Genomic DNA, 55,170 nt, shown 5'->3' with positions numbered 1-55,170 from the left:
TGTGGAGAGTTCGGGATAGCGAGGCCGCCAGCCCAGCTCGATCTGTGCTTTTTCAGCTGACGCCACCAGCACAGGTGGATCGCCGGGGCGGCGTGGTGCCACCTGGGTCAGCAGCCCCCGCTGGGTGGTGGCCTTCGCGGCATCAATCACCTGCTGCACCGAGGCACCCGTGCCAGTGCCCAGGTTGTAGATGTGCCGCCCCTTGTCTGCCAGAAGCCGTTGCAGCCCCAGAACGTGGGCATCGGCGAGATCACACACATGGATGTAATCACGGATGCAGGTGCCATCCGGGGTGGGGTAGTCGTCTCCATAGATCTGCAGCTCAGCGAGGCGGCCGCTGATCGCATCCAGCACCAGCGGGATCAAGTGGGTTTCGGGCGTATGGTCTTCGCCCAGATCACCGGCCGGATCGGCGCCGGCGGCATTGAAATAACGGAAGATCACGCTCGGCAGCCCGTAGGCCTCGCCGAAATCCGCCAGCAGCTGCTCCACCATCTGCTTGCTGCGGCCATAGGGGTTGATCGGCCGCTGCGGGCAACTCTCCCGAATCGGGATCTGGTCGGGCTGCGGGATGCCGTAGGTGGCACAGGTGCTCGAAAAAACAATCGGCACCGGCGCCTCACCACGGCGCTGACCCTCCGCCAGCAGAGCCTCCAGCAAAGTGAGTGAATCGCCCAGGTTGTTGCGGTAATACCTGGCCGGATCCGCCACGCTCTCGCCCACATAGGCGTAAGCGGCAAAGTGCAGCACCGCCTCCATCGGCTCGCCAGCACAGGCCGGATGGTCTCCGCTCAGGAGCTGGTCCAGCAGAGGCCGATCGCCCACCTGGCCCTGCACCAGGGGAACCCCCAGGATCTCAACGATGTCGGCATGGCCGTACACCAGGTTGTCGAGCACCACCACGGAGAAGCCTTGCCGTTGCAAGGCCCGCACCGTGTGGCTGCCGATGTAGCCGGCTCCGCCGGTCACCAGGATGGTCATGGCATGGTCAACAGGTCAGGGGAGCACCCGGCCGGCCCGCTGCAAGTGCCAGAGAGCAGTCGCCACTTCAGAACGTCTCGTCGTCTGCGAGGGCGTCACGCAAAAGAGCGTCGCCATCCAGCGTCACGGGGTATCGAGTCCGCGCCATGAAGGTCTCCTCGCCCCACAGTCCTCGCTGCGAGCGAGGTGCCTCGTTTCACGAGCTCTTCCTGCTCCAGATGGAGATGGCGAATGGCCAGCAGACCCTGGTGTCGAACGCCACGGGCAAGCTCATGGCTTGGCGTACAGCGCCGGGTCCATCTGCTCCAGGCTCAACGCCAGCCGGTCGCCGGGCTGGAGCCCCAACAGAAGCCGCAACCGTGCCGGAATGACCAGTTGGCCCTTGGATGACAGCGGGAGGGGTGACGGCAAGCCTGGCGTTCAGATCGTCCGGCGCCTGGACGTCGAGCAAGGCTTCCGGGCGAATCACGCGGCCTGTGGGCTCAAAGCAGCTCGCACTTCAGCCAAGGCCGCATCCAGGATCCGTTCTGTGCGGCTGGTGCTGAGTTCCAGCTGCTTCAGAGCGGCTTCCAGTGCTTCCTCTTCAGCGAGTGCACGGGTGTCGGCATGGGCGCTGTCGTGGGCGTAGACAGCCTTTTCTGTAGGTGTCATGAACACCGCTATCCGCTCTGTGGCTCGCTCTGCGGGGAGTTCTGGATGGTTTCGGGCAGCCACGATGAATTGTTCATGTTAAGGCAATCAGGCACTCATGCGCTCGATCAGGATCGGCATCGCCAGCCGGTCCACCATCCACACCAGCAGCAGCAGAACCGCTGAGCCGCCCACAGCCGTGCCGGCGAGCACCAGGCTCAGCAGCGTGCCGGTGAACACAAACACGGGTTCGATCCAGACCGTCGAACACCCGAGCCCGGCTGCCACCCCGGTTGAGATCGAGACCTGCCGGATCACCACAACGAAAGAGATCAAAGAAGAAGCACCGGCTCACCGGCTGCTGCCAGGAGCCGTGCTGCGTCTCGGTCAAACGTGACGAGCTGCTGGCCGCCCAGCTGGCGTCCGCCGTAAGCGATCACGCCATCGGCAAAGTCGCCGCCGGCCGCCATAAGCTGCATCCCGGCACGCACAGCTGGGCGATCAGTCCGCACACTTTCGCTGGCCAGCAGCGCTTCGATGGCGCCGATGCAGTCGCAGGTGCTGAAGCGATACATCCGCCGCAGCACCCACACCAATTCGCACAGCACAGGGAGGGGGATCGCCACCAATTCCGCCCGCTCCAGCAGGGCGCTCGCGGCACTGGCTTGGTCTGGATCGTCCTGCACCAGCGCGCGTACCAGGACGTTGGTATCGGCCGTGATCTTCACCGGCCAGCCCAACCAGCCGTCATGGCGTCCTGGAGCTCCCGCAAGCTGGCCCGATGGCTGCTGCGCCCAGCCAGCAGACCGATAAAACCATCGATCGTGCCGGTCGCCTGTTCGGCATGGAGCTCCAATCGCCCACCGGGCAGCACCTCCACATCAATCCGCTGGCCGGGCTCAACGCCGAGATGGGCGAGTAGCTCCTTGCGCAAGGTCACCTGGCCCTTGCTGGTGACCGTGAGTGATGCACCACGAGATGAAGCCTGACGGGTCGCCATGGCGAAAGAGTGTCCTTGGCCTAACTGTAAGGCAGTTCTGCCTTGCGATGGACAGCGGCGGCGCCTGGGCCATGGGGGATGGCCAATCGAGGTCGTGAAAGAAGGTCAGCGAGGGCCTGACGGCGGGCCATGTCATGAAGTCCAGTTGATGGTGCAGTCAGATCACATCCGCAAATCGCTGCTCCATCCGCCGGAACTGGCGCACTCCCGTGACCAGCAGCAGCACCACTGAATTTCAGAGTTGGAGAGACAAAGATAACGCAAAAACTTATGCGAATGACGCAACTATGCATCATTTGCATAATGGGCCGACCTGATTAACACCAGCCGTCTGACCCTTGACCTCCCGAAGGCAGCCATGGATTGAATATACAGCAAACCGCAGGCCCGGCTAGGAGCCTGTCGCGCATAGATCACCGCCCGCATGCTCCACAGACGCCCCTGAATCTGCCCAGATCTCATTGGCTGCAATGGATCTGGCCGATAAGATGGGGTATGAGCAAGCCCAAGACCTTCCGGCCCTGGACTCCGGGACAGACCAGCTTGATGCCGCCGTCGCCAATCGACTGGCTGCCGAGCGATCACCTGGTGTTCTTCCTGCTGGAGCTGGTGGAGGAACTGGACTTTGCGCTGATCATGTCTCCCGCCCGGCAGAAGGATGCCCGCGGTGAGAAGGGGTATGACCCCAGGATGCTGACGCTGCTGTTGCTGTATGCCTACTGCATCGGCATGGCCTCGTCTCGCAAGATCGAGCGGGCCTGCCATGAGGATGCGGCTTTCCGGGTGCTGACCGGCAACCAGCAGCCGGACCACAGCCGCATCAGCGACTTCCGCCGCCGCCATCTTGGAGCCCTGGAGGAGCTGTTTGTGCAGATCCTGCGCCTGTGCCAGAAGGCCGGCATGGTGAGCCTGGGACAGGTGGCGCTGGATGGCACCAAGGTGAAGGCCAATGCCTCCAAACACAAGACACTCCTATGGACTGTCAAGCCCCCGGACGCTCCGGCTGAGCGCCATCGAGGTGGCAGTGCTGACCAGCTCAGCCACGATGGCCGTGAACCAGCGCTGGCCACGCCGTGGAACCCGTCACCACCTCCAGCGAGCTGCTGCTGTGGGAGGCCATCGACCAGGTCCGTAGGGCAGAGGACGGTCCTGATCTCTCCCTCGATGAGCTGGCTGAGTGTGTGATGGCCGCCCTGGGTTCATCGCTGTCGCTGCAGCAGATCTGCAGAGCGGCTGATGGCTTGCTGCACCTGGCCGACGATCCCAGCCAAGGGAGCGCCGCACGGCAGGTTCCTGTGGTCGATGTGCAGGCCGTGCAGGAGAGGGCGCTGAATCTCTTGGATTGGCAGGAGCTGGAGGATGGCGACGATCGCAGCGACAACCAGAAGCTGATCGACAACGCCACCGATCCCGACACCGTGCTCGTGCGCGATCCCTCCGCCACTCCGGAGCTGCAGGAGATCGGCATCCTCGAGCTCCTGCAGCGCTATCCCTGTCGCGGCAACGATGCCCGCTGGAGCCCCGACGATGCCATCGCCTTCCTGGAGACAAAGGCCCGCTGGCTGGATGCGGCACTGGAGACCTGGGAGGCCGATGGCGAGGCCATGGCCGACGACAGCGACGTGAGCGAGGCCAAAGCCGTCGTGCTGGTCGTGCCGGAGAAGCCTGGCCAGGCGTTGCTGTCCGAGGTGCTCGACGTGCTGATCCCCGTGGAGGAGTGAACCACCGGCCGGCTCTCGTTCTGGCAGATCCGTTGCCTGCCGCCCCACGGCAGGCAACGGATCTGCCAGGAGCCTGGGCTACTGGAGCAATCCTGCTGGCGATCAGGCCGTTGCGGTGCGAACGGCGGGACCGCCGCGCAGGATGCCGAACACCTCGCGGGCGACGAACCGCTTGAGGCAGCGGATGATCTCCTTCATCGAGCGTCCTTCTGCCGTGCGTCGTTCGACGTACTCCCGGGTCTGCTGATGCCGCTGCAGCCGGCAGATCACGATGCGGTGCAGGGCGCAGTTGGCCTGGCGGTTGCCGCTGCGGTTCAGCCGGTGCCGCACCACCTTGCCCGAACTGGCGGGCAGTGGATTGACGCCACAGAGGGCAGCGAATGACGCCTCGGATTTCATCCGTTCCTGGTTGTCGCCAACTGCCACAACGAGGGTGGCACTGATGTCCACACCCACGCCGTAGGTGTTCCGCAGCTCGGGGCACAGCTGCATGGTCAGTCGATCCAGCTGCGTGACGGTTTCCTTGAGCTCCTCATCCAGCTGCTGGATGCGGCGCGCCAGGATGCGCAGGGTCATCTTGGCGGCCGCCTGAGGGGTGGTGATCTCGCCAGAACGCAGGCCTGTGCAGCTTTCGAGCAGCTCCTTTCTCTTGAGCCGCTGCAGCCGTTCCCGCAACGCTGCCGGCGCCGTCACCACGATGGCGTGCAGCTGATTGAGGGCTGCGGTGCGGTTCGCGGTGGCCGAATCCTTGGCCACCTTGAGCATGCGGATCATCTCCACCAAAGCGTCGCCCGCCTTGGGGATGACGCTGGCCGTTCCGGCGATACAGGCCCGTGCTGCGGCCTCCGCATCGATGGTGTCGTCCTTACCGATGCGCCGCCGCGTGGAGCGATCCGGCCGGTTCACTTCTACCACTGCCATCCCTGCGGCCTGCAGGGCGCGGCAGAGCCCGGCGCCGTAGCAACCGGTTCCCTCCACGGCGAATACCGGGTTGGAGCCGAATGCTGCGGCCCAGCGGATCAGCTCCTGGTAGCCACTGCGTTTGGCATCCAGCTTGAGGCTGCCCAGCCAGCCGCCATTGGCGCCCAGGGCCACCGCCATGTGCGTGAGTTTGTGGGTGTCAATGCCGACCACCACATCGTGGCCAGTGCTGATCTCGGGGGCATGTGCTGTCGCTGCGCTCATGACTGCTGGGGACGGGAGGGGGTGCAACCAACCGGGCAGACGGACAGGCCATTGACGGGACGGGAACGTCGGACTCCTATGAGGTCACGGGACTTCCCGGCTGGTTGCCCCACCGCACGGACCGACAGGTCTTGTGAAAGACACCACCCCAAACTGGAGAAGGTCCGCCATGAGCAGGGTCAGGCCCGCGCTGGTGGGGTCCCGAAATCATCAATGGCCATGAGCCACCAGCGGATGCTCAAATCCGAGGAGCAGTTGGAGCAGGAGATCAGGGAGCTGCTGCGCAAGGCCGAGATCCTCGACGCCCAGGAGGATGGCCGCTACGGCAAGGGCAAACGCGGCAGCGACCTGCCTGAGGCACTGAGCCGCCGAGAAGACCGGCTGGAGAGGATCCGCCAAGCTCGCCGGGAACTGGAGGCTGAAACCGCGGCTGCCGCTGCACGGGAACGGCAGGAGCAGGCGGCAGCGGCAGCGAAGGCCGCGGAAGAGGGGCCCGAGCAGCAACGGCAAGAATGCAGCAAGACAGCCGATCGCGTAGTCGAGAAGGCAGCTGCGGCAAAAGATCTGGCGATCGCCAAGGCCAACGAGGCGGGCCTGGGACCACCTGATCTTGAGCCGCTGGCCGCCGATCAGATGCCCCATCGCGGCCTGGCGCACAAGGCTTGCGGCACACCGACAAAAGGCAGCCAGCGCAATCACCGCTGCGCGGAAGGCTGCGCCTACACTGATCCAGCCAGCCACATCATGAAGAGTGATGGGAACTGGATTCAGGGCTACAACTGCCAAGCAGCCGTGGATGGGGATTACCAGGTGATCGTGGCCATCGGCGTCAGCAACCAGCCGCCTGATGTGGAGCATCTCGAACCGTTGCTTGAGCGCACCATTGCCAACACCGCTCAGCTCCCGAAAACGTTGATCGCGGATGCCGGCTACTGGAGCGAGGCCAACGCCGAGGCCTGCGCGGCACGGGGGGTCGATCCCCACATCGCGACCGGCAGGGAGAAGCACGGCCAGCCGCCAGCACCAACCCGTGGCCCCATCCCCAAAAACCTGGATGCCAAGGGCCGGATGAACCGCAAGCTGCGCTGCAAGAAAGGACGCGAGATCTACGCCAGGCGCAAGACGATCGTGGAGCCCGTCTTTGGTCAGACCAAGGAATGCCGTGGACTGCGCCGCTTTCTCCTGCGCGGCCTGGACAACGTGAACGGTGAATGGGCGCTCTGGTGCCTGACCCACAACATCAACAAGTTGTTCAGGTTCAAAGCAGCACTGGCAGCTTGAGGGGACAGCCCCTCTGGCTGCCAGTGCGGCAACCGAAGATTGGCCGGAATCACCGGCATTGAGATGCCGGTAACCAAGACCATTGGCTCAGCAAGTTCTTGTGCTCGCTGGCGCTGCTGGTTTCGGGCGACAAACTCCTAGCGATCACGCCTCAAAAAGGCCGGTGAGGGCCCGCAACTGCTGCGGCAGCGGGCTGGTTCCCGGGTGCACCTGCAGCAGGTAATCCAGCCCCTGCTGCAGGCTCAGGCCCCTGTGCCGCATCAGCCAGGCCAGACACACCAGCGGCGAGCGCTCCCGGGCCGCCACACAGTGCACAAACACCGGCCCCAGCTCCGCCAGGTCGGCCAGGGCCGCCAGGGCCTGCTCCAGCTCCTCCGGCCGTGGCCAGCGGCCACTGCGGTGATCCGGCAGCACCACCCGCCGGGTGTGGAACTGCTCACGCAGCCCGGCCGGCGGCGGCAGCTCCTCCCAGGCGCAGAGGCTGAGCACGCCACGGATCCCCTCCTGCCGCAGCCGCAGCAGATGGCGATCCGCCCAGGGCCCCGGCCCGATCGCCAGCTCCTCGCGCAACGCCCAGGTGAGCCGAAACCGGCCGGTGATTGGCCCCACTCGGTTGCCCCACTCAGTTGTTGGTATCGGAGATCAGCCGGAACAGGCTCCACACATTCACCAGCCCCGACACCGGCGTGCTCACCGCGCCGATCGCATCGGAGAGCACCGCCAGGGAGCTGCGGCTCACGATCACGGTGTCGTTGTCGCGCAGGGGCGGGTTCTTCGGATTCGAGGCGCCCTGGCTCAGATCCAGGTTGAAACGCTCACGGGTGGCGGTGCCGTTGCGATTCAGCCGCACCAGCTGGATGTCGCTCTTCTTGCCTCGCCAGGTCTCCAGCCCCCCCGCCGCCAGCACCGCCTGCACCAGGGGCGTGTTGGCCGGCAGCGGGATCCGGCCCGGGCTCTTCACCTCACCGATCACATTCACGTTGATCTGCTGAGGCGACAGGTTGGTGGCCGCCAGCTCGATCGATTCCGGCACCGGCTCCTGCGCCTTCGGCACCCGGATCGTGTCGCCATCAAACAGCAGCGGGTTCTGCAGCAGATCGCCGGCCATCAGCAGATCCATCAGGTTCAGCGAGGCCCGCTTGAAGCTGGGTGTCTCCCCCGGCAGCCGCCGCTGCAGCGCCACCTGGCGCAGGTCGGCATGGAGGGTGATGCCGCCGGCCTTCTGGATCGCATCCACCACCGTGGGCAGGCCGCTGATCGCGGCCGGCGCCCCTTCGGTCTGGGAGGTTTCACTGGTGGTGAGGGTGTACACCCCCGGCCGCTCCACCTCACCCACCACCGCAATCCGCAGGGGGCGCGGCCGCACCACCTGCAGCTGCAGCTCCGGCCGCTGCAGCTGGGCCCGGTACAGGGTGAGCAGCCACTGGTGCGCCTGCGACAGGGTGAGCCCCACCACCCGCGCACTGCCCACCAGCGGCAGGCTCACGGTGCCGTCGTTGAGCACATCGAGCGGACCGGACAGATCCGGCACATCGAACAGCTTCAGCTCCAGGCCATCGCCAGGGCCGAGGATGTAGGCATCGTCTTGCAGATTGGCCTGCGGGGCAGGTTGTTCAAGCCGATCAGCGGCCTGCGCCAGCACCGAGTCAGGATGACTCAGGCCCGTCGCGATCGCCAGAGCCAGGGCTATGCCGCGCACGGGTCGAGGTAGAAACTGCAGAAAGTGTCCCATGGCCGTCTAGCCGCGGCCAGGGGGCTGCCTACTCTTCGGCAGACCTGGCCAGGCTGGCTGCCATGACCAACCTGACCTCCCGCGGCACCTCGCCCACCCTCTCCATTCCCCAGGGGTTTCCCCTGGTGCCGCTTGGTGAGAGCCTGGTAGACAATGGCCGCGAAGCCCTCAATCTCCGCGAGATCTTTGCCGCCCTGCGGCGCCGCCACCGCCTGGTGCTGCTCACCAGCGCCATGGTGTTTCTGATCGCCGCCGGCCTCTCCGTGCGGCAGCGGCTGCTGTTCCCGGTCTTCGAGGGCTCTTTCGATCTGCTGATCACCGACCCGGTCAGCAACGAGAATGATCAGTCTTCCGGCCGGGATTTGGGCACCGCCTCCACCTTTCAGGCCCTCGCCCTCAATACCACGTCCAACGACACGCCTACCCTGATCGAGGTGTTGCGCAGTCCCCTTCTCCTGAAGGAGCTGGCTGAAAGACGTGGTCTCTCCACCCAGTCTCTGGGTCAACGCATCAGCGTAACCAACGGTGGCAGCGGCACCCGCGATCGTTCCAATGTCGCCCAAGGGGTTCTCAGAGTCACTCTCAGAGGCGGTGATCCCGCCCAGGACCAGACGCTTCTGGAGGAACTGGCCAACCGTTATATGCAGTATTCCCTCGACCAACGCCAGGAGCAGCTCCAGGAAGGCCTTCGCTTTCTTGACCTCCAGGCTCCAGCCCTCCAGAGCACTGCCGATCGTCTCCAGGCCGAGCGGGCGGCCTTCCGCGTGCGCCACGACCTGATCGAACCCACCGCCGAAGGCGAGGCGATCAAGCAGGAGATGCTTACCCTTCAGGCTCACGGTCGCAGCCTCGAAGATCAACGCAACCGGCTGCTGAAGGCCAGCCAGGCCATCCGCAACGGCACCCTCACCGCCCAGGGTTTTCAGGAAGCGATCGGCGCCGGCGGCTCCGGCGATTCCAACGGCAGCATGAGCAGCAGCACCAGCAGCGGCAGTTCGGGCAATGGCCTTTCGGTTGCCGCCAGCAGCCAGCCCTGGCTCGACCAGCTCCAGCAACTCGATCAGGAGCTGGCCGAGGCCCGCGCCCGCTTCACCCCCCAGTCGGATCGAGTGCAGGGCCTCCAGGCCCGGCGCGAAGGGCTCAACCGCAAGGTGCGCAGCAGCCAGCTGGAGGCGGTGGATGCGGCCCTGGCCCTCAACCGGCAGGCCAGCGTTGCCAACCAGAGCCAGCTGGCGGCCCTCACCGGCACCTTCCGCCGCCAGCCCCAGCTGATCCGTGAGTACGAGGAACTGGAGCAGCGGCTGCAGCTCGCCCTCGACAACCTCAGCGGCCTCAGCAGCACCCGCTCCACTTTCCGGCTGGAGCTGGCCCAGCGCACCGTTCCCTGGCGGGTGATCGCTCCGGCCCGCATGAATCCGGTTCCCGTTGAGCCCTCCCTGTCCAAGGGTCTGCTGCAGGCCGCCCTGCTGGCCGCCGCCGCCGGAGCGGGCGTGGGAGTGCTGCGCGACCGCCTCGATCATGTCTACCGCAGCCCGGCCGAGGTGAAGGAGACCCTCCAGGAGCCCCTCCTGGCCCACATCCCCCACATCCCCCTGTTCCGCGGCGTGCGCGAAGACAGCCACTTCATGCTCGAGGAAATCGTTCCGGCCAGCGCCACGGGCTCCGCCGCCAGCCCATCCGCTGCAGCAGCCCCAGCCGCAAAGGGCGCCGCTGACAGCAAGCAGCTCGGCTATCAGCGCTTCTTCTACCAGGAGGCCTTCCGCAACCTCTTCACCAGCCTCCGCTTCCTCAACACCGACCAACCGCTGCGCTCCCTCGCCCTTACCAGTTCCCTGCCGGCCGAAGGCAAGAGTCTGGTGAACGTGCTGCTCGCCAAGACCCTGGCCGAGCTGGGCCAGCGGGTGCTGCTGGTGGATGCCGATCTGCGCAAGCCCCAGCTGCACACCCGCCTCGGGCTCGACAACCTGCTCGGCCTCAGCCATCTGCTCACCGGCGACACCGCCGACTGGAGCTCCCTGCTCCAACCGGTGCCGGGCCACGACAACTGGCAGGTGATCACGGCGGGCCGCCGCCCCCCCGATCCGGCTCGCCTGCTCAGCTCCGCCCGCATGCGCCAGCTGATCACAGACCTGGCCGCCTCGGATCGCTTCGATCTGATCCTTTACGACACCCCGCCGGTGCTGGGCCTGGCCGATGCCGCCCTGGTGGCGGAACATCTCGATGGCCTGCTGCTGCTGGTCAGCCTCGAGAAGGTGGATCGCGACCTTCCCCGTGAAGCGATGGCCCGCATCCGCAGTGCCGGTGTGCCGCTGCTGGGCCTGGTGACCAACGCCGTGAAGCAGCGCAGCGAGGCCGGCAGCCGCTACGGCTATGGCTACGGGCGTTACGGCTATGGGCGTTACGGCTATGGCGGCTACGACACCCTCACCGCCGCGGCCTACTACGGCGCCGCCGCGTCTGCTGCCGAAGGGGAAGAGGGGGAAGCCACCTCCAGGAGCACGCAGCGCGCCCCTGGCCGCTCCCTGCGCCGCGTCGGCCAGCGGCTAATCAGCTGGATCGATCGCTGAGATGGGGCACCGGTGGGGTACTGAGATGCAGCCAAAGACCTGCGTATTCCAGCGAATCCTGCAGCTGGGTCTGAGCTCGCTTGGTCTGAGTACCCTCGGCCTCGACCTGCCCTCCCAGGCTCAGCTGGTCTGGCAGCCATTGCCCGGCCCTCCTCCTCCCGTGTCGACCGGCCTGCGCTGGGAAGCCGTGCCGGTGGCGCCCAAGGCCGCAGGCACCCCAACGCCTGACACAGCAGCAACTCCAGCTGGATCAGCGTCGCCCGCCGCTCCGGCTTGGCAGCCGGTGGCGGCTGGCGAACACATCGAGGTGCTGCCCGATGGCTCGATCGCCGGTGAACCGGAACCGGAGCCCATCCCCGTGGCCGCAGCCCCCACCCTGCCCACCTACGGCGGCTTCCGCGATCTCTACCGCGGGGATCGCTGGTATCCCTCGATCAGCACGATCGTGCCGATGGCCTTCGGGCCCAAGGGATTCATGGCCGGCGTCGGCTTTTCAGGCTCCGATTGCACAATTGAATCGAAGCAGTGCATCAACTACCCCACCATCACCTCCGAATCAATCCGCGACGTCGGCGAGGCCGTGCTGGATTCCTACATCGGATTCGGTGATCCCACCCGGGCCGTTTCGGTGCTGGTCACCCAGTTCACCCAGAACACGATCCGCGCCGGAGAACGGGGTGACTTCCTCAACGGCAACCAGACCGGCTTCGCCATCAGCCGCAACCTTGGCCCCAACACTGCCATCAAGCTCGGCGCCGAAGGCCTGATTCGCTGGGGCGGCTCCGGGAACAAGGCTGCCGATCGCCCCAAGAGCGCCTTCGGCGTGATCTCCCACCGCATTCCGCTCAAGCCACCGCCCACCGATCCCTTCGACGACGGCATCCGCTGGTTCCCCGATCTTTACCTCACCGTGGGTGCCGGCAACGGCCAGTTCCGCCCGCTTGATCAGGTGATCAGCGCCCAGATCCAGAGTGCCAAGGATGCCGGCTGCTGGTTCACCGCCTGCTCCCCTGAGAAAACCCGTGATGCCTTTCTCAAGGGCACCGAATGGGGCAGGTTCTATCCGATCGGCTCCGTCGCCCTGGCCGTGACCGATCAGCTCAACCTGATCACCGAATGGACCGGTCGCAATCTGAATGTATCGGTCAGCTGGCAGCCGATCCGCGAGTGGGGTTGGACCATCACCCCCGGCATCGGCAACCTGATCCAGAACAGCGATTACGGCAAGAACGTCAACATCCCTGCCTGCCGCGAGTGCGACATGGGCGATGCGATCACCACCCGCCCGCTGCTGTATCTGCGTTCGATGATCAATATTCGGTTCTGATAGATTCTGGCGTTTCTGAGAATCTGAGCGCTATTGCGTGCATCTGGCACCTTTGAACGCTGCCTCCAGAAGCTCCACCACCGCGTCCACGCCCGCCCGCCAGGCTTGATCGTCGCGGGAACGGAAGACGCGGGCCTGCTCGGCGAGTTTCTGGCGCAGGGCCCTGGCTCGTGCCCCATCTGCCGCCAGCTCCAGCAGCAGGGCCACGGCCTCGGCCGGCTCCCGCAGCCGGCACCCTTCCGGATAGCCCGGCAGCCACTCCCGCAGGCCCAGCGGCTGGCCGAAATCGATCACGGGCACCGCCTGCCGCACCGCGTCGGCCGCCACCAGCCCGTAGCTCTCGCCGGGATTGGATCGCCCGCCGGTGCTGAGCACAAAAGCAGCGGCCCGCTGCAGTGCCGCCTCGATGTCGAGCCGCGGCAGGCAGTGCAAGCCTGGCAGCGGCAGCAACGGCGCCACCGGGCCCACCCAAAGCCCCTCAGCCGCCGGCCACTGCTGTCGCAGGGGCAGCAGCACCGCCAGAAAACGCTCCAGGGTGCCGCGATCGCGGCCGCAGCCCAGCACCACAAAGGCGTCTTCAGGCAGCGATGGTGGCGGTGGGCAGAAGCGTTCGGGCCGCTGCAGCCAGCGTCGTTCGTCGCGGGGGGGCACCACCAGGCGGCTGGCGCCACTGCCGGGGCCAGCAGCGGAGTCAGTGGCGAGGAGTTCGGCGTTCACCAGCCGCGAGGGGCTCACCAGCAGATCGAAAGCTGCACAGGCCTGCTCCAGGGCGTTCTGCAAGCCCAGGGCCCTGATCATGCTGGGCAGCTCATGCACGAACAGCCCCCGCCAGGTGGGCGCCTGCTCAGGAGTGAGCGCCGCCAGGGCCCGCTGCAGTGGCGGCAGGCTCACCACCGAATTGGCCAGCACCGCCCAGGTCCCCTGCCGCGCCGCAAAGGCGGCCAGTTCGCCGGCCAGGGCATCGGGCTGCACCACCCGGGTGGGGGCCAGGGCGTCGTACGACGCGAGCAGCTCGCCCTCGCCGAGGACAACCACCTGCAGCTCCAGCTGCGGCAGCGCCCGCCGCAGCTCCGCCAGCCAGCACAACAACGTGCGTTGGGCGCCGGCATTGCAAGCGTCATGCCCCAGCAGCACAAGGCCCCCCGTCCGCGGGGTAAGGGCCCGCTGCACCGCCTCCAGCCAGCCCTGGCCCCAGTGCTGATCGGGCTCCAGGTGGCAGCCCTCACCCCACTCATTCCAGGCGTTCACGAACAGGGCCGCCGCCGCCACTTCCCCCGTCTGGGCCCGCTGCTGAAGCCGCAGCCGCGCCAGCCGCAACCAGCGCTCGAACCGTGCCGGCGTGGCACCGATCCACGACACGCTGTTGCCGCCGCGCCGGGCGGTGTTGTCCCAGGAGGGGCAGGCGCCGCCATAGAGGGGAAAGGGATGGGGCTCGCCCAGTTGGCGCAGCCCATGCAGCAGGGCTTCGGGATAGCCGTAGATGCAGGGCTCTTCCCCCGGCTCCAGCCGCAGCGGCAGCTCGGAGGCCAGGTTGGGCGTGGGCACCTGCAGCGGTGCGAACTGCACCGCGCCATCGAAACCGATCCGGCGTGGGTCCTCCCGATCGAAGCTCCACACGGTGAGCAGCTGCATGCGGGCGATGCCGGCCTCCGCCAGGGTGCGCCGCAGCCGCCGGGCGAAATCAGCGGCATCCGGCAGATCCCCGGCCCGATAGACCAGCAGCACCGGCGCCCCGTTCCAGCGCATGTAGCGGCGGTCGCGCAGGGCCGGCAGCAAGGAAGCCGCAAAGCGCTCCACGTAATCGGCCGGATAGCTCTGGGCGATCAGCACCTCGTGGGGGCTGCCATCCCAGCGGCGACTCCAGGTTTCGTTCGCCCAGCAAAGGCAGAAGCCCAGATCCAGCTCGGGATGACCCAGCCACTGCTGCAACGGCCGCTCAAGCAATGGCCGGCCATCAAACCAGTAGTGGTGGAAGCAGAAGGCGGTGATGCCGTAGCGGTGGGCCAGCTCCACCTGGCGCGCCATCACGGCCGGATCGGCCAAGTCGTAGGCGCCCAGGTCTGAAGTGGGCCGATGGGGCTGCAGCTGGCCCGGGTAGAAGGGCTGCGCCTTGAGGGCGTTGGTCCAGTCGGTGAAGCCATCGCCCCACCAGGCGTCGTTTTCCGGGATGCGGTGGAACTGGGGCAGGTAGAAGGCGATCAGCTGGGCGGGGGGCCGGGCCGACACGTTGCTCTGCTGCAGGCTGCTGGCCTCGGCAGCGCTGACCTCAGCGGCACTCGCCTCCGCTTCCATCTGTTCGAGATCGAGCAGCCGCACTGGCTCCAGGGCCCGCTGCAGCAGCGCATGGGTCGCGGCGGGATGGGCAGCCGCGTAGGCGATCAGCTGCTGCCGCCGAGCCTCCGCACCCTCCGGCGCTGGGGGGGCCAGGGGATAGGTGGGGTTGGGCTGCAAAGCCTCACCAGCGAGATAGCGCCGCAGGAACTGCTGCAGAAGCGGTGCCACCACACCCTGGCTCTGCAGAAACTCCGCATCGAGCAGCCAGTGGCAGTGGCGCCCCTCCCGGCCGCCGCTGAGCAGGAAATGCAGGAGAGGGGGAACACCTGCCTGCTCCACATCCGGGTTGCTGCGCAGATACTCCTCGCAGGAAAACAGCGGGTTCGGATCCAGCCCCACCAGGCAGCCCAGACGCAGCAGGTGGGTGAGGGTTATGGCAGGGCTGGCAGGCTCTTCTGCTTCAGGTTGAGCCTCAGGCTCCAGCTGCTCCAGAACCCAGGCGGGCCAGACCAGTTCCTCCAGCTCCTGAAGGGCCTTCGGATCGCTCTGCACCTCCGCCAGCCCCGGGCACACCAGCTCGCGACCCTCCCGCCAGCCATGGCGCACGTAGTGCTCTGCGGCGGAGAGCTCGGCGGCCGCCACATCGGTATGGCGGGCCAGGTAGGCCTCGGGATCGAACCAGGGGGCCGCTTCCAGGCGCTCCACCAGGTCCGACTGGCCCAGGGGCAGCGGCGACAGGACCAGGGACGTCACACCAGGAAGTCGAGCCCGTTCGGCCGGCCATCGGGATGGTCGCGGCTGCAGCTGGGCGGCCACCAGGGTTCTGCCCGCCCCAGCCGGGCCAGCCAGCGACCCCGCATCCGCCGATAGGCATCGTCGGCGGTGGGGCTGGCGTGGGCGTTGCGGCTCTGGCTCTCGTAGTGACTCAGCAGCACCCGCGGATCGATCACATGGCGGTAGCCCAGCTGCCCCAGCCGCAGGCAGAAATCCACATCGTTGCCCTCCACCGGCAGACCTTCATCGAACCCGCCCAGCCGATCAAACAAGTCCCGCCGCACCATCAGGCAGCCCCCCGTTACCGCACCCCAGGCCGTGTGGCAACGGCTGCGGCCGCGATGCACCCCGTGGTCGAGGGGCAGGTAGCGGTAGGCGTGGTCGGCCACGCCGTGCATGCCCACCACCACGCCGCCGTGCTGCAGGGTGCCGTCCTCATAGAGCAGCAAGGCACCGCTGCAGCCCACCCGCTCCCGCAAGGCCTGGGCTGCCATCCAGCCCAGCCAACCGTCGTTCTGGCGGGCGTCATCGGGGCGACATTCCACATCGTTGTTCAGGAACAGCAGCAGATCCCCGCGGGCCTCGGCGGCGGCGGCGTTGTTGAGGCAGCTCCAGTTGAACGGCTCCTCCCGCCGCAACACCCGTAGTGCAGGCCCCAGCCGCTGCTGCCACTGCTGCAGCAGGGCTGCGGTGTCTTCCTCCTGCGAGCCGTTGTCCACTACCAGCACCTCCACCACCAGCCGATCGGCCACTGCCGCCCGGGCCCGTTCCACCGTATGGAGGCAGTCGGCAAGCAGATCGGCCCGGTCGCGGGTGGGAATGATCACGCTGCAGTGGTGGCCGGCAGGCAGGCTCCAGCGCAGCTGGTAGGCATCCGGCAGTTCCGGATGGGACTCCACGGCCTCCACCGCCTCTCCCCGCCGCTGCAGGTGGGCCCGCAGCAGCGGCGAGCGGGCCGAGGTCTCGTGGGGGGTGGGCTCACCCTGTCGATGCACAAGGATCTCGGGCATGTGGCCCACCCGTGGCTCCAGCTCCAGGGCCTGCAGCATCCAGCGGAAGCGGCCGGTGGGATCCTCCGGTGGCAGGGACAGTTCTCCGTGCCGCAGCCAGGCCAGGTTCCAGCAGCTGAAGCCCTCCAGCCAAGGGGTGCTCCAGAAGCTCTCCTCCACCCAATCGGGCTTGAACCAGGGATCCTGGCGCCGCCCTTCGGCATCGAGGCGGTCTTCATCGGCGTAGATCAGATCGGGCAGGCCCTCGGGCGGCAGGGCCGACAACCAGCGCTCCAGGCTTTGCAGCGCACCGCGGCGCAGGCGGGCATCGGCCGCCAAAAGCACAAGCCAACCTTGCGTGGGCCACACGTGAGGATCGCGCTGATCTTGCGGCACCGGCAGGGGGCCGCAGGCGGCATGCAGGCCCACCCACTGCGCCTGGCCGGGGTTGCGCAGCCACCACTCCTGATTCAGGGGGCGGAGGGGATCCTCCAGGCGTGGTTCGGCCTGGCGGATCCAGTGCACATAGCTCTGTTCCTGCAGCCCTCGCCGCTGCTCCTCCCCCTCCAGGGCAGCCAAGTTCTGGGCCAGCCAGGCCAGTTTTTCGGCGCTGGAATCCGGTGTGGGCCCCAGCTGGGCATTGCTCAGCCAGAGGGCGGCTTCCGGCCAGTGGCCCTGACTGCCAAAGAGACGGCCCGCCAGCAGAGGAGTCTCGAGCTCCACACGCAGATCAGACGGCTCCGAGTCAGATGTCATTGAGACTGCAGGGCCAGACTCGGTGCGACGCTACCAACCCTTGGGCCGATTATGGAGAAAGTCCAACTGGACCAATGAGACTACGATCAAGACTGGCACAAAAGGTGATCAGTGCTACAGAGCGAAGGCCTCGGCCCTTGAAAGACGATTGACAAACCTGACAGTGGTTTTTAAAATACCAAGATTCACTAATCTTATCAACAGCAAGTGACATTTCCTTCAATCAATAATTTCCCCCCAATTTCGGTCAATAACGAATTCGCCATTCCAGCAGGAACAACAGGCAATCCCACCGTAGTGGTTAATCCTCCTGAAAACACCCCTTTGGGCCTCACCGAGCTAACTGCCGCGCTCGCAAACCCAGGCAGCATTTTTGTGACTGTGACTGGAGAGAACGGTCAGCCCCTCCCGATCGGCGCCCTGATCGTGCTCTTGTCCAAACCAGCACAATCCTTCGCAAACTCTAATCGGCTTCAGGGCATTACGATCAATTTTAGCGACGCTCCGATCTCCGGTAAGTCCCTCTCACTAGAGACGATGGAGGCAAGATTTCCAAGAGCCTTTGACTTCTTCGGTCGTTATTTTTTGGCCACTGCGACCCCGGCCAACGCCAAGGTGGCTGTTGAGGGATTCACCAGCTTCACCGAAGCCGACGCCAACAGTAACTTCAATCTTTCTCAGGGCAACGATGCCGTGGTGATGACCACATTGAACAATGTAGTGTACGCCAATGCCGGCAGCGACGCAATCGTGGTTGACGCCTATTTGAGCAATCCGGGCACTGCCACCAAGAGCTACATCAATCTTGGAACCGGCAACGACGACGTTCAAGTCACTAAAGCAGCTCTCAAGCAGAACCAATCCCGGATCGATATCATGGATTTCAATTCTGCCGAAGATACCCTCAGCCTTCAGACCATGGAAAAGCGTGTGGACGGGATCGGCACCGACAAGCTCAAAATCACCACCAAAGAAGCTAAATTTGTAATAAAATCAATTGAATCTGGTGGTATCTTCGAAGAGAACAGCATCGACTTCATTTGAATCTCGTCCCGAGCATCCCCGCAGGCTCGGTCGTGCGCTTAGCCATCCCTGCTGCGGTGGTGATCGATGAGCTTCTCGCCACTGATCTGCTGGAAGCCTGGCTGCGGCGCCGGCTTCTCGATCAGCTCACTGCTCTAGCCCCCCCTCAGGATCTGGCCCACCAGTTCTTTGCAGCCAGTGCCGTGACCAGCTTTCTGCGCCAGTCGCAGAGGCTGGCTACCGTGGTGTTTGAAAGCTTGTCAGTCCTGGATCCAGAACTCGCTCAGGAGTTGTACTTTCGCCTCCTGGCCGGAGAAGCCACGATCGCGGAGCTGCTGCACCACCCTGACGTGCGCGCAGGATTCGGCCAGGCAGGCTCCAGCAGCCACCAGGGTCCCACCAGCCTGATAGAACTCCCGGATAACCTCCTCCAGCCCCTGCTCTCCTGTCGGGTTGGCAGCCTTTGTCCACCAATTCAGCTGGAAGAGCGCTTTCTTCTTGTTCGGTTGCTCCATCGCCAACCGGCCCGGCTCGATCCATCCAGCCTCTCGAGGGTCGAACAGGCGTTCATGGATCAGTGGATCGCCACCCGAGTAGAAGAACTGGCTCTCCAACTCACCACCCAGCCCCCCGGGGAATGGCCCCAGGATCTTGTCGTGGCCCTTCCCTCTTGAGCACCACCACGATCGACTCCTCTCTCCTGCAACGGCTGCAGGAGGATCACCAAGCCTTCCACTACCCCACCGGCCGCTTCCTGCTGCGCTGCGATCAGCTGGCTCCCCACGTGCTGCTCCTGCGTCACGGGCAGGTGCGGCTGCTGGCCCACGATCCCCTTGAAGGATCGTTCACCCTGGAGCGCCTCGGGCCCGGTGCCCTGCTCGGCTGGGCCAGCTTGCTGCGGGCCGAACCCTGCGAAACCGTGATCGCCATGGAGCCCTGCCAGGTGGTGGCGATTCCGGCGGCGCGCTTTCTGGATCTGCACCGCAACTCGCCAGACCTGCAGCAGCTCTGCCACCAGCCCGCCAGCGCCGAACTGGCCGAAGCCCTGCTGCGCTGGTGGCACAACGACCACCCCCACCACCTGCCCAACACGCCCGCCCAGCTGCTGCGCCTGCTGCCTACCGCCACCCCCGCCTCGGTCCGGCTGGCCACGGCGCAGGAACTGGACGATCCCCAGCAACGCGGACCCGAACGGCTCTGGATCTGGAGTGGTCATCCCGAGCAGCGGCGATTGCTCAGCCTCGATCGCAGCTGGGCGGCGTTGGATCAGCTGCCGCCGCAGCCTGCCGAACCAGCAGCACGGGAGGTCACAGGCTTCGATCCACTGCTGGTCGAGTCCCTGCCCGAAGCTCCAGCTCCCGGCGAACCGATCGACCCCGCAACCCTCGGGCTTCCCGTACCGCCGGCGCCACCGCCGCTTGGGCCCCTGCCCCGCGTCAAGGGTCGTCCCGCCACCGCCCTGGCCTGCCTGCGGCGGCTCGGCCAGCTGCAGCGGTTCCCGGTGCCGCTCGACAGCCTCCGCCTCGCCCTCGAAGACTGCGAGCAGCGCCTCGGTGGGGTGACCCTGCAGCACATCGGCCAGCTGGTGGAATCCATCGGCCTGGAGGCCCGCCCCCTGGCCTGCCCCCCCAGCCACTTCCACCGGCTCGAGGCCCCGGCGGTGCTCGAGCGTGAGGGTCATTTCGCCCTGCTGGAAGCCGCCGGCCCCAAAGGATGGAGCCTCACCGATCCCAGCGAAGGCCTGCTGACGCTCTCCCTGCCCGAGCTGCGCCGCCTCTGGCCCGAGGGTGTGGAGCTGATGCTGGTGCGCCAGCCCACCGGCGCCGTGGTGGATGCCCGCGCCAGCCGCTTCGATCTGGCCTGGTTCGCCGAGGCCCTGCGGCCTTACCGCGGCCGCCTCGCGGTGGTGCTGCTCACCGGCTTCACCCAGAAGCTGCTGGAACTGATCTTTCCGCTCGCCACCCTCCAGATCGTCGATCTGGTGGTGGGTAGCGGCAACAGCTCCCTGCTCGCCCCGATCGCCCTGGTGCTGGGCGTCACCGCCGTGGTGCTGGGGGTGCTGGGGGTGCTGCGCGAGTTGCTGCTGGCCGATCTGGCCGACCGGATCGACACCAACCTCGGCAGCCAGGTGGTGGGCCATCTCTTCCGCCTGCCGCTGCGCTTCTTCGATCGGCGCACCGTGGGCGATCTCGCCAGCCGCCTGCACGATCTCCAGCAGGTGCGTCAGTTCCTCACCGATACCGCCATCGGCTCGGTGATCGATGTGGTGTTCATCCCCATCCTGCTGGCCATCCTGTTTCTGCTGCAACCGGTGCTGGCCTGGGTGGTGCTCGCCCAGGTGCCCCTGCTGATCCTGCTCAACCAGCTCGGCGGCCGGCTCAGCGAACGGCAGCTCACCCGCCGCAACACCGCCTGGAGCCGTTCGATGGGCTGGCTGGTGGAGGTGCTCAGCGCCATCCGCACCGTCAAGAGCCAGAACTTCGCCTCCGAAGCCCGCTGGGAATGGCTGCAGCGGCAGCGCACCTACGCCGCCGCCGATTACCGCCTCTCCCGCAACCGCTCCCTGGTGAAGGAAAGCTCCTCCACCGTGCTCAACATCGGCAAGATGACCGTCTTCCTGGTGGCGGCGGTGCTAGCCCTGCGGGGTGAGGCGTCGGTGGGGGCGATCTTCGCGGTGTATCTGCTCTCCTCCGGCGTGACCGGCCCCCTGGTCAACCTCTCGCGCCTCTGGGACCAATACCGCGATGCCAGGGCCGCCATGGCCGCCGTGGCCGATGTGATCGGCCAGCCGCCCGAAGAAGCCGAAGGCCTGCAGGAGATGCCCCTGCCCCAGATCCAGGGCACCATCCGCTTCCGCAAGGTGAGCTTCGGCTATAACCTCGACAACCGCCGCCAGCTCGATCGGCTCGACCTGGCGATCGAGGCCGGCAGCTTCGTGGGCCTGGTGGGGCTGAGCGGCAGCGGCAAGAGCACGGTGGTGCAGCTCATCGACGCCCTCTACCGACCCAGCGAAGGCCGCATCTTCATCGACGACATCGACATCGCCCAGGTGCAGCTCGCCAGCCTGCGCCGCCAGATCGGCTTCGTGCCGCAGGATTCGATCCTGTTCGATGGCACCGTGCTCGACAACCTGCGCCTCAACCAGCCCGATGCACCGCTCGAGGCGGTGGTGGCCGCCGCCCAGGTCGCCTGCGCCCATGAGTTCATCAGCGACCTGCCCGGTGGCTACCTCAGCCGCGTGGGGGAGCGGGGCGGCGGCCTCTCCGGCGGCCAGAAGCAGCGGATCGCCATTGCCCGCATGGTGCTGCAGAACCCCAGCCTGGTGATCCTCGATGAGGCCACCAGCGCCCTCGATGCCGACACCGAAAAGCGGGTGGTGCAGCAGCTGCGGCGCCACTTCCGCGGACGCACCCTGCTGTTCGTGACCCACCGGCTCGGCAACCTGCGCCAGGCCGATCGAATCCTGGTGATGGAGAGCGGCCGCGTCGTCGAAGACGGCAGCTGGAGCGAGCTGGTCGCCGCCCTCGGCAGCTTCGCCGCCCTGGCGAAACAACAGCATGAACTGGCCGGTGCCGCCATCCCTGCCGCCGCCGAAGAGCCCGGAAGCCTCCAGGAATGACCCCCCAATCCCCCGCCAGCGCCGTCAACGCCGTCAACTCTGATCCTGGCGAAGCCCTGCGGCTCGAGACCCGGCCCACCCCCACCCTCACCCTGATCCTGGCTGGGAGCCTCTCGGTGCTCTGCCTCAGCATCGGCGCGGCGGTGGCGCTGGTACCGGTGGATCAGGTGCTGAGCGCCAACGGCAGCCTGCGGCCCCAGCGGCAGACCCAGCCCCTGGCCTCGGCCGAGCCCGGCGTGGTGCGCACGGTGCTGGTCAGGGAAGGCCAGCAGGTGAAGGCCGGCCAGACCCTGCTGCAACTGGATGGATCTCTGCCCCAGGGCCAGATCCAGAGCCTGCAGCAGCAGTTGCGCAGCAACCGGGATCTACAGCGCAACGAGGAGGAGCGGCTGCGGGAGCGGATCGACAGCCTCGGTCGCCGCCTCGCCCTGGAGGAACGGGTGCTGCGACCCCTGCAGGCCCTGGCCCGCGAGGGGGGCAGTTCGATGGTGCAGGTGGCCGAACAGGAGCGGCAGGTGGAAACCACCCGCCAGGAGCTGGCCGATGCCCAGCGTGCCCTGAGCAGCCTCGCCTTTCAGTCGGCCGAGAGTCGCTCCCAGCTCCAGCGGGATCTGCAGCTGCAGCGCGACCGGGCCCGCAGGATCAGCCTTCAGGCTCCGGTGGCTGGCACCGTGCTCGATCTCACGGCCCAGAGCGGCCAGGTGGTGACCCCCGGCGAAGCGCTGCTCAAGCTGGTTCCCACCTCCACGCTGCAGGCCGATGTGACCGTCGCCAACAAGGATCTGGCCTACGTGAAGCCCGGCCAGAGGGCCCGCATCAACCTCGAGGCCTACGACCCCTCCCTTTACGGCGTGCTTGAAGGCCAGGTGCTGCGCGTCGGTCAGGACGCCCTGCCCGCCACCCGGGAGATCGACCACCCCCATTTCCCGGTCACCCTGGCGCTGAACAGCCAGACCCTCGAGCGCGAGGGCCAGCGCTTCGAGCTGCAACCCGGCATGGCCGTGGTGGCCCAGATCACCCTGGAACAACGCACCCTGCTGCAGCTCTTCTTCAGCCAGTTCAACCGCGGCTTCGATGCCGTGCGGCGCGTGCGCTGAAGGGCTCGCGCTCAGAGCCCCAGCAGCGGGCTATAGCGCACCAGGCCGCCGCCCGGCGGCAGGGATCCAGGTTGCAGCTCCATGGCCAGGCACTCCTCCCCGAAGCCGTAGGCATCCCGCAGGCCAAAGGCCGAGGCCGGGCCAAAGCCGAAGCGGCCATAGAAGTGCAAGCCGCCGATCAGCACCACCCAGGCCCAGCCCCGATCCCTTGCAGCGGCAAGGCCGGCGGCCACCAGCCGCGAGGCGATCCCCTGGCGCCGCAGCGGCTCCATCACCGACAGCGGCGCCAGGGCCAGCCCCTGGATCCCACACGGATCAGGAACCCCGGGAGCGGGCGGCAGCAGGGAGGCGGGGCTGAACGCCACATGGCCCACCAGCTCCCCCTCCAGCTCTGCCACCAGCGAGAGGCTGAGCTGGCCAGCGGCACGCAGCACATCCACCTGCCGGGCATCGCGGCCATCGGGAAAGCCCTGCCGATGCAGGGCATGGATCAGGGGCGCCTCGCCATGGCGCTCCGGCCGGATCCGCAGCCGCAGGAGCGGCGAATCGGGCTGCAGGCCCTGAATCCAGGGCTGGTGCGGCTGCAGATCGCGCAGGCCGTTCAGCAGCAGGTCGGCCGCGTCGCGCCACTGCCGATGGTGACGACGCTGATCCAGCCAACCGCCCAGTGCCTGGAGCACGTCTTCGATCCGCTCCGCTGAAGGCTCCAGCCGCACCAGCTCCAGCCAGCAGCGTGCGGCGTCGCACGGTTCCCCCGCCTGGCTTTCGGCATCGGCCAGATGGCGCCAGAACACGGGCAGCAGGGCGGGATCGCCGGATGGATCGCCGGATGGATCGCTGCCGGCGGGCTGCAGAGACGCCTGGAAGCGTGGTGCCAGGGGGCGCAGCAAGGGCAGCACCGCCTCCGCCCGGCCCCGGGCTCGATGCGCCGCAGCGGCATTGAGCCGGTGGATCAGGCGTTCCGGCGCCAGGGCGAAGGCCTCGTCGAAACAGGCGAAGGCAGGTTCGCTCTGCCCCTGCACCAGCAGGTCCTTTCCCTTGCGGCGGAGCTGATCGGCTCGGCGATCCGCCTGCCCCTGAGAATCGGTCAGATCCATGGAACTCATGGGCGTTCCCGATCGCAACCGGCTGTTCAAGGTAGAACAAGGGAACGGCAGACCACGTCGCTGATCCCCGGCGCGGCCGAAAACGATGCGCGGTATCCCGTCTCCGGCCATTCTGCTCTCACCGCAGAATCGCGATCACACCCTGGCCGTCCTGCAGGGCCGGCCGGTGCTGCGGGTGTTCATCCAGGCGACCGCCGCCACGATCGACTCCGAAGCCGGGCCGCTCAGCGCCCTCAGCACCTCCGGCCCGGATCAGGAGGTCATCACCAGCCTCTTCGCTCAGCTCGATCCCCTGATCGCTCTCGACTTCGAGCTGGTGGTGGAGGCCGCCAACGCCGATCTGGTGATCGTTCAGGTCGATGCCCCCTCCAGCGAAGGGGCTGGGTTCGCCGGCCTGGCCACCCCGCAGGCCCAGGGCTGGATCCTGCAGTGGACAGCCACCAGCCGCCCAGCCGGCAGCGATCCCAACCAGCCCCTCAGCGCCTACGACCGCAACACCCTGGTCCACGAGATCGGCCATGTGCTCGGCCTGGCCCATCCCGGCGGTGCGCCCTTCGACCCCCGCTGGGACAGTGCCTCCACCGTGATGAGCTACCTCCCGGCCGAGGCCGGCTGGAGCACAGCGTTCAGCCGATCCGATCGGGCCGCACTGCAGCAGATCTGGCAGCCGGAGACCGAAGGGCAGCCCGCCTTCGAGGTCGTCACCAGCTCCTGGAGTGGAACAATCCGCCTGGATCGGCGGCTGGAGGCCGAAGCGGCGGGCTCCGACCTGACCGGCGGCAACCGGTCTGGCGGCAACCGCTCTGGCGACATCCGCTCTGGCGGCAACCCTGCGTCCGGCTTCGGCGACGTGCTGATCGGCAACGACGGCCCGGATCGGCTCCGCGGGCGCCGCGGCAACGACTGGCTGATCGGTGGATCCGGCGAGGATCGGCTCGAGGGCGGTGCGGGCTGGGATGTGCTCGACGGCGGCAGCGGCGCCGACCTGCTGATCGGCGGGGGCGGCCGCGACACCTACGTGGGCCATAAGGATGGATCCCGCGACACCTTCCGCCTGCATCCGGAATCGAGCCGCTCCCTGGTGGATGTGATCGAAGCCATGGATCCCTTCGATCGGATCGAGCTGGTGGGGGCCGACCCCGACAGCCTCCGGGTGGACAACGACACCCGGTTCCGGGGACTCAGCGGCTGGGGAATCTTCACAGGGAACACCCTCGCCGCCCTCGTGCTCGACGACAGCCTCAGCCGCAGGGACGTGCTCGCGACCCTGGTGGCCGTGGACGGCATGGCCGGTGACGCTGTCGACCCATGGGCGAGCTGAACCTCAGGGGCGCTCACGGCCGGCCATCATCGCCTCAATCCTGCGGATCCGTTTCAGGGTGGTCTGCCAGACCTCCAGTTGAAAGGCGCGGCTGGCGTCGCCAGCGGCCACGGCCTGCCCGCACCCCTCGATCAGCGCCTCCAGGTTGTCGCCCCGTTCAAAGGCTTCCCAGAGCTGACGCTCCAGCCGGGCCCGTTCGATGAAGTTCCAGCGCTGCAACCAGGAGGTCATCGGATCGGGCATCAACCAAGCCACATCTTCGCCAGGTCGAGCACGGACACGCCCAGCCCCACCGCAATCGCCGGCACCGAGATCCAGCGCAGGCTGAGCAGGAGCGCGCGGCGCAGGCCCGGCGGCGTGGCGCAGCCCTGGAGATCGGCCAGGAAGCGTGCCGGCGCCTGCCAGCTGAGCAGCAGGGCCACCAGCAGGCCGCCGAGGATCAGCAGCACGCCACCGAACAGGGCATCCATCACCTCCAGGGCAGCGGTGTTCAGGGCCGGCGGCAGCCCCAGCACCCCCACCAGGCCCACGCAGCTCCACACCGCCTCGCGGCGTCTCCAGCCCAGCCCATCGATCAGGGAGCTCACCGGCACCTCCAGCAGCGACACGCTCGAGGTGATCGCGGCGATGTAGGCCAGGCCGAAGAACAGCACCGCCACCAACCGCCCAGCCATCCCAAGCGAAGCCAGACCCGTGGGCAGGGCGATGAACAGGGTGCCCACCGTGCTGCCGCTCACCACCTCGCCCAGCCCGAAGCTCGCCACCAGCGGAAAGGTGACGCATCCGGCCATCAGCCCCACCGCCGTATCCATCCCCACCACGCTCACCGCCTCGATGGCCAGGGCGCTGCGGCGGTTCAGGTAGGCGGCATAGGCCAGGATCGCGCCGATGCCGGTGCCGATCGAGAAGAAGGCCTGGGTGAAGGCATTGCGGATCGTGGTGGGGTCGAGCAGCTTGGCCGGATCCCAGCGCAGCAGGAACTGGTGGTAGCCGGCGCCGGCACCCGGCAGGAAGGCGGCCCAGATCAGCAGGCCCAGCAGCAGCAGGAACAGGGCCGGCATGCCCCAGCGGCTGAGCCGCTCGATGCCGCCCCGCACCCCGGCCGCCACCACGGCGCCGGTGAGGGCCAGGCTCACCAGAAGGCCCAGCACAGCGCCGCCGCCGCTGCTGCTGATTAGCGCGAAGAAGGATTCCGAGGCCGCCATGTCGGCCGGCAGGCCCACCAGCAGGGCATGCAGCAGGGTGCGGCCGGTCCAGCCCATCAGCACCGCGTAGAAGGCCAGGATCCCGATCGCCGCGGCCAGAAACAGCAGGCCCAGGGGGGCCCAGCGGCGGCCTCCGGCGGTGACCGGCGCAATCAGGGGCGCATGGCCGGTGCTGCGGCCCAGCACCATCTCCGCCACCAGCACCGGCAGGCACACCACCAGCACGATCACCAGATAAAGCACCACAAAGGCACCACCGCCCCCCTGAAAGGCGCGGTAAGCGAAGCCCCAGAGGTTGCCCAGGCCCACCGCGCTGCCGGCGGCCGCCAGCACAAAGCCAAGCGGCGAACTCCACGACTCCGAGGCCCTTGCCATCGTTCAGCCCCCCATCTCCTCAACACCCGCCCGCCGTTGCAGCTGCTCGATCCCCACCACCAGGGCCACGCCCAGAGCCGCCAGCAGGGCGGCCACCAGCAAGGCGGCGGTGCTGGGTGGGGCCGCCAGGGCATCCCGCAGCACGATCAGCTTGCCCTTGGCGTTGTGGGTGGATTCGAGCACCGTGCGGAAGGGCCAGATCTTCCAGAGGGACCCGGCCATGAACCCCACCAGCAGGGCCACCACCTGGCCATGGAAGTGGTGCAGCAGCCAGCGCAGCAGCCGCACGAAGCTGATCAGCCCCACGGCGCAGCCGAGGGCGAAGGGGATCAGCACCGCCGGATCCAGGCCTTTCACACCCTCCATCACGTGCTGGTACTGGCCCAGCACCAGCAGCAGGAACGAACCGGAAATACCCGGCAGGATCATGGCCATGATCGCCACCGCCCCGCTCCAGAACAGGGTGAGGGGATCGTGGGGCATGGTGACGGGCACGCGGGTGACCAGCAGCAGGGCCAGCGCCACCCCGGCCGCCATCGCCACCAGCCCCTGCCAGCCCCAGTGGGCGTGACGGGCGATCAGCAGGATCGCGCCGATGATCAGCCCGAAGAAGAAGGCGAACAGCAGCACCGGCTGGAACTCGTACAGCCAGGTGATCGGCCGCACCAGCAGCAGCACCGAGACCGCCAGGCCCGCCAGAAGCGGCACCAGAAAGCCCAGGTGCACCCGCGCCGCCGCGGCGCTCCAGTCGCCCCGGCGCAGCAGGGCCAGCAGGCCCAGATCGAAGCCGGCGATGGCCTCGAGCAGCTGGCCGTAGATGCCGAAAATGAAGGCCATGCTGCCGCCGGACACGCCCGGCACCACATCGGCGGCGCCCATGGCCAGGCCGCAGAGCACCATGTAGGGCAACGAGGGCTCCCGTGACGCGGCAGGCGCCGCCGGTGCGGTGGAGACCGGCGGGTCGGGTGTCATCGACAAGAGAAGCGCTGCGGCGAATGATCGCCGCATCCTGCCGCGGGATCCCCGGCCGCCTAGCCCCCACACCGATCCAATGGGAGACTGGCCGCGCCCCACGCCGATCCGCCTGTGAAAGCCCTCAGCGTGCTGGGATCCACGGGTTCGATCGGCACCCAGACCCTCGAGATCGTTGAGGAGTTTCCCGATCGCTTCCGGGTGGTGGCCCTCACGGCCGGCCGCAACCTCGACCTGCTGATCGACCAGATCCAACGCCACGCCCCGGAGGTGGTGGCCCTGGCCGATGCGGAGCTGGTGGTGGTGCTGCGCGGGCGGCTGCAGGCCCTGGAGCCCGGCGCCCGGCCCGCCCGCCTGCCGGAACTGCTGGGCGGCCCCGACGGCCTCTGCGCCGCCGCCGCCTGGCCCAGCGCCGACCTGGTGGTGACCGGCATCGTGGGCTGCGCCGGCCTGCTGCCCACCCTGGCGGCGGTGCGGGCCGGCAAAGACCTGGCCCTGGCCAACAAGGAAACCCTGATCGCCGCCGGCCCGGTGGTGCTGCCGGAGCTCGCCAGGAGCGGCTCGCGGCTGTTGCCGGCCGATTCCGAGCACTCCGCCATCTTCCAGTGTCTGCAGGGCACCCCCTGGGCCGACACGGCCCGGCTTAGCACGGGTGTGCCCACCCCCGGCCTGCGCCGCATCCAGCTCACCGCCAGCGGCGGCGCCTTCCGCGACTGGGACGCCGCCGATCTGGCCAGGGCCACCGTGGCCGATGCGACCAGCCATCCGAACTGGAGCATGGGGCGCAAGATCACGGTGGATTCGGCCTCGCTGATGAACAAGGGCCTCGAGGTGATCGAAGCCCACTACCTGTTCGGGCTGGATTACGACCGGATCGAGATCGTGATCCACCCGCAGTCGATCATCCATTCGATGGTGGAACTGGCCGATTCCTCGGTGCTGGCCCAGCTGGGCTGGCCCGATATGAAGCTGCCGATCCTCTACTGCCTCAGCTGGCCGGAGCGGCTCGAGACCCCCTGGCGCCGGCTCGATCTCACCGCGGTGGGCCAACTCACGTTCCGTGCCCCCGATCCGGCCAAATACCCCTGCATGGAGCTGGCCTACGCGGCCGGCCGCGCCGGCGGCACCATGCCGGCGGTGCTGAACGCCGCCAACGAGCAGGCCGTGGCCCTCTTCCTCGACGAGCAGATCCCCTTCCTCGAGATTCCGCAACTGATCGACGCGGTGTGTGATCGCCACCGGGCCGACCTCAGGGCCGATCCCTCCCTCGACGATGTGCTCGCCGTGGACGCCTGGTCGCGCCAGGCGGTGCGTGAGGCTGCAGCCCGGCGGAACGCCAAGGCCCCGGCGGCGCTGCCGGCGTGATGGCTGCCCCGATCGTGATGGCTGCCCCGATGCCGCAGGTCGCCCACCACCTTCTGCTCTGCGCCACCCCCACCAAGGCGCTCTGCTGCGATCCGGCCGTGGGCGCCGCCAGCTGGGACACCCTCAAGCGCCTGGTGCGGGAGCTCGGCCTGGAATCGCCTGGGCGCCCCGAGGGGATCGTGCTGCGCACCAAGGCCGATTGCCTGCGCATCTGCAGCGACGGGCCGATCCTGCTGCTCTGGCCGGAAGGGATCGTCTATGGCGGCGTGACGCCCGAGCGGATCGAGCGGATCGTGCACGAGCATGTGATCGGCGGGCGACCGATCGAGGCGTGGATCCTGCAGCGACAGACGTTCAGCCCTGCGCTGCGCTGAAGTCGAGCAGCCAGCGGGCCGTGAGCCAGTCGCCCCAGCAGCCGGGTGGCCGGCGGTGATCCCCGCAGCCATGGAAACCGTTGTGGCCGCCCCCTGAAGTGAGCGTCACCTCGATCCCCTCGGAAGCCCGACTGGCAAGCCGGCGGGTGGCCTCCACCGGCACCCAGGGATCATCCAGCGCGTGCAGCAGTCGCGTCGGCGGCAGGGGTTCCCCCGCCAGCAGGCGCGGCAGGGGGCTGGCGGCGGCGTAGTAGTGATCCACGCAGGTGTAGCCCCAGCGGGGCGCGGTGATTGCCGCATCGAAGCGGCGGATGGTGCGGGGCCGCTCTGCCCCCTCGAGAGCCTGGCGCTCCTGGGGCGTCACCCCGAAGGGATCCTCGAGGGTCTGGCGGCAGAGACGCTCCAGCAGCCAGTTCTGGTACACGCGGTTGCGGGGCCGCTCGATCTGGCGGGAGCAGGCATCCAGGTCCAGCGGGCTGCTGATGCAGACCAGGCCATCCAGCACAGGTTGCCTGCCAGAGCCAGAGGCAAGGGCCGCGCCATCGAGGCAGGCATTAAGCAGCATCGTGCCGCCCAGGGAAATCCCCGCCCCCAGCAGGGGCAGGGGCCGGCCGGCCAGGGGCCCGGCCTTGGTGGCCTGACCCAGCTCCTCGGCCAGCCGGCGGGCCTGGGCGATCACCGGCAGCAGATCACTGCTGCAGCGGCCCGCGTAGGTGCCGCCGGCGAGTTGGCGGCCGGCGCCGGCACCGCGCAGGTTGAGCCGCACCACGGCAAAGCCGGCCGCCTGCAGGGTCTGCCCCATCCGCCGCAGGCCCTCGCGATCGCTCGATCCCCCCAGGCCATGGAGCAGCAGCACCAGACCACGGGCGTCTGCCGCGGATGGGGCCCCATCGAGCAGCGCCAGCAGGCGGTCGCCGGATCCGGATCCGGAGCGACCTGGAGACAGGGAAGCGGATCGGCAGGGCAGCACTCCCACCGGCCACTCCAGCGGCAAGCCCCGATCCAGCGGCAGTTTCGGTGGGTGAAGCGTGTCCCGCAGCGTCTGCAGATCCCCGCCAATCCAGGGGAACCGCTGGCGGAAGGGCGGCAGCGACAGATCGGCAGGCAAAACAGGAGCCACGAACCACGGCGAGGAGCACCTGCCGATCATGGAGGCCTGCGCTGGCCACCCCCATGACTCAAGCCCCCGGTCCAACCCGCCACCCAGACCGGCTCCCGCCGCGCTGGCAGCAGCTCTGCCTGATCTGGCGCTGGCCACTGGCGCTGGTGCTCTGCAGCCTGGTGCTGGCCCAGGCCGCCCAGCAGCTGCTCAGCCGCCCTCTTCCTGTGGGGGTGAACACCCGGAGCCCCCTGCCGGTGAAGCTGGAAGGCTCGATCCCGATCACGGTGCGGGTGGAGTCTGCGTTGCCGGTCGCGGTGCGGGCCCAGGGGCCGGAGGGATTGCAGACCCGGGTGGTGGCGGAGGTGAGCCGCCTGAACTTGCCACCGGTGGCCGTGCAGCCGCTGAGCCTGCGGCCGGTGGACCTGCAGCCTGTCACCGTCAGGCCGGTGAGCGTCAACCCGGTCACGGTGGAGCCCCTGCAGGCCACGGTGCGGGCCGATCAGCCCCTGCCGGTGAGCGGCACGGTGGCCGTGCAGGAGCTCTCCAACCCACTGAAAGTGGAGATCCAGCGCGATAGCTCGGTGCTGGATGTCGAGGTCAAAGGGATACCGTTTCCTTGACTTTCCCCACCCCCAGGGCCCGCAGCTCGGTGAGCAGGCCATTGAGCACCGCCTTGGCATCGCCGAACACCATGGCCGTCTGGGGCAGCTCGAACAGGGCGTTGGCGATGCCGGCATAGCCGGCGCCGAGGCTGCGCTTCACCACGAACACCTGGCGGGCCTGGTCCACCTCCAGCACGGGCATGCCGAACAGGGGGCTGCTGGGATCGGTCTTGGCCTGGGGGTTCACCACGTCGTTGGCGCCGAGCACGATCACCACATCGGTGGCGGGAAACTCGGGATTGATCAGATCCATCTCCACCAGCTGCTCGTAGGGCACATCCGCCTCCGCCAGCAGCACGTTCATGTGGCCCGGCATGCGGCCCGCCACCGGGTGGATCGCGTAGCTCACCGAGACGCCATGGGCCTCCAGCAACTTGGACAGCTCCCGCAGGGCGTGCTGGGCCTGGGCCACGGCCAGGCCGTAACCCGGCACGAACACCACGCGCTCGGCGTTCTCGAGGGCCATGGCGCATTCCTCAGGGCTGCAGCTCACGATGCGGCTGTAGCTGGTGGCCTCTCCCCCACCGCCACCACCAGTCGGCGCTGCGGCCCCCAGGGCCCCACCGAACAGCACCGAGACCAGCGAACGGTTCATCGCCGTGCACATCACCTGGGTGAGGATCAGGCCGGCAGCGCCCACCATGGCGCCGGCCACGATCAGCAGCTGGCTGCCCACCACGAAACCGGCGGCAGCGGCGGCCACACCGGAATAGGAGTTGAGCAGAGAGATCACTACCGGCATGTCGGCGCCGCCGATCGGCAGGGTCACCCCGATGCCCAGCAGGCTCGAGGCCAGCACCAGCAGCAGCAACGGCCAGCCGCCGGGATCGGAGCTCAGGGTCAGGGCCCCCACCAGGCAGAGCAGGGCCAGGCCGATGTTCACGCCATGGCGCAGGCTGCTCTGGGTCCAGGCGGGGGTATCGAGCCAGCCCCGCAGCTTGGCCATCGCCACCAGGGAGCCACTGAAGGTGATCGCTCCCACCAGCAGCGACACCACGATCGAGGCGGCCGCCACCCAGCCCCCGTCGTCGAGGCCCTCATAGCGGGACACACCGAAGGCGACCAGCAGCGAGGCCATGCCGCCGCAGCCGTTGAACAGCGCCACGGTTTCGGGCATGGCCGTCATCGGCACCCGTTGGGCCATCACCAGCCCCAGCAGGCCACCGGCCGCACTGCCGGCGGCGATCCACAGCCAGGCGGTGACATCGGGCTGCAGCTGGATCAGCAGGCCCAGAACGGCCAGGCCCAGGGCCAGGGCCGCCAGCCCATTGGCAAAGCGGGCCGAGCGCACCTTGGACAGGCCCTTGATGCCCAGGGCCAGCAGCAGCACCGACACCAGGTCAATGGCATCGCCCAGCACCTGCGGAGGCAGCTGCCGCAGGGAGTCCAGGCCGGAGGAGAGCAACGAGGCAAGCGAATGAAGCGTGGCCATCAGCGGTCTCCCCGGCGGCGGAACATGGCGAGCATGCGATCGGTGACCAGAAAGCCCCCGATCACGTTGAACAGGGCGAAACCGAGCGAAAGCGAGCCCAGCAGCAGCAGGGCCGGCTGATCCCCGGCGCGGACGATCAGGGTGAGGGAGGCCAGCACCGTGATGCCGCTGATGGCGTTGGCGCCACTCATCAACGGCGTGTGCAGGGTGGGCGGCACCTTGCCGATCAGCTCCAGTCCCAGCAGGCTGCCGAGCAGCAGCACCCAGAGGGCGTTGGTGATGTCGATCATCGGGAGGCTCCCACGGTGACGGATTCAGCGGCCGCCACGGGCACCGCGGTTGTGGCCTGGGCCGCGGTGCCGCTGCGCAACACCTCCGGATGCAGGCAATCTCCCCGGCTGATGAACAGGCAGCCGGCCAGGATCGGATCCTGCGGATCGAGCTGCTGACGGCGTTGCTCTGCGGCCTCCCCAGGGGCGGCGGGCTCGGCCAGATACTCGATCAGCGCCAGCAGGTTGCGGGCGTAGAGCGCGCTGGCGTGGTTGGCCACGCTGCTGGGCAGGGCATCGGCACCGATCAGCCGCACACCGTTGCGGATCACCGTTTCCCCAGCCACGGTGGCGGCGCAGTTGCCCCCCTGGGCCACCGCCAGATCGACCACCACAGCTCCGGGGCGCATGCCATCCAGCATGGCTTCGCTGATCAGCCGCGGTGCCGGGCGGCCAGGCACCTGGGCCGTGCAGATCACCAGATCGGAGACGGCCAGCTGTTCGGCCAGCTGCTGGCGCTGGGCCTCGAGAAACGCCTCGCTGGCCGCCTGGGCATAGCCTCCGGCTTCAGCGGGACGCTCCTGCTGCGCCGGAGGCTCGAGGAAGCGGCCCCCCAGGGATTCCACCTGTTCCTTGGCGGCGGGCCGCACATCGCTCACCGTCACCACGGCACCGAGACGGCGTGCTGTGGCCAGGGCCTGCAGGCCGGCCACGCCGGCCCCCAGGATCAGGGCCCGGGCGGGCTGAATCGTGCCGGCGGCCGTCATCAGCATCGGCATGTAGCGATCCAGCTGGCTGGCCGCCAGCAGCACCGCCTTGTAGCCGGCGATGTTCGCCTGGGAGGAGAGCACGTCCATCGACTGGGCGCGGCTGATGCGAGGCAGGAGTTCCAGGGCGATGGCCGAAGCCCCCCGCTCGGCCAGCAGCGCCGCCAGAGCATCGGCGCCGTAGGGAGCCAGCAGGCCGATCAACAGGGCCTCGGACTTGAGGCGAGCCAGGGACTCCAGCGGCGGCGGCTGCACGCAGAGCACGATCTCCGCCGCCTCCCAGGGAAGGGCCTCCGGCGCGCAGAGCTCGGCCCCGGCCTCCTGGTAGGCCGTATCGCCGTAGCCGGAGGCCTCTCCAGCCACGGCCTCCACGCTCACGGCCAGTCCTAGTCCACACAGCCGGCGGACGGTCTCGGGCGTTGCCGCCACCCGACACTCACCGGCCTGCCGCTCACGCGGCACCAACAACCTCGTCAATGGAGCCTCAGCAAAGGCCTGCCCTTCCATTAAGGAGACCCAGGTGCTGTGATGGCAGCCCGCTGTGTGGAGTCGCCCACCAACGGGGTCCACAATCGCGCCACACGCGACGCAGGGGCTCAGAAGAGCGGAAGCAGCTCCTGTTCCAGGCAGAGCGCCTGGCACGGCCAGCCCTGGTGCCGCAGCATGCGGGCCCGCAGGATCATCGGATCGATGTCGCACTCAAGCCGCCAGCAGCGCTCCAGCACGGCCTTCTGCTCGGCGGGGAAGAAAGGCGAGGGTTCAGGCATGACGCCAGGGCAGAACGGAGACGAGCGACTCGAAGCAGACCAGAGCCCCGCCTGGCCGGAACATAGGCAGATCTGACCGGAAACCTATAGGAACCATTGCTCAAGATCCAGCGCGACGGCAGCAGAATCGGGCGATGAATTCGCCGTCGTTCGATCTGGGGCCGGAACCGGGCAGCCTGGCCGGCTCTGCGGTGCAGCCCCGCCAGTGGCAGGTGCTGTTGCTGCAGCTGCTGCGTCGCCGCCTGCTGCAGCCTCACCCCAACGGCCACGACGTGCTGATCAACGCCGGTCCCGGCGCCGGCAAGCGGGGAAGAAAGGCGAGGGTTCAGGCATGACGCCAGGGCAGAACGGAGACGAGCGACTCGAAGCAGACCAGAGCCCCGCCTGGCCGGAACATAGGCAGATCTGACCGGAAACCTATAGGAACCATTGCTCAAGATCCAGCGCGACGGCAGCAGAATCGGGCGATGAATTCGCCGTCGTTCGATCTGGGGCCGGAACCGGGCAGCCTGGCCGGCTCTGCGGTGCAGCCCCGCCAGTGGCAGGTGCTGTTGCTGCAGCTGCTGCGTCGCCGCCTGCTGCAGCCTCACCCCAACGGCCACGACGTGCTGATCAACGCCGGTCCCGGCGCCGGCAAGACGCTGGGTGCCCTGCTTGGCTTTCAGCGGCTGCATCGGGACGGCCACCTGAGCCGCTTCGTGGTGTTCTGCCACCGCAGTTCCATCGGCGGCCAGTGGCAGGCCTCCTCGGCCCGTCTGGGGCTGCGCCTGGCCCTCTGGGAACCCGAGCAGCCGCAGCGGAGCGCCGACAGCCACGGTCTGCTGATCACCTATCAGAGCGCAAGTCGCCACAGCGAACGGCTGGCGGCTCTGCTGGCGGATCCAGGCCTGGGAGCCTGGATGGCGATCGCCGATGAGGTGCACCATCTCGGGCTCGATCCAGACGAGCCGGAGGCCAGCGCCTGGGGTCATGCCTTCAGCCGGCTCACCGCCACAGCCGGCCTGCGGCTGGGGCTCACCGGCACTCCGTTCCGCGCCGACAACCTCGCCTTCTGTGCCGCCCGCCGGGTGCAGGCCACCGAAGGCGACACGACGGTGGAACGGATCGTGCCCGACCTCAGCGTCGAACCACAGGAGCTGATCGCGGCCGGTGATGTGCGCCCCCTCGAATTCCGCTTCCAGGACGGCTGCGTGGATCACGGCCGCCGCCCTGATGATCCCGATGGCGAAACCTCACCCCTCTCGGCTGAAGAACGGGAGAGCTGGCGGGCCCGCAACCTGCGGCGCGCCATCCAACTGGGGGATTCCAGCAGTATTGCCCTGCATCTGCTGATCCGGGCCCGGCGCAAACTGGAGGAGGTGCGTCAGGAGCATCCCGAGGCGGGCGGCCTGGTGATCGCCCGCGACATCGCCCACGCCCGCCGGATCACCGGGTTGCTGGAGGAGGAGGGCGACCGGGTGCAGCTGGTGCACTCGCAGGATCCCGAGGCCAACGATCGCCTGCAGGCTTTTCAGCGCGGCGAAGGCCGCTGGCTGGTGAGCATCGATATGTGCGCCGAGGGTTTTGATGCGCCGCGGCTGCGGGTGGTGGCCTACCTCACCACGGTGGTGACCCGCACCCGTTTCCTGCAGGGGATCACCCGGGCGGTGCGCATGGATGGCAGCCGTGCCGCCCTTGAGCCGGTGCCGCGCCAGTGCTCCTACGTGTTCGCGCCGGCCGACCCCCTGCTGATGTGCTACGCCCGCAGCTGGTCGCTGAGCGAGCCCTATCTGATCCGCAGCCGCATCAGCGAACAGGCTCCGGAATCCGCCGGCTCGATGCCCTCAACCGGTCTGCCGCTGCAGGCCCTGCGCGATCGGGCTGGGGACGTGATCCGGCTGGGCGGCCCCCAGCTTCCCGATTTTTTGCGTCGTAGTGCTTGACATGCAGTTTTGTGATAGAGCTGGTGTGGCTTGATCTACAACGTTGTGTCAACCGACACCACGAACCAGCCGATGGACCGGCAGCGTGTGCGCATCCGCCCATCAATCCATGGACGCCTCGGTGCATCGACGCCTAACGGTGGCCGTCTGCTGGGCCCTCGCGCGACGGGCCACGCTTGACGCCCTTGAACAGTACGAAGACAGTTTTGCCCTGAACGAGGAGTTCCGCGAGTGGCTCCTCTGCCTTGAGGAACATCCTGAAATGCTCGAGGCCAATGTGCTGATGGTGCCGCGCCGGCTGGGTGAAGGTCAGCACCCCGAAACCGACGGCCTGCTCGAGATCTGATCGGTCTCTGGCCAGCATCGCCACGACCTGCTCAGCCATCCCCTAGGCTCAACTCATAGTCATTCCGCCTAAGCCGATGGGAACGCCGCCGTCCGTGGACGCACCGTCTCCAGGGGCAGAGTCGTCGCTGAGTCCCTCTCCGGAGAACCTCGTGATCGTGGGCTCCGGGCCCGCCGGTTACACCGCAGCCATCTATGCCGCTCGCGCCAACCTCAGCCCGGTGCTGATCACCGGCTTCCAGGACGGCGGCATTCCCGGTGGTCAGCTGATGACCACCACCCACGTGGAAAACTTCCCAGGCTTTCCGGACGGCATCCTCGGCCCGGACCTGATGGACCGCATGAAGGCCCAGGCGGTGCGGTGGGGTACCCGGTTGGTGGAAGCCGATGCCAGCGCCATCGACCTCTCCCGCCGCCCCTACCGGATCACCGCTGAAGACCGGGTGATCGAAACCCAGTCCGTGATCCTGGCGACCGGGGCCAGCGCCAACCGCCTGGGCCTGCCGGAGGAGGAGACCTTCTGGAGCCATGGCATCAGCGCCTGTGCCATCTGTGATGGCGCCACGCCTCAATACCGCGACGCTGAGCTGGCCGTGGTGGGAGGCGGAGATTCCGCCTGCGAAGAGGCCGTGTACCTCACCAAATACGGCAGCCGTGTCCACCTGATCGTGCGCACCCACAAACTGCGCGCCAGCGCCGCCATGGCCGATCGGGTGCTGGCCAACCCCGCCATCACCGTGCACTGGAACCGTCAGGTCGTGGGGGCCAGCGGCAACGGCTGGCTGGAGAGCCTCACCCTGAGCGACACGAGCGCGACGGCCACCGATTCAGGCAGCACAGGCCAGGGCGCCACGGAGGAGCTGGCCGTTCGCGGCCTCTTCTATGCGATCGGTCATACCCCCAACACCCGTCTGGTGCGCGGCCAGCTGGAACTCGATTCGCTCGGCTACCTCGTGACCCGGCCGGGCCGACCCGAAACCAGCCTGGAGGGCGTGTTCGCCGCCGGTGACGTGGCCGATGCGGAATGGCGCCAGGGCATCACCGCCGCCGGCAGCGGCTGCCAGGCCGCCCTGGCTGCCGAACGCTGGCTCACCCATCACGATCTGGCGGTGACCGTGAGCCACGATCCGGTGGATCCGGCCCCGGCCGGTGAACCGGTGCGAACCGTCACCAGCGATGGCGACAATTTCGATCCTGATGCCCTCTGGCAGAAAGGGGGCTATGCCTTGCGCAAGCTGTACCACGACAGCAGCAAGCCCTTGCTGGTGGTCTACACCTCACCCACCTGTGGCCCCTGCCACGTGCTCAAGCCCCAGCTGAAGCGGGTGCTGGAGGAACTCGGCGGGCGTGCCCAGGGTGTCGAGATCGACATCGATGCCGATCAGGAGATTGCCGTTCAGGCTGGCGTCAGCGGCACCCCAACGGTGCAGCTGTTCTTCGGCAAGGAGCTCAAACAGCAGTTCCGCGGCGTCAAGCAACGCAGCGAATTCAAGGCCGCGATCGAATCCCTGCTGGGTGCGCCGGTGGGCTGAGACAACAGGAGGTCAGAGCTGGGCCTGATCTGGATCGGCTCAGCTCTGAACCATCGCCTCAGCGGCGACGGGGGCCGCCGGGGCGGTTGCCGCCCGGCCGGGGGCCAGTGGCTCCGGCGTTGCGCTCGCGGTAGGTGATGCGGCCGCGGGTGAGGTCGTAGGGGCTGATCTCCACCAGCACCTTGTCGCCGGCGAGGAGCTTGATGCGGAACTTGGTGAGCTTGCCGGCCGCACGGCACAGACACTGGTGCCCAGCGGGCTGCTCCAGGGTCACCAGATAGAAGCCGTTGCCCTGTTCCTTCTCAATCACTCCCGAGGTTTCAATCATGCGGCGGTGGCGGGGCAGACGAAGATCACTGCCCTCAGTCTAGATCTCGCCCTTCCGGCCCGCTTCGCTCCCACCGGGTGGCCGGTCGAGGGCCCTAGGGTCGCTGCGCTTTCACCCGGATCACCGCTGCGCCCCATGGTTCTGCCTCCTCTGTCGATGGATCTCGGACTGCTGCTGATCGCGATCGGCGTGGTGAACCTCTGGCAGGCCCGCCTCTGACCCATCTGCTCTTCCACAAGCCCTATGGGGTCCTGAGCCAGTTCACGCCGGAACCTGAAAGTCGCTGGGATTGCCTGGCCTCCTTCATTCCAGTGCCTGGCGTCTATGCCGCCGGCCGCCTGGATGCAGACAGCGAGGGCCTGCTGCTGCTCACTAACCACGGCCCTCTGCAACATCGCCTCACCGATCCAGCCTGGGGCCACTGGCGCACCTACTGGGTCCAGGTGGAAGGCGAACCCAGTGCCGAGGCCCTGCAGCGGCTGGCTGAAGGGGTGATGGTGCAGGGAGAGCGCACCCTGCCGGCCCGCGCTCGTGTCCTCCTGCCAGCACCGCAACTGCCGGAGCGGGTGCCGCCGATCCGCCATCGCCTCACCATTCCCACCGCCTGGCTGGAGCTGCAATTGCGGGAAGGTCGCAACCGCCAGGTGCGGCGGATGACTGCTGCAGTGGGCCATCCCACCCTGCGGCTGGTGCGCGCCTCCATCGACCTGATGGATGGAGAGCCTCCCCTGAACCTGAGCGGCCTGGATCCAGGCCGCTGGCGTGCGCTGACCCCCGAAGAGGATCACCGTGTGCAGGGGCTGTTGCGTCGACCCGCGAGCGGGCAGCCATCGCTCCGTACGCTGTCGGCAGGCAGGAGCCCCTCCGGCCGGCGCTCCCCGGGTCGGGGCGGACGGGCCGGCGGTGGGAAATCGGGGCGGGCCGGTGGCGGCGGATAGGGAGGCCTGGCCGTGGTCCGTGCGGCTCGCTCAGCTGATGACGTCGCGCAGTTCACGCACCGTTTGCAGCTGGCCGTAGTAATAGTTCGCCCGCGAGCGACGATCCGGATCCTCAAGTGTATCGAGAGCATCGAAACCAAGGCTCTGCCAGAGCTCATGGCCGCAGGCGCGGTTGATCTCCTCGATCGCTTCCTGCTCAAGATTGGCGAGGCGGCGCTGCAGGTTCTTGATCTGCGCAATCGACATCCGTCCAGCAGCACAATCGAAGAGTTTACCCGGCCAGCCGCGACGCTTCTGGAGAGATCGCAACGACAGTTCAGAACAGGGACATGGCCTTGATTTTGGCCAGCTTCTCGTCTCCGAGACCCTCAAGTTCTTCGAGAGAAAGCAATTTCTCCTTCACCAGACTGGCGAAAACAAACAGAATTCCATCGAGACGAAAATCGAAACGCCCCTCGATCTGGTAGCGCTGTGTGCTGAGAAAATCATGCAGATTCCAGACCGAATCAATCGAATCCAGGCGGCCAGACTGCACCCTGATCGCCTCAATCAGGACGTGCACAGCCCGCCGCTGGGCACGATCGAACGCCCCGCGAGCAATGGCCTCTTCCTGTTCACTCCAGCCGGTCACAATAGAATCGTTCATGTTCATGATCTTGAAGAGGCTGTCGGCTGGGGTCTGCTCAGCTTCATACACCTTGGTAACAAGCGTAACGGATGGGCGGTTGGCAGCGCGCTGGATCTCCGCTCAGGAAGTTGAAACCAGGCCAGATCCGGCCACTGGTGGTGTTCTCGGTGATAGCCGAAGTGATAGCAGGCCAGCAGGGACAGCGGCGCTGAAAGATTCAGGCTTTCAATCGCACCCAGGCCCTGGCTGTGACGCTGCTGTCGGTGGGGGAGATAGGTCCCGAAGGCAAACATCTGCAGAGAGCTCAACAGCAGCGGCAGGCTGTAGAACAGCAAGACATTGCTGATGGCGGATACAGCACTGCTGCCAGCGCCCTTGTTGACCAGAGCCACGGACAACACCTGGGCCACCAGAGCCAGAAGGAGCCAGCCGCCGAGCAAGCGCATCATCTGGAGCCAGGACAGATACCCCGCCATGAAGCGGATGTACCAGCTCACCACACCACTGCCGGGATGGGGAGGACCATCCGGATCGAGAGCACTGACCGGCGCCCGATGATGCCGGTGGTGATTGCGGCGGCAGGCGCGGTAGGGCAGGGCGGCGTACAGCTGCAGGGCCAGGGCGCCGATCCTGTGGTTCCAGCGCTTCCGCTCTGGCCAGAGGGTGCCGTGCATCGCGTCGTGGCCGACGATGAAGAGGCCTGTCTGCAGAAAGGTCCGTCCGAGCACGGCCAGCAGCACCAGCTGCCAGGGCAGCCGAGACGGATCCACGATCACCAGGCTGGCCAGGCTGATCAGCCAGGCCAGCAGGATTGTGCATGCCAGCAGAAGACCGGTTCGGGTGGCAGGCCTCAACGAGCGAACTTGAGCAGCTCGGCGGGGGAAGCCAACAGATCGATGGCCACGAAGTAGATCTTGCCTTCCGGGTTGAGCAGGAAGCGCCAGGCGACGTTCATGCCCACGTTGGCCCCGAACCAGGGGGTCTGAACCTTGCCGGTCACCTTGATCTGGGTGAAATCACCATCGGTGGGTTCGGCATAGCCCCGCTCGGGCAGCAGGCGCAGGTTCTGGCACTCTTCCCTGAAGAAGCTCAGAATGGCATCGGTGCCCACGATCGGCTTCTGGAAGGGGGGCTGGAGCGCTCCATCCGGCAGAAAGAGCTTGATGAGATTGTCGAAATCGTTGGCGTTGAGCAGATCCATATAGGAATTCACCGTGGGATTGATCACCCCTTCGATGAACACCTTCTGGCGCTGGTCTTCCGGCGTGGGAGCCACGATTGGCTCCATCACCCGCTGACCCTCTCCTTTCTGGGGATCAAAGCCCATGTCCACCACGAAGTTGCGCAGCAGGGTGATCTGCTGACCCTGCTCCACCCCCTTGAGGGCGGTGAGAACCGCCGAGGCATTGGCGGAGAGCTGGTAATCCTTGGGAATCGGGGCCACCAGACCGGCGGCCATCCACTCACCGAGCTGATACCAGAAGCCCAGTTTGATATTCACCGACCAGTTGGAATAGGCGCGGCAGATGGTGGTGTCGCTGCGGTTGGCCAGATCACACATCACCTGGGTCTGCTCCGCCGCCCCCATGGCTTTGATCTGGTTGAGCACCGGCTCCGCGAACTGCATGCGTGCGGCGCCAGGGGCGGCCACCGTGATCGTGGTTCCCATCTCGAGGTAGGCGTACCAGATCAGGGCCAGCTGATCCTCTGCACTCAACAGGCGGAAGCGGGCCGTGATGGCCGGAACCACATCGGCGGAGAGGGTTTCGGGGAAGATCTGGGTGGCTCTTTGAAGAGTAAACATCGGCGATTTATCGGGTTAACTGCACATCCGCCAGTCTAGACCATGGCCCAGCTCTTAGAAGTATCTTCCCAGAAAAGCAAGAAATCCAATGACAACGTTACGCGAAATCCCCAGGCCCCGCCGGACGCACCCTCTGCTTGTGACCAATAGGGGGAACGGGGGGCGATGCCGCTGATCACCAGGGCGTGAATCAGGTCCAGGGCACTCTGTCAGGCCAGACTTGTTCAGAACGGCAGCTTCTTCTTGGCATCCTTATCGAGATCGGCCTCCATGTCGCGCAGGCGTTTGAGGATGGTGTCGTAGTACTCCTTCAGGTAATCCTCCAGTTTGGTGGTAGCAGCTGGATCGAGGCCGAAGGCGGCATAGCTCTCCTCCATCGGCGCATCCAACGGACGGCCGCCACCGGTCACTTCGGCGAAGGCGAGCCGCTCGGCCACGTTGAGGCTGGCTTCAAAGAAACTGGCCACAGCCTGCATCCCCTTCAACAGCAGCGGCGGCACCCGGAACACCCGTGCCTCACGGCCGCTGTAGCGCTCACACAGTTGGGTGATCTCACCGGTGTTCCAGGCCCTCGGCCCCACCACCGGGAATGCCTTCCGCACGGTCTGAGGCCGTTCCAGGGCGGCCACGGCGAAGGCGGCCAGGTCCTGCGTGTTCATGTAGGCGATCGGCGTGGGAACCCCACTCACCCACACCGTCTGGCTCTCGAGCACCGGGATCGCGAACTGACTGATCAGACCCTGCATGAAGGCCACGCCCCGCAGGATCGTGTAGTCGAACTCGGAAGCCTCCAGCCAGGCCTCGGTGCAGGCCTTGATCTCCATCAGCGGCACGCTGCGGTGCAGGGCCGCATCCAGCAACGACAGAAACACCAGCCGCTTGACGCCGGCGCGGCTGCAGGCGGCGAACAGGTTCTGCTTGCCGGTCCAGTCGATGTCGTAAGCGCTGCCCGGATCGGTGGCTCGGGCCGTGGCGGCGTCGATCACCGCCTCCTGGCCTTCGAGGGCGTAATCGAGACTCTCAGGATCCATCAGATCCCCCCGGGTGAGCTCACAGCCCCACTCCTGCAGGAAGGAGGCCTTGCGGGGGGAACGCACCATGCAGCGCACCTGATGGCCGGCATCCAGGGCCCGCCTGGCGATCTGCCGGCCAAGTGTGCCCGTTCCACCAACAACCAGAACCTGCATGGAGGATGCGCTACCAGGCTGAGCCTACGAGCGCATCGGTAGCCGATGCGTCAGTCGTTCAGCAGCTTCAGCAGCAACACCCCACCGGCCAGCCCTACAGGGATGAGCACCCAGAACAGGGCAGCGGTGCCAAAGATTTCAGAGGCCATGACCGGGGCTGGAACGCAAGCCGAATCTATTTAGCAGTGTCCCGGCCTGAGCCGCACGGGCCACCTCCAGCAGCACAGGCCAGGGGGCATCGCTGCGGAGCTGGGCCGCCATCACTCCACTGGCCCAGGCACCGTGGCCCCGTTGGCGCAGATGCTGGATCATCGCCTCCAGCCGGGGCGGACCTCCTCCCAGCCGGCGGCCGATCTCCGCGGTGGGCCAGCAACGCGCCACCGTGCCCGGATCGGCCTGCAGGCGCTGCAACAGCTTCAGGCTGGCGGGTTCCAGGAGAGTCCCCAGAGCCGGCAGTGGCGACACCGTCATCTCCGCCGGCGGCATCGGTGCCTCTGCCGCCCCAGGGGCCATGGCGCCGAGCACGTCGGGATTCTGCAGCGGGCCGATCCAGAGGGGGCCGCTGATCGCCAGGGGGGTGGGGTCCCCTGCCGGAGCCTGGCGGCAGAGGCAGGGCGCCCAGCGACGCAGCTGCAGCAGGCTCTGCACCTGCTGGTCGCCGCAGCCGTGGCAGAGGGCGAGCAGGCCCAGCCGGCATTCCTCCCCGGGGGCCGCCCGGCGCCGCAGCCGCACCGCCGTGCGGAAGGTGCGGCCCTCGCTGAAGCTGAACAGGGGCTGCACGCCACGGCCCAGGGCCCAGGCGGCGCGCGCAATCACCCCCAGCTGCAGCCGCAGGGCCAGCTCCCAGCTGGACGGATGGGCCCGGGCTGCCGCCCCCAGCCGTCGCACGGCGGCGGGCCGGTCGTGGCCGGTGGGGGAGCGGCCATCGGTGCTGGCCAGATAGAGCACGCCATCGAAGGCCACCGCCTCCAGGGCGAGTGGCACCAGGGCCGCCGGACAGCCGAAGGCATCGAGATCGACCAGATCGAAGCGCTCCTGCCCGATCAGGGCCTCGGCCAGCAGGGCCTGGACGGTGCGGACCGTGACCCGCAGGGCCACACCGCGGGCCGAGAGCCCCGCCAGGTTGCGTTCCAGCAGTGGCAGGCGATCGGGATCGGCATCGTTGGCCCACACCGATGTGGCCCCGGCTTCAGTGCCGTAGCGCAGGGCCCGGATGCCGGAGCCGGCCATGCCATCGAGCACCCGCAGGGTTCCCGTTCCCCGCCGCGCCAGCCAGGCCGCCAGCAGCACACCCAGATCGCGGGAGGGGCGCGACTCGGGCCGAAAGAAACCGCCGCCCAGATCGAGCTCCACCGCCCCTTCCCGGTGGAGCTGGGGGCCATGACGCTGGGGTGACTCGGCCGTGGGATCGCAGGCGTGCGATCTGCTCATGGGCATGGCGCTGTCATGGCGTCAACCACGGGAAGACATCAGCCATGGCGAAGACAGCAGCCATGGGAAGGCCTCAACCGGCCAACAGGGCTTCCTCGTCGACGGCATCGATCTGTTCGGGCCTGAGAAACTGCTCGGCGTAGCGCTTGTAGACCCCGGAGCGGATGAACAGGGCGAAGAGCTCAGGATCGATGTGCTGATCCTTGCGCATGAAGGTCATGATCTTCAGCGCCTGCGACAGCGTCTTCATCGGTTTGTAGGGCCGATCGGCCGCCGTGAGTGCCTCGAAGATGTCGGCGATGGCCATCATCCGTGCCACATCACTCATCTCCTCCTTCTTCAGGCCCTTGGGATAGCCGGTGCCGATCAGGGTTTCGTGGTGGCCGCCCGCCAGCTCGGGCACATCCTTCATGTGCCGCGGGAACGGCAGGGCCGAAAGCATGCGGATGGTGTGGATGATGTGCTCGTTGATCTTGTAGCGATCCTCTTCGGTGAGGGTGCCGCGCGAAATCGAAAGATTCTTCAGTTCGCCCCGGTCGTAAAGCAGCTCCGGCGGCTGCAGCTTGAATCCCCAGGGGTTGTCCGGATCCAACCGATCGCTCGGCAGCCGTTCGATGCGGTGATCGGGCCGGTCGGCCAGCAGCGGCTCCTCCACCGGCAGAGTGGGGGCGGCCAGCAGCTGCTTACGCCGCAGTTCCTCGTCGGAGATGCCGAGCCGGTCATCCAGGGTGCGCAACCAGGTGCGTTGCGCAATGGAGTGCAGCCGCTCGATCCGATCAGGCGCCAGAAACTCTCCGCCCTGATTTCACGCCGCCACGAAGGCGAAATCCTGATCGAGGTGCTGGAGGTCGCTATCGCGCTCGACGGCCAGCTCGTCGGCCCTGCCGCCCTCCAGCAGGCCCTGGTAGTAGCGGATCCAGGCATCGCGCTTGAGCACCTCGAAGCGCATCCGCACCTCATGGATGCGGTCGTAAAGGGTCTCGAGCTTGGTGGCCTTGTCGACCACGTATTCGGGGGTGACCACCTTGCCGCAGTCATGCAGCCAGGAGGCCACGTGCACCGCCTCCCAGCGATCCTCCGAGAGGGAGAACGCAGCGAAGGGACCCTCGGTCTCCTCGCAGGCGGCCTGGGCGAGCATCTTGGTGAGTTCCGGCACCCGCTTGCAGTGGCCGCCGGTGTAGGGACTCTTGGCATCGATCGAGCCGGCGATCAACTCGATGAAGGCCTGGAACAGAGCCTTCTGGGCCCGGATCAGCTGGCGGGTCTCCAGGGTGGTGGCCACGGTGCTGGAGAAGGCCTCCATGAAGGCCACCCGCTGGTCCGAGGGGGGAACCCTGAACCACAGCAGCAGCATGCCGAGCAGGTCGCCCGAACGGCTCTGCAGCGGCAGGCTCACGTAGGGCACGTTGTCCACAGCCATCGCCCCCGCCAACCTGCGCTCCATCGCGGAGCCTTCGGCAGAAATCCGGCCGGTGGTGGCCCGGCGGCCACTGGCCTTGCCCACCAAAAGCCGCCGGATGTCGGCCAGGGGAAAACGCGGCAGCGTATTGGGCAGGGTCTCGCCGGCCGCATTGCGCAGCAGCTCCGGATCGAGCTGCTTGTCGTCATCGAGGTTGAGGAACAGGGCGCCGCCCTGGGCGCGGCTGTTGGCGATCGATTCGTCGAGCACCCGGACCAGAAGCCGCTCGAAATCCGGTTCCGCCGCAATGGCGGCACTCACCCCCAGGAAGCGGCGGATCGTGCCCTTCATCGCCTCGAAGCTGGTGGCGAGCTCTTCGATTTCAGTCACCACCGACTCCACCGTGCGGGGCGCATCGAACTCGAAGTTCTGCACTGCCTGGGCCTCCAGCGCCAGGCGTCGCAGCTGTCGGGTCACCAGCCGGGCAATCAGCCACACCAGCGGAGAGGCCACCAGCAACACCAGGAAGGCTGTGAGCACGGCGGTCTGCTGCAGGCGCCGCGCGCCGGCGAACAACTGCTCTGTGGGGATGGCGATGGCCAGGTAGGTCTGGGTCTGATCCACCTGCACAGCCCGGGCCAGGGCCACCTCCCACCCTTCGCCATCGACGCGCAGGGTGGTGGTGAGGAGCTGATCGCCGTAGCCGAGGGACTGACGCAGGGCAGGGAACTGCTCACCGATCCGAGCGAACACCGGGGTTGTGGCATCCGCCAGGCGGTTCATGCCCTCAAGGGTGCTGGGCGTTCCCGCCCGGAACGCTCCGTAGCCCGCCTCGTTGAGGGCCACCACATTGCCCTGGGGGCCCACCAGGGCCAGCTTCACCTGCTTGAGATGCCCCAGGGATCGGCCCAGCTCCAGCAGCGCATCGCTGGCCTGGTCGATCGGCAGATCCGCCCCCACCACCGTGGCGCTGCCTGGCACCCGTTCCGCCAGGCTGATGCCCAGTCGGCCGGTAGTAGCAAACCGATACACCGGGGTGGCCACTGGGCCGGAGCTGTCGAGGGCGGCGCGGTACCAGGGCCGCTGCCGGGGATCGAAGCTGGCGGAGAGCGGATCGGGGCGGATCTCCAGCTGGCGGAAGGCACCATCCAGCACCACCTGCTGGGTGCGGATCCGGCCGTTCGACTCGCGACTGCCGATCTGGGCCAGAAAAGCAGCCTCGGCAGGGAGCCGGAAGTCGGTGCGGTCGACCTCGGAGCGGATGCGCCGCAACTGCAGCCGCTCCCCATTGCCGTAGCCCAGGTAATACGACGAGATTGCCGGGGTGGCCTCCAGGGCCTGGCGCAGCACCTTGAGCCGCTGCAGCTGCCTCGGGAAGGGCTGCGGATCCTCCAGATCCATCAGCGCCGCAATCTGGCGCTTGGCCACGGGGATGCTCAGCTTCACCTGCAGCTGCCAGTCCATGGCACGGGCCAGGCCGGCCATCCGCGCATGGTTCAGATCCGTGACCAATCGGCGGGCGTGCTGGTACGACACCACGGCCACCGTGATGCCGGTGAACATCACCACCGGCAGGAAGAGGATCGACAGACCCACGTTGAACCGCACCCTGCGACGCGGCTGGCGCCAGGCCTGCCAGGAAACGCCTGGATGAGACTGGGTCATCGGCACCCCGAACGGAAAGGCAGGACTGGTGCTCCGCGGTGGAACAGCCATGGCGTTGCGTCCCGTCAAGGTAGGGGTGATCGCCGACTCCCAGCCAGATACTCGGGCACCTCGACGACCCCTGAAGATGGGGTGATTCCGCTCGCCCACAGGACCCGTCATGGGAAGGTCGCGGCCATCGACGACGACGGGCCCGTCGACCGACTGGGGCGAAGCCGCCGTGTGGCGCTGGCAGGGGCTGGTGGTGCACTGGCGCTGGCTCGGCGATCGGCGGCATCCGCCCCTGCTGCTGGTGCATGGCTTCGCAGCCGGCAGCGGCCACTGGCGGCATAACGCCCCTGCGCTGGCAGACGCGGGCTGGTGCGTCTACGCCCTCGACCTTGTGGGCTTCGGTGCGTCCAGTCAGCCCGCAGCCGCCCCTGGACGGACCCTGGACAATCGCCTCTGGGCCCGACAGCTGCAGGCCTTCCTGGAGCAGGTGGTGCAGGCCCCGGCGGTTCTGATCGGCCACTCTCTCGGTGGTCTGGTGGCCCTCAGCTGCGCGGTGTACTTCCCCACCTGGGTGCGGGGCGTGGTGGCAGCGCCCCTGCCTGATCCGGCCCTGCTGGCCGCGTCGGCAGCCATCCGACGGGAGACACCCTGCTGGCGCCGCCTGAAGCGCTGGACGGTACGCCTGCTCTGCCGTCTGCTGCCTCTGGAGCTGATCGTGCCCCTGCTGGCCCACTCCCCCCTGCTGGGGCTGGGGATCCAGAGCGCCTACCTGCTGCCGGTGCTCGACGACCTTGCCCTGCATCGGCTGATCGCGCTGCCGGCCCGCCGCCCCGGTGCCGCCCGGGCCCTGCGGGCGATGAGCGTGGGCATGGCCCTGCGGCCCCACGGCGCCACCGCTCCGGCCCTGCTGCAGCGCCTGCGGCAACCCCTGCTGCTGCTCTGGGGCCGCGACGATCGCCTCGTGCCGGCCCGGGTGGCGGAGCAGTGCCGGGCGGTCCGGCCCGAGCTGCCGCTGGTGCTGCTCGAGCAGGCGGGCCACTGCCCCCACGACGAACAGCCCGAGGCTTTTCATCAGGCGGTGCTCCCCTGGCTGGCTGCCCTGAGGTGATGCCCTGAGGTGATGCCCGGGGGCGCAGCCCTCGCCAGTGCCGGGAGGTGGACACGTAACTTGAGGCCAGCCTGCGGCCCTCGGCGCGCCCCGTGATGAAACACACCCTGTCGGTGTTGGTGGAAGACGAGTCCGGTGCGCTCAGCCGGATCTCCGGCCTGTTCGCCCGCCGGGGCTTCAACATCGAGAGCCTGGCGGTTGGACCCGCCGAAAAAAGTGGCGTCTCGCGTCTCACCATGGTGGTGGAGGGCGACAGCCGCACGGTGGAACAGATGACCAAGCAGCTCAACAAGCTGGTCAACGTGCTGGCCGTGACTGACCTCTCCACCATCCCATCGGTGGAGCGGGAACTGATGCTGCTCAAGGTGGCGGCCCCACCGGAGCAGCGCGCCGCCATCCTCGATCTGGTGCAGGTGTTCCGAGCCAACGTGATCGACGTGGGCGAAACCGCCCTCACCCTGGAAGTGGTGGGAGACCCGGGCAAGCTCGTGGCGATCGAGCAGATCCTCGAGACCTACGGCATTCTCGAAATCGCCCGCACCGGCAAGGTGGCCCTGGAGCGGGCCTCCGGCGTGAACACCGCCTACCTGAAAGTGACGGCCTCAGCCAAACGGGTGCCGGCCTGAGCATTCAGGCCCTCTCTCAGGGTTTGTCCGTCACCAGGGTGCCGCCCTCCACGAGCGTGGCTTTGACCAGCCGGTCGCCCTGCTGGATCTTGTCCACCACCTCCATCCCCTTCGTCACCCGACCGAACACCGCGTAGCGGCCATCCAGTTCCGGCAGGGCCTCCAGGGCCACATAGAACTGGGCGCTGGCGGAATTGGGGTCGTTGGAGCGGGCCATGGCCACGGCTCCTCGCTGGTGCACCAGGGCCAGCTGGCGCGTCAGGCTGGGGTTGGTGATCGGCTCGCCGTAGCGGGGTTCGGATTCGCCCTTGACCGTCAGCTCCAGGGGGATCAGCCTTGCCTCGCCGCTGCTGGGCTCGATGAAACTACCGGTGCCGTACTGGCTGGCCGGCACTTTCGGATTGGCGCTGAGCGGATCGCCCCCTTGCACCACGAAGGGCACGGGCTCCCGCACCACCCGGTGGAAGACGGTGTTGTTGTAGGTGCCCCGCTTCACCAGGTCCACGAAGTTGCCGGCGGTGAGGGGAGCGGCAGCGCCATCGAGGCTGATCTCCACCTCTCCCTTGGCGGTTTGCAGCCTCACCAGGGCAGTCCCACTCAGGCAAGCCGCACCCGAAACGCCGCAGCCCAGGGTCTGGGCGCGGGGCTCAGCGCCACAGGCCGACAGGACCCAGGGCAGCAGCACCAGCAGACCGGCGCAGAGGGAGCGACCCAGAACGCCCCTGAGGCGATCCCGCGTGCTGCCCTGCGGGCCACGGGTCACGACGGGGTGCCCCGATTCGGCAGCGAACCGATCACGGGAGAGAAGAACGGACGGATCAGCGGACGGATCCGAGCAGGGGGGGGAGAAATCCGGCATCAGCGAAGCAGCACAGCACAGGGGGTGGAAGCCTGGATCACTGCCCTTCGAGGGCTACCCCGAGGAAGCGGGCCAGCTGGGCACCCGACAATTCCAGGTCGGCCAGGGGGATGGGTTCACCCACGCGGGTGAGCGGCAGATCGCGTCGGCCCTGCACCTTCAGGGCCAGGCGGCGGCGGGGGTTGAGACCATCGCGCACATCGATCTTCACCGCCTGGATCTCCCGAAGAGGGATCTCGACGCGGATCATCTGGCGGAAACCGCGGCGCTCGATCGTGGCGGTGCCGGCACGGCGGTCGAAGCGGTTGACGCCAGCGCCCACGTCGATGCCGATCACCGACCAGAGGTAGGTGGCGAGCAACACGGCGGCGATGCCATACAGACCCATCACCAGACCCTGGGGCACCCACTCGAGCTCCGCCGGGTGGCCGATCGGCAGCAGGTCGATCCCCCAACGGCTGGAGGCACTGGTGAGCAGGAAACCAACACCGCCGGTGGTCACCACAGCCGCCACAAAAAGATTGGACAAACGCCTTGAGCCCAGCACCGGTTGCTCCAGCAGATCGGTGGGGCTGGTGACGGGGTTGGACATCGCGATGTGCGGGGCTTCGAAAGCCGCCATGCAGGAGCCAGGGTTCGGAGAGGCCATCTTGGCCCGCGGGCGGCAAGCCTGACGAACACGGTCTGCATCCGCCACACCGACGGACGCATGGGCCCAACCCCAGATCGAGATCGACCGAAAGCAGAAATACCTAGGCCCCTCAGAACCCTGCTCCGCCAAGGCATGTCAGCCCATTGCAGCCTGTCTCGCGCTGGCTGGGAACATTGTTACCATCGCCCGGTATCCCACACAGCTTCCGCGGGTTTCCCGCACCGTTTCTTCCCATGACGATTGCTGTTGGACGCGCGCCGCAGCGGGGATGGTTCGACGTCCTCGATGACTGGCTCAAGCGCGACCGCTTCGTATTCGTGGGGTGGTCCGGTCTGCTGCTGTTCCCCACCGCCTACCTGGCGCTGGGCGGCTGGCTCACCGGCACCACCTTCGCCACCTCCTGGTACACCCACGGCATCGCCAGCTCCTACCTGGAGGGCTGCAACTTCCTCACCGCCGCCGTCAGCACGCCCGCTGACGCCATGGGTCACAGCCTGCTGCTGCTCTGGGGCCCCGAGGCCCAAGGCGACTTCGTGCGCTGGATTCAGCTCGGTGGCCTCTGGCCGTTCGTGGCCCTGCACGGCGCCTTTGCCCTGATCGGCTTCATGCTGCGTCAGTTCGAGATCGCCCGTCTGGTGGGCATCCGTCCTTACAACGCCATCGCCTTCTCCGGTCCGATCGCGGTGTTCGTCAGTGTCTTCCTGATGTACCCGCTGGGCCAGAGCAGCTGGTTCTTCGCGCCCTCCTTCGGGGTGGCGGCGATCTTCCGCTTCCTGCTGTTCCTGCAGGGCTTCCACAACTGGACCCTGAATCCCTTCCACATGATGGGAGTGGCCGGCATCCTCGGCGGTGCTCTGCTCTGTGCCATCCACGGCGCCACGGTGGAGAACACCCTGTTTGAGGATTCCGAGCAGGCGAACACCTTCAAGGCGTTCGAGCCCACCCAGGAAGAGGAGACCTACTCGATGGTCACCGCCAACCGCTTCTGGAGCCAGATCTTCGGGATCGCCTTCTCCAACAAGCGCTGGCTGCACTTCTTCATGCTGTTCGTGCCGGTGATGGGTCTGTGGACCAGCAGCATCGGCATCATCGGCCTGGCCCTCAACCTGCGTGCCTACGACTTCGTGTCGCAGGAGATCCGCGCCGCTGAGGACCCCGAATTCGAGACCTTCTACACGAAGAACATCCTTCTGAATGAAGGTCTGCGGGCCTGGATGGCCCCGGCCGACCAGCCGCACGAAAACTTCGTCTTCCCTGAAGAGGTTCTGCCCCGTGGTAACGCTCTCTAATCCCAACCTCAGTTCGGTCGGGGGCAAGGACCTCGATTCGACTGGTTACGCCTGGTGGGCGGGCAATGCCCGCCTGATCAACCTCTCCGGTCGCCTGCTCGGCGCCCATGTGGCCCACGCTGGCCTGATGGTGTTCTGGGCCGGCGCCATGATGCTCTTCGAGGTGAGTCACTTCACCTTCGACAAGCCCATGTACGAGCAGGGTCTGATCCTGTTCCCCCACGTCGCCACCCTTGGTTACGGCGTTGGTCCCGGCGGTGAAGTCACCGATCTCTACCCCTTCTTTGTGGTGGGGGTGCTGCACCTGATCAGCTCCGCCGTTCTTGGCCTGGGCGGCCTGTATCACGCCCTGCGTGGTCCGGAAATTCTGGAGAACTATTCCGCCTTCTTCTCCCAGGATTGGCGTGATAAGAACCAGATGACCAACATCATCGGCTACCACCTCATCCTTCTCGGTGTGGGCGCCCTGCTGCTGGTGTTCAAGGCCATGTTCTTCGGCGGTGTCTATGACACCTGGGCCCCCGGCGGTGGCGATGTACGCATCATCACCAACCCCACCCTCAGCCCTGGTGTGATCTTCGGTTATCTCACCCGAGCCCCCTTCGGCGGCGAGGGCTGGATCATCGGGGTCAACTCGATGGAAGACATCATCGGTGGCCACATCTGGATCGGTCTGATCTGCATCTTCGGTGGTATCTGGCACGTCATCACCAAGCCCTTCGGCTGGGTGCGTCGCGCCTTCATCTGGAATGGTGAGGCCTATCTCAGCTACAGCCTTGGCGCCCTGAGCTTCATGAGCTTCATCGCCTCGGCCTACATCTGGTTCAACAACACCGCCTATCCCTCCGAGTTCTACGGCCCCACCAACGCCGAGTCCTCCCAGGCCCAGAGCTTCACCTTCCTGGTTCGTGACCAGCGCCTCGGCGCCAACATCGGTTCGGCCATGGGCCCCACCGGTCTGGGTAAGTACCTGATGCGCTCCCCCACCGGCGAGATCATCTTCGGTGGTGAAACCATGCGCTTCTGGGACTTCCGCGGCCCCTGGCTGGAGCCCCTGCGTGGCCCGAACGGTCTGAGCCTCGACAAGCTGCAGAACGACATTCAGCCCTGGCAAGTGCGCCGCGCGGCTGAATACATGACCCACGCGCCGAACGCCTCCCTCAACTCCGTGGGCGGCATCATCACCGAGCCCAACTCGGTGAACTTCGTGAATATCCGCCAGTGGCTGGCCTCCACCCAATTCGTGCTGGCCTTCTTCTTCCTGGTGGGTCACCTCTGGCACGCCGGTCGCGCCCGCGCCGCTGCCGCCGGTTTCGAGAAGGGCATCGACCGTCAGGCCGAGCCCACCCTGTCGATGCCGGATCTCGACTGATTCAACCCAGGGCTTGCCCTGCGAATCAACCACGACTGGTGCCTGATCTGCCCTCACCTCGCGGTGGGGGTTTTTTATGGTTTCTGCGTCTGTGACTTCTTCCCAGATCCACAACCGCCGGATCAGCAGCCGGGAAGGATCAGATGAACAGGAATGAATAATCTCGGCGCCTGCCTGCCTACTGCACCGCGATTCGCAGCATGATTGCCAGGGACGTGCAAGAAGACGCCATCAACGCCATCAGAATAAACAGGAATAGTTGCACCTAAGACAAGAAATGACTGTCAAACCGTCTACAGTTGTTTTTAGGAACGCCTGTTCAAAGACAGAATTCACTCCACTGCCACCTCGACCCAGGCACGGCAGCGCAAGCCAACCGATGACTGCACAGCCCATCCGCCTCACCGCCATGCATCGCACCTCCAGTGTCTATCCGCTTCTGATTGCAGCCCTGGTCGCTCCGCTGATCGCCCTGGAGCCGGCCCATGCTGACACCAAGACGCTCGATCTCTCTCGCAACGGCTTTGTCTGTGATCGGAGCCAGAAAATCTGCTACGACAGCAGAGGACCCTCCACCGAGGCCACCCGCAACGAATTCGGCAGCAAAGCGGAGCGTGATCTTGTGAATCGGCTCTCCGGTAAGCCGCGCCAGGAGGAGATCCGATTCAGCACCGGAGCGGAGTGCGACCTGCGGCAGCAGATCTGCTGGGAAGATGGTCGCAAGCGAAAGAATGTGAGCCAGCAGCTCAACAAGCAGCTGTTCGGCAACAGCAGTGGTGGATCCACCCAAAGCTGGCGCAATCCGGCTGACGATACCGCCACTTGCCAACTGAGTGATCGGAACCGGCGCATCTTCAGCGGTCGATGCGATCTGCAACGGCGTGCCACCAGCAGTGGCACCTCCTATGTGGTGGATCTGCGAGACGGTCGCCGCTACACCTTCTACAACCGCATGGGCCGGCTGGTGATGAGTGATGCGACCGGAACCTATCCCGTGACCTACAGCACCCGCGGGCGTTCAACCGTCTTCCGCTGGGCCAATATGGAATTGGAGACCTACCGCAATGACAGTGGCAGCAATTCCAGTGGCCGCTATCCCGACAACCGCTATCAGGACAACCGTTACCCGAACAACAGTTATCCCGATAATCGCTACCCCAGCAACCAGTATCCTGGTTACGGCAATCCTTCCAGCGGTGGGTCGGGCTTGCAGAACCTGATCGAGAACCTGTTTCGCTAAGAGTTTGCTGAAAAACCAACCCACGAGCCAGTTTTCCACAGGCATCAGTGGATTTCCGGCTCAAAAAGACGGATCGGCGGCTATCAGAGCCGCAAACAGCCCGATTTCGGCATCGTTGGCCTCTCTGCAAGGCATTGGTTGAGGCCTATTGGGCACACCTCTGGACAACGGGCTGTTCATG

Annotated in this window: 56 protein-coding genes (2 of these 56 only partly in view); 22 read left to right on the top strand and 34 right to left on the bottom strand. The window is 67.0% G+C overall.

Annotated features, from left to right (window positions below; translation table 11 throughout):
• The 6 genes from galE to H8F24_RS13560 form a co-directional block, all read right to left on the bottom strand.
• Positions 1 to 981, bottom strand: the 5' portion of a protein-coding gene (galE, locus tag H8F24_RS13585) for a UDP-glucose 4-epimerase GalE (RefSeq protein WP_197169961.1). Its footprint begins 63 nt before the window's first position; the window shows 981 of its 1,044 coding nt (coding positions 1-981); the start codon lies at positions 979 to 981; the stop codon falls past the left edge of the window.
• 270 nt (positions 982 to 1,251) lie between these two features.
• Complete coding sequence (locus H8F24_RS13580; protein WP_197169960.1) at positions 1,252 to 1,392, bottom strand: AbrB/MazE/SpoVT family DNA-binding domain-containing protein; 141 nt, start codon at positions 1,390 to 1,392, stop codon at positions 1,252 to 1,254.
• Between the two features lie 54 nt (positions 1,393 to 1,446).
• The gene (locus H8F24_RS13575; protein ID WP_197169959.1) at positions 1,447 to 1,632 is read right to left on the bottom strand and encodes a hypothetical protein; all 186 of its coding nucleotides are present in this window, start codon (positions 1,630 to 1,632) and stop codon (positions 1,447 to 1,449) included.
• A gap of 87 nt (positions 1,633 to 1,719) precedes the next feature.
• A complete protein-coding gene (locus H8F24_RS13570) occupies positions 1,720 to 1,947 on the bottom strand; it encodes a hypothetical protein (protein ID WP_197169958.1) in 228 nt (75 codons plus the stop codon).
• Positions 1,944 to 2,339: a type II toxin-antitoxin system VapC family toxin gene (locus H8F24_RS13565; protein WP_197169957.1), complete on the bottom strand. Its 396-nt coding sequence runs from the start codon at positions 2,337 to 2,339 to the stop codon at positions 1,944 to 1,946. Before H8F24_RS13565 ends, H8F24_RS13570 begins: the two co-directional genes overlap by 4 nt.
• A complete protein-coding gene (locus H8F24_RS13560) occupies positions 2,336 to 2,551 on the bottom strand; it encodes an AbrB/MazE/SpoVT family DNA-binding domain-containing protein (protein ID WP_231597833.1) in 216 nt (71 codons plus the stop codon). The genes H8F24_RS13565 and H8F24_RS13560 overlap by 4 nt, the downstream gene beginning before the upstream one ends.
• Positions 2,552 to 3,157: 606 nt before the next feature.
• On the opposite strand from H8F24_RS13560, the gene H8F24_RS13555 reads away from it, so the two are divergent.
• Both H8F24_RS13555 and H8F24_RS13550 read left to right on the top strand, forming a co-directional pair.
• A complete protein-coding gene (locus tag H8F24_RS13555; RefSeq protein ID WP_197169955.1) occupies positions 3,158 to 3,796 on the top strand; it encodes a transposase in 639 nt (212 codons plus the stop codon).
• Positions 3,796 to 4,332 (top strand): hypothetical protein, encoded by a 537-nt coding sequence (locus H8F24_RS13550; protein ID WP_197169768.1) that lies wholly within the window; start codon positions 3,796 to 3,798, stop codon positions 4,330 to 4,332. The genes H8F24_RS13555 and H8F24_RS13550 overlap by 1 nt, the downstream gene beginning before the upstream one ends.
• Before the next feature lie 102 nt (positions 4,333 to 4,434).
• Here H8F24_RS13550 and H8F24_RS13545 read toward each other — a convergent pair whose 3' ends face one another.
• Entirely contained in the window at positions 4,435 to 5,517 is a 1,083-nt protein-coding gene (locus tag H8F24_RS13545; RefSeq protein WP_197169769.1) for an IS110 family transposase, read from the bottom strand.
• Positions 5,518 to 5,751: 234 nt separating this feature from the next.
• Here H8F24_RS13545 and H8F24_RS13540 point away from each other — a divergent pair, with 234 nt between their 5' ends.
• A complete protein-coding gene (locus H8F24_RS13540; protein ID WP_197169954.1) occupies positions 5,752 to 6,798 on the top strand; it encodes a transposase in 1,047 nt (348 codons plus the stop codon).
• Between the two features lie 144 nt (positions 6,799 to 6,942).
• On the opposite strand, the gene H8F24_RS13535 is transcribed toward H8F24_RS13540, so the two are convergent.
• Positions 6,943 to 7,407 carry a dual specificity protein phosphatase gene (locus tag H8F24_RS13535; protein ID WP_197169953.1) on the bottom strand — a complete coding sequence of 155 codons (465 nt, stop codon included), beginning with the start codon at positions 7,405 to 7,407 and terminating at the stop codon, positions 6,943 to 6,945.
• 13 nt (positions 7,408 to 7,420) lie between these two features.
• A complete protein-coding gene (locus H8F24_RS13530) occupies positions 7,421 to 8,530 on the bottom strand; it encodes a polysaccharide biosynthesis/export family protein (RefSeq protein WP_197169952.1) in 1,110 nt (369 codons plus the stop codon).
• Between the two features lie 62 nt (positions 8,531 to 8,592).
• Between H8F24_RS13530 and H8F24_RS13525 the strand changes: the two genes are divergently transcribed.
• Positions 8,593 to 11,097: a polysaccharide biosynthesis tyrosine autokinase gene (locus H8F24_RS13525; RefSeq protein WP_197169951.1), complete on the top strand. Its 2,505-nt coding sequence runs from the start codon at positions 8,593 to 8,595 to the stop codon at positions 11,095 to 11,097.
• Positions 11,098 to 11,122: 25 nt separating this feature from the next.
• Positions 11,123 to 12,424 (top strand): hypothetical protein, encoded by a 1,302-nt coding sequence (locus tag H8F24_RS13520; RefSeq protein WP_197169950.1) that lies wholly within the window; start codon positions 11,123 to 11,125, stop codon positions 12,422 to 12,424.
• A gap of 30 nt (positions 12,425 to 12,454) precedes the next feature.
• Here the strand turns inward: H8F24_RS13520 and H8F24_RS13515 are convergent, their stop codons facing one another.
• Together H8F24_RS13515 and H8F24_RS13510 are read right to left on the bottom strand one after the other, a co-directional pair.
• A complete protein-coding gene (locus tag H8F24_RS13515) occupies positions 12,455 to 15,451 on the bottom strand; it encodes a glycoside hydrolase family 99-like domain-containing protein (RefSeq protein ID WP_197169949.1) in 2,997 nt (998 codons plus the stop codon).
• Complete coding sequence (locus H8F24_RS13510; RefSeq protein WP_197169948.1) at positions 15,448 to 17,184, bottom strand: glycosyltransferase; 1,737 nt, start codon at positions 17,182 to 17,184, stop codon at positions 15,448 to 15,450. Before H8F24_RS13510 ends, H8F24_RS13515 begins: the two co-directional genes overlap by 4 nt.
• A 240-nt stretch (positions 17,185 to 17,424) precedes the next feature.
• On the opposite strand from H8F24_RS13510, the gene H8F24_RS13505 reads away from it, so the two are divergent.
• On the top strand, positions 17,425 to 18,261 hold the full coding sequence (locus H8F24_RS13505) for a hypothetical protein (RefSeq protein WP_197169947.1): 837 nt from the start codon (positions 17,425 to 17,427) through the stop codon (positions 18,259 to 18,261).
• 239 nt (positions 18,262 to 18,500) lie between these two features.
• Here the strand turns inward: H8F24_RS13505 and H8F24_RS13500 are convergent, their stop codons facing one another.
• Positions 18,501 to 18,854, bottom strand: a complete 354-nt coding sequence (locus tag H8F24_RS13500; protein WP_197169946.1) for a hypothetical protein — start codon at positions 18,852 to 18,854, stop codon at positions 18,501 to 18,503.
• A 56-nt stretch (positions 18,855 to 18,910) separates the two neighbouring features.
• Between H8F24_RS13500 and H8F24_RS13495 the strand changes: the two genes are divergently transcribed.
• Together H8F24_RS13495 and H8F24_RS13490 are read left to right on the top strand one after the other, a co-directional pair.
• On the top strand, positions 18,911 to 21,859 hold the full coding sequence (locus H8F24_RS13495; protein WP_197169945.1) for a peptidase domain-containing ABC transporter: 2,949 nt from the start codon (positions 18,911 to 18,913) through the stop codon (positions 21,857 to 21,859).
• The gene (locus tag H8F24_RS13490) at positions 21,856 to 22,956 is read left to right on the top strand and encodes an HlyD family secretion protein (RefSeq protein WP_197169944.1); all 1,101 of its coding nucleotides are present in this window, start codon (positions 21,856 to 21,858) and stop codon (positions 22,954 to 22,956) included. Before H8F24_RS13495 ends, H8F24_RS13490 begins: the two co-directional genes overlap by 4 nt.
• Positions 22,957 to 22,967: 11 nt before the next feature.
• On the opposite strand, the gene H8F24_RS13485 is transcribed toward H8F24_RS13490, so the two are convergent.
• Positions 22,968 to 24,053: a GNAT family N-acetyltransferase gene (locus H8F24_RS13485; protein ID WP_197169943.1), complete on the bottom strand. Its 1,086-nt coding sequence runs from the start codon at positions 24,051 to 24,053 to the stop codon at positions 22,968 to 22,970.
• Positions 24,054 to 24,147: 94 nt separating this feature from the next.
• On the opposite strand from H8F24_RS13485, the gene H8F24_RS13480 reads away from it, so the two are divergent.
• Positions 24,148 to 25,383, top strand: coding sequence for a hypothetical protein (locus H8F24_RS13480; protein ID WP_197169942.1), 1,236 nt, complete (start codon positions 24,148 to 24,150; stop codon positions 25,381 to 25,383).
• Positions 25,384 to 25,386: 3 nt separating this feature from the next.
• Here H8F24_RS13480 and H8F24_RS13475 read toward each other — a convergent pair whose 3' ends face one another.
• The 3 genes from H8F24_RS13475 to H8F24_RS13465 are packed head-to-tail and all read right to left on the bottom strand — an operon-like array spanning position 25,387 to position 27,935.
• Positions 25,387 to 25,614 carry a hypothetical protein gene (locus tag H8F24_RS13475; protein ID WP_197159211.1) on the bottom strand — a complete coding sequence of 76 codons (228 nt, stop codon included), beginning with the start codon at positions 25,612 to 25,614 and terminating at the stop codon, positions 25,387 to 25,389.
• Positions 25,615 to 25,625: 11 nt separating this feature from the next.
• Positions 25,626 to 26,963 carry a sodium-dependent transporter gene (locus H8F24_RS13470; RefSeq protein ID WP_197169941.1) on the bottom strand — a complete coding sequence of 446 codons (1,338 nt, stop codon included), beginning with the start codon at positions 26,961 to 26,963 and terminating at the stop codon, positions 25,626 to 25,628.
• Between the two features lie 3 nt (positions 26,964 to 26,966).
• On the bottom strand, positions 26,967 to 27,935 hold the full coding sequence (locus H8F24_RS13465; protein WP_231597832.1) for a DUF368 domain-containing protein: 969 nt from the start codon (positions 27,933 to 27,935) through the stop codon (positions 26,967 to 26,969).
• Positions 27,936 to 28,049: 114 nt separating this feature from the next.
• Between H8F24_RS13465 and H8F24_RS13460 the strand changes: the two genes are divergently transcribed.
• Positions 28,050 to 29,300 carry a 1-deoxy-D-xylulose-5-phosphate reductoisomerase gene (locus H8F24_RS13460; protein WP_197169940.1) on the top strand — a complete coding sequence of 417 codons (1,251 nt, stop codon included), beginning with the start codon at positions 28,050 to 28,052 and terminating at the stop codon, positions 29,298 to 29,300.
• Positions 29,300 to 29,674, top strand: coding sequence for a ferredoxin (locus H8F24_RS13455; RefSeq protein WP_370594749.1), 375 nt, complete (start codon positions 29,300 to 29,302; stop codon positions 29,672 to 29,674). The genes H8F24_RS13460 and H8F24_RS13455 overlap by 1 nt, the downstream gene beginning before the upstream one ends.
• Here the strand turns inward: H8F24_RS13455 and H8F24_RS13450 are convergent.
• The gene (locus H8F24_RS13450) at positions 29,655 to 30,794 is read right to left on the bottom strand and encodes an alpha/beta fold hydrolase (RefSeq protein ID WP_231597831.1); all 1,140 of its coding nucleotides are present in this window, start codon (positions 30,792 to 30,794) and stop codon (positions 29,655 to 29,657) included. The genes H8F24_RS13455 and H8F24_RS13450 overlap by 20 nt on opposite strands.
• A gap of 53 nt (positions 30,795 to 30,847) precedes the next feature.
• On the opposite strand from H8F24_RS13450, the gene H8F24_RS13445 reads away from it, so the two are divergent.
• Positions 30,848 to 31,396, top strand: a complete 549-nt coding sequence (locus H8F24_RS13445; RefSeq protein WP_197169938.1) for a hypothetical protein — start codon at positions 30,848 to 30,850, stop codon at positions 31,394 to 31,396.
• On the opposite strand, the gene H8F24_RS13440 is transcribed toward H8F24_RS13445, so the two are convergent.
• From H8F24_RS13440 to H8F24_RS13425, 4 genes are all read right to left on the bottom strand, one after another.
• The gene (locus H8F24_RS13440) at positions 31,374 to 32,870 is read right to left on the bottom strand and encodes an NAD(P)(+) transhydrogenase (Re/Si-specific) subunit beta (RefSeq protein ID WP_197154601.1); all 1,497 of its coding nucleotides are present in this window, start codon (positions 32,868 to 32,870) and stop codon (positions 31,374 to 31,376) included. The genes H8F24_RS13445 and H8F24_RS13440 overlap by 23 nt on opposite strands.
• A complete protein-coding gene (locus H8F24_RS13435; RefSeq protein WP_197154600.1) occupies positions 32,870 to 33,160 on the bottom strand; it encodes an NAD(P) transhydrogenase subunit alpha in 291 nt (96 codons plus the stop codon). Before H8F24_RS13435 ends, H8F24_RS13440 begins: the two co-directional genes overlap by 1 nt.
• Positions 33,157 to 34,413: an NAD(P) transhydrogenase subunit alpha gene (locus H8F24_RS13430; protein WP_197169937.1), complete on the bottom strand. Its 1,257-nt coding sequence runs from the start codon at positions 34,411 to 34,413 to the stop codon at positions 33,157 to 33,159. Before H8F24_RS13430 ends, H8F24_RS13435 begins: the two co-directional genes overlap by 4 nt.
• 89 nt (positions 34,414 to 34,502) lie before the next feature.
• Positions 34,503 to 34,673 carry a hypothetical protein gene (locus H8F24_RS13425; RefSeq protein WP_197154596.1) on the bottom strand — a complete coding sequence of 57 codons (171 nt, stop codon included), beginning with the start codon at positions 34,671 to 34,673 and terminating at the stop codon, positions 34,503 to 34,505.
• 134 nt (positions 34,674 to 34,807) lie between these two features.
• Here H8F24_RS13425 and H8F24_RS13420 point away from each other — a divergent pair, with 134 nt between their 5' ends.
• The 4 genes from H8F24_RS13420 to H8F24_RS13405 all read left to right on the top strand — a co-directional run bounded on the left by H8F24_RS13420 (position 34,808) and on the right by H8F24_RS13405 (position 38,472).
• Positions 34,808 to 35,008: a hypothetical protein gene (locus H8F24_RS13420; protein ID WP_197169936.1), complete on the top strand. Its 201-nt coding sequence runs from the start codon at positions 34,808 to 34,810 to the stop codon at positions 35,006 to 35,008.
• 132 nt (positions 35,009 to 35,140) lie between these two features.
• On the top strand, positions 35,141 to 36,595 hold the full coding sequence (locus tag H8F24_RS13415; protein ID WP_197169935.1) for a DEAD/DEAH box helicase: 1,455 nt from the start codon (positions 35,141 to 35,143) through the stop codon (positions 36,593 to 36,595).
• Positions 36,596 to 36,704: 109 nt separating this feature from the next.
• Positions 36,705 to 36,941: a hypothetical protein gene (locus H8F24_RS13410; RefSeq protein WP_197154592.1), complete on the top strand. Its 237-nt coding sequence runs from the start codon at positions 36,705 to 36,707 to the stop codon at positions 36,939 to 36,941.
• Between the two features lie 76 nt (positions 36,942 to 37,017).
• Positions 37,018 to 38,472: an FAD-dependent oxidoreductase gene (locus H8F24_RS13405; protein ID WP_197169934.1), complete on the top strand. Its 1,455-nt coding sequence runs from the start codon at positions 37,018 to 37,020 to the stop codon at positions 38,470 to 38,472.
• Positions 38,473 to 38,530: 58 nt separating this feature from the next.
• Here H8F24_RS13405 and infA read toward each other — a convergent pair whose 3' ends face one another.
• A complete protein-coding gene (infA, locus tag H8F24_RS13400) occupies positions 38,531 to 38,800 on the bottom strand; it encodes a translation initiation factor IF-1 (protein ID WP_015108791.1) in 270 nt (89 codons plus the stop codon).
• Positions 38,801 to 39,000: 200 nt separating this feature from the next.
• Here infA and H8F24_RS13395 point away from each other — a divergent pair, with 200 nt between their 5' ends.
• On the top strand, positions 39,001 to 39,738 hold the full coding sequence (locus H8F24_RS13395) for a pseudouridine synthase (RefSeq protein ID WP_231598294.1): 738 nt from the start codon (positions 39,001 to 39,003) through the stop codon (positions 39,736 to 39,738).
• A 30-nt stretch (positions 39,739 to 39,768) separates the two neighbouring features.
• On the opposite strand, the gene H8F24_RS13390 is transcribed toward H8F24_RS13395, so the two are convergent.
• From H8F24_RS13390 to H8F24_RS13350, 9 genes are all read right to left on the bottom strand, one after another.
• Positions 39,769 to 39,984, bottom strand: coding sequence for a hypothetical protein (locus tag H8F24_RS13390; protein ID WP_197154588.1), 216 nt, complete (start codon positions 39,982 to 39,984; stop codon positions 39,769 to 39,771).
• 70 nt (positions 39,985 to 40,054) lie between these two features.
• Complete coding sequence (locus H8F24_RS13385) at positions 40,055 to 40,384, bottom strand: hypothetical protein (RefSeq protein WP_197154586.1); 330 nt, start codon at positions 40,382 to 40,384, stop codon at positions 40,055 to 40,057.
• Positions 40,385 to 40,386: 2 nt separating this feature from the next.
• A complete protein-coding gene (locus H8F24_RS13380) occupies positions 40,387 to 41,220 on the bottom strand; it encodes a fatty acid desaturase (RefSeq protein ID WP_197169933.1) in 834 nt (277 codons plus the stop codon).
• Positions 41,217 to 42,170 (bottom strand): orange carotenoid-binding protein, encoded by a 954-nt coding sequence (locus H8F24_RS13375; protein ID WP_197154583.1) that lies wholly within the window; start codon positions 42,168 to 42,170, stop codon positions 41,217 to 41,219. The genes H8F24_RS13380 and H8F24_RS13375 overlap by 4 nt, the downstream gene beginning before the upstream one ends.
• A gap of 224 nt (positions 42,171 to 42,394) precedes the next feature.
• Positions 42,395 to 43,357: an NAD(P)H-binding protein gene (locus tag H8F24_RS13370; protein ID WP_197154581.1), complete on the bottom strand. Its 963-nt coding sequence runs from the start codon at positions 43,355 to 43,357 to the stop codon at positions 42,395 to 42,397.
• A gap of 50 nt (positions 43,358 to 43,407) precedes the next feature.
• Positions 43,408 to 43,506, bottom strand: a complete 99-nt coding sequence (gene petM, locus H8F24_RS13365) for a cytochrome b6-f complex subunit PetM (RefSeq protein ID WP_197154579.1) — start codon at positions 43,504 to 43,506, stop codon at positions 43,408 to 43,410.
• Positions 43,496 to 44,788 (bottom strand): N2,N2-dimethylguanosine tRNA methyltransferase, encoded by a 1,293-nt coding sequence (locus H8F24_RS13360; protein WP_197169932.1) that lies wholly within the window; start codon positions 44,786 to 44,788, stop codon positions 43,496 to 43,498. The genes petM and H8F24_RS13360 overlap by 11 nt, the downstream gene beginning before the upstream one ends.
• Positions 44,789 to 44,861: 73 nt before the next feature.
• On the bottom strand, positions 44,862 to 45,524 hold the full coding sequence (locus tag H8F24_RS13355) for an HD-GYP domain-containing protein (RefSeq protein ID WP_231597830.1): 663 nt from the start codon (positions 45,522 to 45,524) through the stop codon (positions 44,862 to 44,864).
• Between the two features lie 69 nt (positions 45,525 to 45,593).
• Entirely contained in the window at positions 45,594 to 47,921 is a 2,328-nt protein-coding gene (locus H8F24_RS13350; RefSeq protein WP_197169931.1) for a HAMP domain-containing protein, read from the bottom strand.
• A gap of 91 nt (positions 47,922 to 48,012) precedes the next feature.
• Between H8F24_RS13350 and H8F24_RS13345 the strand changes: the two genes are divergently transcribed.
• Complete coding sequence (locus H8F24_RS13345) at positions 48,013 to 48,951, top strand: alpha/beta fold hydrolase (RefSeq protein WP_197169930.1); 939 nt, start codon at positions 48,013 to 48,015, stop codon at positions 48,949 to 48,951.
• A 95-nt stretch (positions 48,952 to 49,046) separates the two neighbouring features.
• Complete coding sequence (gene ilvN, locus H8F24_RS13340; RefSeq protein WP_197169929.1) at positions 49,047 to 49,577, top strand: acetolactate synthase small subunit; 531 nt, start codon at positions 49,047 to 49,049, stop codon at positions 49,575 to 49,577.
• Between the two features lie 16 nt (positions 49,578 to 49,593).
• Here ilvN and H8F24_RS13335 read toward each other — a convergent pair whose 3' ends face one another.
• Together H8F24_RS13335 and H8F24_RS13330 are read right to left on the bottom strand one after the other, a co-directional pair.
• A complete protein-coding gene (locus tag H8F24_RS13335; protein WP_197169928.1) occupies positions 49,594 to 50,436 on the bottom strand; it encodes a peptidylprolyl isomerase in 843 nt (280 codons plus the stop codon).
• A 37-nt stretch (positions 50,437 to 50,473) separates the two neighbouring features.
• Positions 50,474 to 51,028 carry a photosystem I assembly protein Ycf4 gene (locus H8F24_RS13330; RefSeq protein ID WP_197169927.1) on the bottom strand — a complete coding sequence of 185 codons (555 nt, stop codon included), beginning with the start codon at positions 51,026 to 51,028 and terminating at the stop codon, positions 50,474 to 50,476.
• 293 nt (positions 51,029 to 51,321) lie between these two features.
• Between H8F24_RS13330 and psbD the strand changes: the two genes are divergently transcribed.
• The 3 genes from psbD to H8F24_RS13315 all read left to right on the top strand — a co-directional run bounded on the left by psbD (position 51,322) and on the right by H8F24_RS13315 (position 54,989).
• Positions 51,322 to 52,377 carry a photosystem II D2 protein (photosystem q(a) protein) gene (gene psbD / locus H8F24_RS13325; protein WP_197169926.1) on the top strand — a complete coding sequence of 352 codons (1,056 nt, stop codon included), beginning with the start codon at positions 51,322 to 51,324 and terminating at the stop codon, positions 52,375 to 52,377.
• Positions 52,361 to 53,749 carry a photosystem II reaction center protein CP43 gene (gene psbC / locus H8F24_RS13320; RefSeq protein ID WP_197154551.1) on the top strand — a complete coding sequence of 463 codons (1,389 nt, stop codon included), beginning with the start codon at positions 52,361 to 52,363 and terminating at the stop codon, positions 53,747 to 53,749. The genes psbD and psbC overlap by 17 nt, the downstream gene beginning before the upstream one ends.
• Before the next feature lie 379 nt (positions 53,750 to 54,128).
• A complete protein-coding gene (locus H8F24_RS13315; RefSeq protein ID WP_197169925.1) occupies positions 54,129 to 54,989 on the top strand; it encodes a YcgJ family protein in 861 nt (286 codons plus the stop codon).
• A 176-nt stretch (positions 54,990 to 55,165) separates the two neighbouring features.
• Here H8F24_RS13315 and H8F24_RS13310 read toward each other — a convergent pair whose 3' ends face one another.
• Positions 55,166 to 55,170, bottom strand: the final stretch of a protein-coding gene (locus H8F24_RS13310) for an IS5 family transposase (protein ID WP_197153730.1). It continues 1,132 nt past the right edge of the window; 5 of the gene's 1,137 nt are visible here — the last part of the coding sequence; the start codon falls outside the window, past its right edge — the gene reads right to left on this strand; it ends in the stop codon at positions 55,166 to 55,168.

Origin of the sequence: Synechococcus sp. CBW1002 (assembly GCF_015840915.1) — a bacterium.
Classification (GTDB): domain Bacteria; phylum Cyanobacteriota; class Cyanobacteriia; order PCC-6307; family Cyanobiaceae; genus CBW1002.
Note: the sequence above shows the minus strand (reverse complement) of the source record. Positions and strands in the feature narration are given on the sequence as shown.

Excerpts from the sequence above, each read along its gene's own strand:
- H8F24_RS13360 (WP_197169932.1), bottom strand. The coding sequence starts at position 44,788 with ATGAGCAGATCGCACGCCTGCGATCCCACGGCCGAGTCACCCCAGCGT.
- H8F24_RS13490 (WP_197169944.1), top strand. The coding sequence starts at position 21,856 with ATGACCCCCCAATCCCCCGCCAGCGCCGTCAACGCCGTCAACTCTGAT.
- H8F24_RS13445 (WP_197169938.1), top strand. The coding sequence starts at position 30,848 with ATGACTCAAGCCCCCGGTCCAACCCGCCACCCAGACCGGCTCCCGCCG.
- H8F24_RS13550 (WP_197169768.1), top strand. The coding sequence starts at position 3,796 with ATGGCCGCCCTGGGTTCATCGCTGTCGCTGCAGCAGATCTGCAGAGCG.
- H8F24_RS13525 (WP_197169951.1), top strand. The coding sequence starts at position 8,593 with ATGACCAACCTGACCTCCCGCGGCACCTCGCCCACCCTCTCCATTCCC.
- ilvN (WP_197169929.1), top strand. The coding sequence starts at position 49,047 with ATGAAACACACCCTGTCGGTGTTGGTGGAAGACGAGTCCGGTGCGCTC.
- H8F24_RS13370 (WP_197154581.1), bottom strand. The coding sequence starts at position 43,357 with ATGCAGGTTCTGGTTGTTGGTGGAACGGGCACACTTGGCCGGCAGATC.
- H8F24_RS13405 (WP_197169934.1), top strand. The coding sequence starts at position 37,018 with ATGGGAACGCCGCCGTCCGTGGACGCACCGTCTCCAGGGGCAGAGTCG.
- H8F24_RS13375 (WP_197154583.1), bottom strand. The coding sequence starts at position 42,170 with ATGTTTACTCTTCAAAGAGCCACCCAGATCTTCCCCGAAACCCTCTCC.
- H8F24_RS13330 (WP_197169927.1), bottom strand. The coding sequence starts at position 51,028 with ATGTCCAACCCCGTCACCAGCCCCACCGATCTGCTGGAGCAACCGGTG.
- H8F24_RS13345 (WP_197169930.1), top strand. The coding sequence starts at position 48,013 with ATGGGAAGGTCGCGGCCATCGACGACGACGGGCCCGTCGACCGACTGG.
- H8F24_RS13435 (WP_197154600.1), bottom strand. The coding sequence starts at position 33,160 with ATGATCGACATCACCAACGCCCTCTGGGTGCTGCTGCTCGGCAGCCTG.
- H8F24_RS13485 (WP_197169943.1), bottom strand. The coding sequence starts at position 24,053 with ATGGATCTGACCGATTCTCAGGGGCAGGCGGATCGCCGAGCCGATCAG.
- H8F24_RS13545 (WP_197169769.1), bottom strand. The coding sequence starts at position 5,517 with ATGAGCGCAGCGACAGCACATGCCCCCGAGATCAGCACTGGCCACGAT.
- H8F24_RS13555 (WP_197169955.1), top strand. The coding sequence starts at position 3,158 with ATGCCGCCGTCGCCAATCGACTGGCTGCCGAGCGATCACCTGGTGTTC.
- H8F24_RS13410 (WP_197154592.1), top strand. The coding sequence starts at position 36,705 with ATGGACGCCTCGGTGCATCGACGCCTAACGGTGGCCGTCTGCTGGGCC.
- H8F24_RS13470 (WP_197169941.1), bottom strand. The coding sequence starts at position 26,963 with ATGGCAAGGGCCTCGGAGTCGTGGAGTTCGCCGCTTGGCTTTGTGCTG.
- H8F24_RS13575 (WP_197169959.1), bottom strand. The coding sequence starts at position 1,632 with ATGACACCTACAGAAAAGGCTGTCTACGCCCACGACAGCGCCCATGCC.
- petM (WP_197154579.1), bottom strand. The coding sequence starts at position 43,506 with ATGGCCTCTGAAATCTTTGGCACCGCTGCCCTGTTCTGGGTGCTCATC.
- H8F24_RS13440 (WP_197154601.1), bottom strand. The coding sequence starts at position 32,870 with ATGGCCACGCTTCATTCGCTTGCCTCGTTGCTCTCCTCCGGCCTGGAC.
- H8F24_RS13455 (WP_370594749.1), top strand. The coding sequence starts at position 29,300 with ATGGCTGCCCCGATCGTGATGGCTGCCCCGATGCCGCAGGTCGCCCAC.
- infA (WP_015108791.1), bottom strand. The coding sequence starts at position 38,800 with ATGATTGAAACCTCGGGAGTGATTGAGAAGGAACAGGGCAACGGCTTC.
- psbD (WP_197169926.1), top strand. The coding sequence starts at position 51,322 with ATGACGATTGCTGTTGGACGCGCGCCGCAGCGGGGATGGTTCGACGTC.
- H8F24_RS13530 (WP_197169952.1), bottom strand. The coding sequence starts at position 8,530 with ATGGGACACTTTCTGCAGTTTCTACCTCGACCCGTGCGCGGCATAGCC.
- H8F24_RS13475 (WP_197159211.1), bottom strand. The coding sequence starts at position 25,614 with ATGACCTCCTGGTTGCAGCGCTGGAACTTCATCGAACGGGCCCGGCTG.
- H8F24_RS13335 (WP_197169928.1), bottom strand. The coding sequence starts at position 50,436 with ATGCCGGATTTCTCCCCCCCCTGCTCGGATCCGTCCGCTGATCCGTCC.
- H8F24_RS13315 (WP_197169925.1), top strand. The coding sequence starts at position 54,129 with ATGACTGCACAGCCCATCCGCCTCACCGCCATGCATCGCACCTCCAGT.
- H8F24_RS13520 (WP_197169950.1), top strand. The coding sequence starts at position 11,123 with ATGCAGCCAAAGACCTGCGTATTCCAGCGAATCCTGCAGCTGGGTCTG.
- H8F24_RS13540 (WP_197169954.1), top strand. The coding sequence starts at position 5,752 with ATGCTCAAATCCGAGGAGCAGTTGGAGCAGGAGATCAGGGAGCTGCTG.
- H8F24_RS13465 (WP_231597832.1), bottom strand. The coding sequence starts at position 27,935 with ATGACACCCGACCCGCCGGTCTCCACCGCACCGGCGGCGCCTGCCGCG.
- H8F24_RS13390 (WP_197154588.1), bottom strand. The coding sequence starts at position 39,984 with ATGTCGATTGCGCAGATCAAGAACCTGCAGCGCCGCCTCGCCAATCTT.
- H8F24_RS13415 (WP_197169935.1), top strand. The coding sequence starts at position 35,141 with ATGAATTCGCCGTCGTTCGATCTGGGGCCGGAACCGGGCAGCCTGGCC.
- H8F24_RS13420 (WP_197169936.1), top strand. The coding sequence starts at position 34,808 with ATGAATTCGCCGTCGTTCGATCTGGGGCCGGAACCGGGCAGCCTGGCC.
- H8F24_RS13425 (WP_197154596.1), bottom strand. The coding sequence starts at position 34,673 with ATGCCTGAACCCTCGCCTTTCTTCCCCGCCGAGCAGAAGGCCGTGCTG.
- H8F24_RS13430 (WP_197169937.1), bottom strand. The coding sequence starts at position 34,413 with ATGGAAGGGCAGGCCTTTGCTGAGGCTCCATTGACGAGGTTGTTGGTG.
- H8F24_RS13385 (WP_197154586.1), bottom strand. The coding sequence starts at position 40,384 with ATGAACGATTCTATTGTGACCGGCTGGAGTGAACAGGAAGAGGCCATT.
- H8F24_RS13480 (WP_197169942.1), top strand. The coding sequence starts at position 24,148 with ATGCGCGGTATCCCGTCTCCGGCCATTCTGCTCTCACCGCAGAATCGC.